The organism is Enterobacter sp. FUJ80071 (genome assembly GCF_038739915.1).
In the GTDB taxonomy this organism is placed as follows: Bacteria; Pseudomonadota; Gammaproteobacteria; order Enterobacterales; family Enterobacteriaceae; genus Enterobacter; species Enterobacter kobei.
In genome coordinates, this window is record NZ_JBBXKH010000001.1 from 4,239,755 (window position 1) to 4,297,214 (window position 57,460).

Consider the following 57,460-nt stretch of genomic DNA (forward strand, 5'->3'; position numbering starts at 1 on the left):
TACCTGATGCGTTTGCCCGGACATTTTGCGCAGCATACGCGCCGCATGTTCGGTATCGTGCGGTTTCTCAAGCACTTCACCATTAAGGATAACGATGGTATCTGCTCCCAGCACCGGCAGATCGCGGGGCACTAACGCCACGCCCGCCTGCGCTTTCTCGCGCGCCAGGCGAGAGACGTATTGCTGCGCACTTTCGCCCTCAGCACGTTTTTCTTCAATGCCGGTCACAATGCGTTCAAAAGATACCCCTAACTGGGTCAGGAGTTCCTGACGGCGCGGGGAACCGGAAGCGAGATACAAAGACGTCATAGAAACCTTTTTATTGCACGGCAAACTGCTGGCGAACCTTACGCATCAGCAGGAACAGCCACGGCCAGAGCACACCGTTTACTACACTACTCCAGAACACTTCCGGTCGGAAAGAGACGTTGATCACTAAAAACTCTGCCCAGAAAACAACGATATCCGCAGCAAGCGACAACAACATCACGACCAGGGCCTGTTGCCAGAGCGCGAGGTTACGAAAGAGCTGGAATTTCAGTGCGACGAGGTACGCAATAATGCTCATGGACAGGGCGCGAACGCCCAGCGTAGAGCCACTAATGAGATCCAGTATGGCACCCATAACAAAACCCGTGCCGACATTTACGCGGTGCGGCAGGGCAAGGATCCAGTAAAGTAAAATGAGCAAGACCCAGTTTGGCCGGAAAACGAGAATGTTATCCGGCCAGGGCATAATCTGCAGCAACAGTGCAATGAGGAACGAGAGCCAGATGACCCAGCGTCCCTGGCTACGATAACTTGCCACTACTGCCCTCCCGAAGAGAGTTTAGGCGGTGGCGGCGCATCTGGCAGCGGCTGCGTTAACCCGGTTGCCGGCGCGGGCACTGGCGCAGGTGGCCCCATGGAGTCCGCAGGCGGAAGAACCTGCGGCATCATCTGCATCAGGCGTTCGTTTGCGACACGGTGCACCTCTTCAGGCGTCATCGGATTCGTGCCATTACGATCGGCACCCCAGAGCAGCAGCAGGTAGCGCAGACGCTGTAAACCCGCAGTCGGACGAGCCTGAATGACGGTGTACGCACGTTGAGTATCGAGCTTCACGGAAGAGACCACCGCAACCGGGTAACCCTCAGGGAAGCGTCCACCCAAACCGGAAGTCACCAGGACATCACCGACACGGATGTCCGTGTTCGCAGGCAGGTGCTCCAGCTGCAGATCGTCCGTACAGCCGTTACCGGCCGCAATCACGCGGATATCGTTACGCAGGACCTGGATAGGCAGCGCATGCGTGGCATCGCAAATCAGCAGCACGCGGCTGGTCAGCTTGGCGACGGCAACAACCTGCCCCACTACGCCTTTATCACTGATTACGGGCTGGCCTTCATACACACCGTTCACACTCCCTTTGTCGATCACAACCTGATCGCTGTAAGGATCGTTCACGGTGGAGATCACCTGGGTGACCATCTTCTGCTCATCCTGACGCAGCGGCGAGCCGAGCAGTTCACGCAGACGCGCGTTTTCCTGCTTATATTGCCCCAGCATCAGCAGTTCGCTGTTTTTCAGCAGCAGTTCCTGGCGTAATGCCCGGTTTTCAAGTTCGAGCTGGTCTCGTGAAGACAGCGTTTGAGAAACGGAGTCGAGCAGTTCACGGGGACCATTTGATATAAAGTAGAAAGGACTGACGGCGGTATCCATGTACGTTCTGATCTGGCTGAACGTACCGAGGCGGCTATCGGCAATAATGACGCCAAGCGCAACCAGAACCGCCAGAATAAGGCGAAACTGTAGCGATGGGCCACGGCTAAAAATTGGCTTCATAGGCTATGCGTATTCTCGTGTCAGAGAGAAAGGGTAGCGATTCGCTACCCTTTCACAATGACTACTCTTCGCTGAACAAGTCGCCGCCGTGCATGTCGATCATTTCCAGCGCCTTGCCACCACCACGGGCGACGCAAGTCAGTGGATCTTCTGCAACTACGACAGGAATACCTGTCTCTTCCATTAACAGGCGGTCGAGGTTACGCAGCAGCGCACCACCACCGGTCAGAACCATACCGCGCTCGGAGATATCGGACGCCAGTTCTGGTGGGCACTGTTCCAGCGCAACCATTACCGCGCTCACGATGCCAGTCAGCGGTTCCTGCAGCGCTTCCAGAATTTCGTTGGAGTTCAGGGTAAAGCCGCGTGGCACACCTTCCGCCAGGTTACGACCACGCACTTCGATCTCACGCACTTCATCGCCCGGATAAGCAGAGCCGATTTCGTGTTTGATACGCTCTGCGGTCGCTTCACCGATCAGAGAGCCGTAGTTACGGCGCACGTAATTAATGATGGCTTCATCGAAGCGGTCACCACCGATACGTACGGAGGAGGAGTACACCACACCGTTCAGAGAGATAACGGCCACTTCTGTGGTACCACCACCGATATCCACCACCATTGAACCGGTTGCTTCAGACACAGGCAGACCTGCACCGATTGCCGCCGCCATTGGCTCTTCAATCAGGAACACTTCACGAGCACCCGCACCCTGAGCAGATTCACGGATTGCGCGACGCTCTACCTGGGTTGCGCCAACCGGCACACACACCAGAACACGCGGGCTTGGACGCATGAAGCTATTGCTGTGAACCTGCTTGATGAAGTGCTGAAGCATTTTTTCAGTCACGAAGAAGTCAGCGATAACGCCGTCTTTCATTGGGCGAATTGCGGCGATGTTGCCAGGGGTACGACCCAGCATCTGCTTCGCGTCATGACCCACTGCGGCGACGCTTTTCGGCGAGCCTGCACGATCCTGACGAATGGCCACAACAGAAGGCTCATTCAATACGATGCCTTGTCCTTTTACGTAAATAAGGGTATTCGCGGTACCCAGGTCAATGGACAGGTCATTGGAAAACATGCCACGAAATTTTTTCAACATACTAAGGGATAATCCTGAAAGCTGGGGCGGAAAACAAAATCCGCTTACTTTACCAACCACACGCAGCAGCGACAAGGCGCAAAAATCATCTGCAACGGTGAAAATTTGTGCAGTACGTTTCCTGATGTTACAAAATTGATCCCTGACTCCCTCAGGGCTGAGTCAACAGCAGCATTCCTTACTGACCTTTGTAACCCGTTAAAGGTCGTTCACTGGCTTTTTGCTCGACATACTCAAAGCTACAGGCGCGATATTCTACGTGAAAACAACGTAAACGGCAGGTCAAACAGAGTATCTTTGCAAATATTTTTTCACGTTGGTGTCAAGCGGTTGAGAGGCGGCAAAAAAATCGCCCTGACCGCCCATGACACCGCGCTCTGTTAACATCTGCCATTCGCCCCTGGAGCGCACGCCCGCGGCAAAGACTTGTGTTCGGGTTCCTTTACACGCTTCAACCAGACTCTGAACCAGCAGCTGGTTTTCCGTGCGCTTTTCAATATTTCTTACCAGCCCCGGATGCAGCTTTAATAGCTCCACATCCAGTTCCTTGATCCAGTCGGTACTGACCAGCGTTAAACCAGCTTGTGTCACCGCCACACGCGCACCGAGCGCGTTGATCAAACGAACCACCGGACGTAACCGGCTGATGTGTTGACCCACATCCGCCTCAGCAAGTTCAAAAATAATGCGTTTGCGTTGCGATTTTTCGCATTGCATTAATGTATCACGCAGCCAGCGCTGAAAACGCGGGCGTATTAACGACTCAACGGTGACCTGTAACGCCAGACTTTCTTCCGGCCAGAAAGATAAAAATGGGATCAGGCGGGAAATTTGCTGGCGGTCATACTCTTCAGACAGCCCAAATTGCAGCACCATTGGCAGATATTCCGCAGAAATAACCTCTTCCGTACCGTCAAAAATACGGCACATCAGTTCGCGATGATGGACATAGCCGTTTTTCATGACCGCCGGTTTTTGATAAATGCGTGGCCCACCGCGGCTCAGCATTTGCTCAATCAACGTACGCCAGCGCACGTTTCCACGCCCTTTTTCCGGTAACGAGTCATCGTAAACGGCCCATCCGTTCGCCCCCTGCAACACGGCGTTGCGGGTAGCCGATTCCGCATGCTCCATCACCTGCTCCGTCGACTGACCGCCACGCCAGGCGCAGATCCCCATATGCACCATGTCGTCGCGGTCGAGCATTTTACTCTGGGGCAGCGCGTCTACCGCCTTCAGCAGCTGGCTGGCAATGCTTTCCGACTCTTTTAGCGTGCGATGCGGCAATAACACGGCAAAGTCGCTACGGTGATAGCGGGCCAACAGTGCCCCCGGGTAGCGCATGATAAAGGTGGAGAGCAGGTTGATCAGCGTAAAGAGATTTTCTTCCGCGGCCCGCTGCCCCCATGTGTCGCGCAGCAGATCGAAATCGGGCAGGCGAATCATCATCACCACGCCGTGAGTGCCCACTTTTTCCGAATCGTCGAGCAGCGTGGCCAGTTGATTATCAAAGAAAAGGCGGTTGTTAAGGCCGGTTTTATTATCCTGCGCGGCATAAGAGCGGATCAGCGTATCCATACGGCTGCGCTGGTCGCTGGCAAACTGAATTTCTGAGAGCAACGTATCCAGCGCACTGCTGGTGCGTGACGGCCATTCATGAACAGAGCCGCGCACCTGCGGGCCGCGCTCACCGTTCAGGATGCGGACGGAGCGGATTTCCAGCAGTTCCTGCCCTGAGAGCTGGCGGCGCAACCAGCGAACCGCGAGAAAAATGAGCAGAATAATGAATGCAACCGCGATCGTGAGCGGCGCGGTGGTCATCATAGAACGGAAATAGCTGGCCATCGGATCGAGATAGACCATGTGAATGGTCATACCCGGGTTTTTAAGGGAGTGCACCGTTACTTCCCGGTACTGACTCACTACGCCCGCAGGGCGATAACTTCCCTGCCGTTCATGGCTTAAAACCTGATGCTTTCCCTGCTGAATATCGATCCGAATAATATCAACCGGCACCATCAACTCATCCAGTTCCCGGGAGAGCGACGGGAGTGGCGTGGTCAGCAGACGCGTATCAATGACCGACGCAACAGACTGCACCCGGTTGACCAGTTTGTCCTGAATGGCGTTATAAAAGCTCAAAGAGCAACCCAGAAGCGTGACAAAGATGGTCAGCCCCGTTAGCAAGGTGATAAAAGCCGAGAACTTCGTCGTTAATCGCATCCTTGAGATTACTCCGTGGGTTGAGGGGGTAGCGAGTAAGCGCTAACTTGCATTTCAAATGCGGCATACTACCAAATCGGGCGTATCTGGCAATTTATTGCGTTAAATCGGCATTGAATTACCCTGAGCGAGTATAGTCTTCAGAAATTATTTTCCAATCATCTGAGTCGTGAGGACCCCGTATGCAGGCTTTGATCTTAGAACAGCAGGACGGCAAAACGCTTGCCTCAGTACAGGCCGTAGAAGAGAGCCGTCTGCCGGAAGGCGACGTCACCGTCGACATCGACTGGTCCAGTTTAAATTACAAAGATGCACTGGCGATCACCGGTAAGGGTAAAATCATCCGAAATTTCCCTATGGTGCCGGGTATTGATTTTGCTGGCCGGGTCCACAGCAGCGAAGACCCTCGCTTCCATGCGGGCCAGCACGTGCTGCTCACCGGCTGGGGTGTGGGTGAAAATCACTGGGGCGGGCTGGCAACACAGGCGCGCGTAAAAGGCGACTGGCTGGTGCCGATGCCGAAAGGCATGGATGGTCGCAAAGCGATGATCATCGGCACCGCAGGCTTTACCGCCATGCTGTGCGTGATGGCGCTGGAAGAGGCGGGGGTTCGCCCTGAGTCGGGTGACATTGTCGTGACCGGCGCCAGCGGTGGCGTGGGGAGCACGGCGGTAACGTTGCTGCACAAACTGGGTTACCAGGTCACGGCGGTTTCCGGCCGGGAAAGTACGCATGATTATCTTCGCCAGCTCGGTGCCAGCCGCATTCTTGGCCGCGATGAATTCGCCGAAACCCGTCCACTGGAAAAACAGGTCTGGGCGGGCGCGGTAGATACCGTCGGCGATAAAGTGCTGGCGAAGGTCCTGGCGCAGATGAACTACGGCGGCTGCGTGGCAGCCTGCGGTCTGGCGGGCGGCTTTGCCCTGCCAACTACCGTCATGCCGTTTATTTTGCGTAACGTTCGCCTGCAGGGCGTGGACTCCGTGATGACGCCAGCGGCTCGCCGCACGGACGCCTGGGAACGTCTGGTACGCGATCTGCCGGAATCGTTCTTTACCCAGAGCGCAACGGAGATAAGCCTCAGCCAGGCGCCAGACTATGCCAGTAAAATCATGGATAACCAGTTCCACGGTCGCGCGCTGGTGAAAATCGCCTAATCTTCAAATTTTCGTGACATATTCGCGTGAAGCGCTCTCCTCCGTCATGCTTAGAAAAACGCATGACGGAGGATGCCATGAAAAACCGAAAACTGACGGAAGCCGACGTAACGTCCGAGTCTGTCTTTATGTTACAGCGCCGCCAGATCCTGAAAATGCTTGGCATCAGCGCCACTGCACTGACGCTCTCCCCTGCGGCACATGCCGACCTGCTCGACTGGTTTAAAGGTAACGATCGCCCTAAGGCGCCTTCCGGGGCCCCGCTTACGTTTACGAAACCCGCCGAGTGGCAAAACAAACTGACGCTCACCCCTGAAGACAAAGTCACCGGCTACAACAACTTTTACGAATTTGGTCTGGATAAAGCCGATCCTGCCGCCAATGCAGGCAGCATGAAAACCGATCCGTGGACGTTGAAAATTGACGGCGAGGTGGCAAAACCCCTGACGCTCGACCACCACGATCTGACCACCCGCTTCCCGCTCGAAGAGCGCATCTATCGCATGCGCTGCGTGGAAGCCTGGTCGATGGTGGTACCCTGGGTCGGCTTCCCGCTGCATAAGCTGCTGGCGTTGGTTGAGCCCACCAGCAATGCAAAATATGTCGCCTTCCAGACGCGCTACGCTCCGGACGAGATGCCGGGCCAGAAAGATCGGTTTATCGGCGGTGGACTGGACTATCCGTACGTTGAAGGGCTACGCCTCGACGAAGCCATGCATCCCCTTACCCTGCTGACCGTTGGCGTATACGGCAAGGCGCTTCCTCCTCAAAACGGCGCCCCCATTCGGTTAACCGTACCGTGGAAATACGGCTTCAAAGGAATTAAGTCTATCGTCAGCATTAAGCTGACCCGCGAGCGTCCGCCAACGACCTGGAACCTGGCAGCACCGGGTGAATACGGTTTCTTCGCGAATGTGAATCCGCATGTGGATCATCCCCGCTGGTCGCAGGCGACTGAGCGCTTTATTGGCGCGGGTGGTGCGCTGGACGTTAAGCGTCAGCCCACGCTATTGTTTAACGGGTATGCGGATGAAGTGGCTTCGCTTTACCGTGGCCTTAATTTACGGGAGAACTTCTGAGTGCGTTTAACGGCAAAGCAGATTACCTGGCTGAAAGTGCTGCTGCATTTAGCCGGAATACTTCCTTTTATCTGGTTGTTCTGGGCCGCCAGTCAGGGCCTCTTTAGCGCCGATCCGGCAAAGGATATCCAGCATTTTACGGGTCGGATGGCTCTGAAATTTTTACTGGCAACCTTGCTCGTCTCGCCGCTGGCGCGCTACGCTAAACAGCCATTATTGATACGTACCCGTCGGCTTTTGGGGCTATGGTGTTTTGCCTGGGCGACGCTGCACCTTACCAGCTACGCCCTGCTGGAACTGGGAATTAACAATCTGACACTGCTTGGCCGAGAGCTGGTGACACGCCCTTATCTGACGCTGGGTATCGTAAGCTGGCTGGTTTTACTGGCGTTAGCGCTGACGTCCACGCAATATGCGCAGCGAAAGCTGGGCAGACGCTGGCAGTTACTGCACAACTTCGTCTATCTTGTCGCGATCCTCGCCCCCATTCATTATCTGTGGTCGGTGAAGATCCTCTCCCCGCAGCCAGTCCTGTATGCGCTGGCGGCAGTGGCGCTTTTAGCATGGCGTTACAAGAAGTTCCGCCAGTGGTTGCGATAGTTCGCGAAACTGTGCGTTTTCCCGCAGATTGCCCCTCAACCGCAAATCTTTTTTGGATTGCGGTTGATAATCTTCCCTGATAAGACCAGTATTTAGCTGCCAAATGCTACGAAATCGTTATAATGTGCGACCTTGGTTCGCCTGACAGTGGTTTTTGGCCTCTGAAAAGGTGACATTTGCGATTCGACGGTATATTTTGTTTTTTACCCGAAAATCGCAGGAGATAGCGGCATAATGACTGACAAGTTCCATATCTTAGTATTGAACGGACCGAACCTGAACATGCTCGGTACCCGTGAGCCAGAGAAGTACGGCACGCTAACATTGAGCGAAATTGTTAACCGTCTGAGCACGGAAGCAGCGTCGCTGAATGTGGATTTGGATCATTTTCAGTCAAACGCGGAGTACGCAATCATCGACCGTATTCATCAGGCTAAAGACAATGTGGACTATATCCTGATCAATCCGGCCGCGTTTACGCACACCAGTGTTGCTATCCGCGACGCACTGCTCGCGGTGAGTATCCCGTTTATCGAGATCCACCTGAGTAACGTGCACGCCCGAGAGCCGTTCCGCCACCATTCGTATCTGTCGGATATCGCTACTGGCGTTATCTGCGGACTGGGCGCTGACGGTTATTCATACGCTTTACAGACAGCGGTAAAACGCTTGTCACAATCACACTAAACAAGAGTACGGAACCCACTCATGGATATTCGTAAGATTAAAAAACTGATCGAGCTGGTTGAAGAATCAGGCATCTCCGAACTGGAAATTTCTGAAGGCGAAGAGTCTGTACGCATCAGCCGTGCAGCCCCAGCCGCTAGCTTCCCGGTAATGCAGCAGGCTTACGCTGCGCCAGTGCAGCAGCCTGCGCTCTCCGCAGCCGTTGCACCAGCAGCTGAAGCCGCACCTGCCGCTGCAGCAGAAATCAGTGGTCACATCGTACGTTCCCCAATGGTTGGTACTTTCTACCGCACCCCGAGCCCGGACGCGAAGGCGTTCATCGAAGTGGGTCAGAAAGTCAACGTAGGCGATACCCTGTGCATCGTTGAAGCGATGAAAATGATGAACCAGATCGAAGCAGACAAATCAGGTACTGTGAAAGCGATTCTGGTCGAAAGTGGTCAGCCGGTTGAATTTGACGAGCCGCTGGTCGTCATCGAGTAACGAGGCGAACATGCTGGATAAAATTGTTATCGCCAACCGCGGCGAGATTGCACTGCGTATTCTTCGTGCCTGTAAAGAACTGGGCATCAAGACCGTCGCGGTGCACTCAAGTGCGGATCGCGATTTAAAACACGTATTGCTGGCGGATGAGACGGTCTGTATTGGCCCGGCTCCGTCCGTAAAAAGCTATCTGAACATCCCGGCTATCATCAGCGCCGCTGAAATCACCGGCGCGGTGGCAATTCATCCGGGTTATGGCTTCCTCTCTGAGAACGCCAACTTTGCTGAGCAGGTTGAACGCTCTGGCTTTATCTTCATCGGCCCGAAAGCCGACACTATCCGCCTGATGGGCGACAAAGTGTCTGCGATCACCGCGATGAAAAAAGCCGGTGTGCCAACCGTACCAGGCTCTGACGGCCCTCTGACCGACGACATGGATGCTAACCGTGCTCATGCTAAACGCATTGGCTACCCGGTTATCATCAAGGCGTCCGGCGGTGGCGGCGGTCGCGGTATGCGCGTAGTACGCAGCGATGCTGAACTGGCGCAGTCCATCTCCATGACCAAAGCGGAAGCGAAAGCGGCTTTCAGCAATGACATGGTGTACATGGAAAAATACCTGGAAAACCCACGCCACATCGAAATTCAGGTGTTGGCTGACGGTCAGGGTAACGCGATCTATCTGGCAGAACGTGACTGCTCCATGCAGCGTCGTCACCAGAAAGTCGTCGAAGAAGCACCTGCGCCGGGCATTACCCCGGAACTGCGTCGCTACATCGGTGAGCGTTGCGCCAAGGCGTGTGTCGATATCGGCTATCGCGGGGCGGGTACTTTTGAGTTCCTGTTCGAAAACGGCGAGTTCTACTTCATCGAGATGAACACCCGTATTCAGGTTGAACACCCGGTTACCGAAATGATCACCGGCGTTGACCTGATCAAAGAACAGCTGCGTATCGCTGCGGGTCAGCCGTTGTCCATCAAGCAGGAAGAAGTCGTGGTGAAAGGCCATGCGGTTGAATGCCGTATCAACGCCGAAGACCCGAACACCTTCCTGCCAAGCCCGGGTAAAATCACGCGTTTCCACGCGCCGGGTGGCTTTGGTGTGCGTTGGGAGTCTCATATCTACGCCGGTTACACCGTACCGCCGTACTATGACTCAATGATCGGCAAGCTCATCTGCTACGGCGAAAACCGTGACGTGGCGATTGCCCGCATGAAGAACGCCCTGCAGGAGTTGATCATCGACGGTATTAAAACCAACGTTGATCTCCAGATGCGCATCATGAGCGACGAGCACTTCCAGAATGGTGGAACTAACATCCACTATCTTGAGAAGAAACTCGGCCTCAACGAGAAGTAATCTAAAAACACGCCTGTTTATCAGGCGTGTTTATTTTTTTCGTCCTTGTTTCCCCTCTAAACTATTCACCGTCACTATATCCCCAACCCAACCTAGAAATATTCAATATCATCATTTTTTCTACATTTAATTTTAATTATTCCTGAATTCTTAACGATATTACGAAGTGGTGTAATGAGTCCGTTTTTCTTAATATTTTTTTCGATAACGGACATATCTTTTATGAATATACTGAAGAGTGGCATACAGAAAAAATGTGTTGCTGCTGCGCTGTTATGTGCATCGGTAACGTCTTTGCCTTTATACGCTGAAACCACGGCCAACTGGTGGGAAAGATGGCAGGATAACCAGGCCTTCAATGAAGCTCTGGATGAACTCGGTATGAGTTATCAACTGTTATCTGAAGATCCACAAAAAACCCTCACCCGTTCAGCCGACCCGGCTGATGTTCTCTACTGGCAAAAGCGCACCATGCAAATTTATGGTGATGCTGACAAAGACATTTATTATATTCCAGCCATTGAAGATCATGATGAAGCTCGTGCCAGAACAGGCTTCACAGGTCGCAATCCCTATTTTAATACCTATTATTATGGTGAACAGGGTGATACGTTCACATTGACCACCTCTTCCCAACCCGATGATGTGGTCTGCTACGCAGGACTGGAAAATCAATACAGCGGTACAATCACCACTAAATATCAGGTGCAGTTAAATGCCAATCACTCAACGCAATATACCCTGAGTGAAAATGGATTAATGCTGCTGGCCTGCTGGGATAAAAGTGGTACCTATAGCCATATGAACACACTCGTTCGTGTGGATGTCACATCGACGACCGCGAAAAAACACCCGTTATTTGTTTTTGGACTTAACACAAAAGAAGAGTGGAAGGCCCTGAGCCAGCAGAGTACACCGACCGGGCAAACACTCCTGTTTGACGGGCGCTCTCGGTATGTCGTGAATAATTCCACCGCTAAAGCGTCACTGAATACCAATGTGCTGCAAATGCTGCGCGAACAATTAAGCTACGTCATGGACTATGATAGGGTTAACGGGCTTGATGGGTCATCGTATTTACATCAGCCTCTGCGCGGTTTGAATTTCGGTATTTTTAACAGCTGCTGCTGGTCTCAGGGAGGCGCCGGACGTATTGGGATCGGCTTTGGCAACAGCTTACCAACCGAAACCAGCTGGGGTCATTGGCATGAATATGGTCATCAAAATCAGATGACCTGGGCATGGAACGGGTTAACTGAAGTGACAAATAATATTATGTCCGTTTCAGCCTGCCGTGTGTTACGCGGAGAAGTCACGGATAAATCCTGTCACGAAAATCTGTATTACAACAATTTCTCCTGGGATCAGCAGGCCGTCGGTTCTTTCCTGAACGCTGGCGAAACACATCAGTTTGATACTGACAATGACGTCTTCCGTAAATTAATGATGTTTACCCAGCTGAAAACATCGTGGCCCGATCTCTTCGCTTATATTGGCAAAGCCTACCGCGAAACCTATAACGAGGGTAAAGGCAAATCTCTGGTTGCAACCAATCAACAAAAAATTGATTTCTTTGTGGTCAATGCCAGCAAAGCAGCGGGGCATGATTTACGTGAATTCTTTACACGTTGGGGTTTAGGCTATTCCGCTGATGCTGACTCACAAATTGCTGCCCTGAAATTACCTCAGCCGAACAAAGTGACAAAAACCTTTACCAGTAGCCTGAACGGCTCTTCCCCGATTACCATTGAAGTTCCGGCTGAAGATAACACTGTGAATATTGCTTTTGTGACCAACACACCTAAGGCTGGCCCTACCTCTCTGGTCTGGGTTGAGGATGGTGAAACGCCACTGTATGCGCAGGTTGTCGATAGTCGTAACAGAAGCTTCATCGTGAAACTGCGTGGCCAGAACAGCCATGGCGGCTGCAATATTCATTCCGTTAACACCGCGGTTAACTGCAACTCAGGAACAAGCGCATATTTAAGAGTCGCTTATAAAGCAGAAGATAACCCGCATCTGCCTCAGGGCAGCTATACGGGTGTTCTTCATCTGATTGCGCGTGACTGGCACAACACGGACTGGACGGCAAACGTGAATGTCGATCTTTCCATTGTGAAGTAAGTGCTTTATTGCTGCGCCAGTTTCTGGCGCAGCAGACAATGATTTGGCCTAACCTGCTTATTTATCAGATTCACTATAATGAAGATTAATTAGTTCTACATTTAATAATCCGTTACTAAATGTTGTAATTAAAGGAGTTTCACCTCATGTTTAATTACGGACATTTTTACTATGAATATATTTCAACATGGAATAAAGAGAACTTTTTCCATCGCAGCACTACTCTGTGCGTCTGTTTCTTCCGCTTGTTATGCGGCGGAGACGGTCTCTACTAACCAAACTATGTGGGACCAGTGGAAAAATAATCCTGGATTTACTGAAGCACTCGATGAATTAGGTATTGACTACAATAATTTAATCAATCCAGCTTATGCATCAACCTATGATGCACAAAATGTAAATAACCCCCTGTTCTGGCTCAACCGTACCCTGAAAATATACGGTGAAAGCGAACAAGGACGCTATCAAATTCCTGTCAGCGAAGTTCATGCTGATGGTCGAGCCAGAACCACCAGCCATGGACGTAATAGTTTCTTCTTAACGCATACGTGGGGCGTCAAGAACGAAAGCGTCACCCTCCGTCTTGGTAATGTTCCGCAAAATGTTTCCTGCTATGCCGCCATTGATCCAAACTACGAGGGTATAGGTAGCCCTATTAAAGATCTTGTTCTTAATGCAAATGGTGAGACAACCTACACGTTTTCTCAGGATGCGCTGCTTGTCGTCGGCTGCCAGGATCAAACCCAAAAAATGGAGAATGTGGATAAATTTGTCTCCGTTGATATTGTTAACGGCGGCACATATCACCCCCTCTTTATCTTTGGTATAAATGACAGGGCCGAGTGGCACCAGCAGGCACAGGCCACAACATCATCAAGCTACCACTTTATGTTTGATGGCAGGACACGCTTTGTTGCGAGTCAGACAGTCTCGAAAAACTCAGCGGATAAAAATATACTGCAGACTCTCCGCCAGTCGCTACTGCGTACTATCACTTATGACAAACTCGATGGTCTGGATGGTTCCAGCTGGCTGCACCAGCCTAGCCGTGGTTTACTCTTCGCTACTTATCAGGCCTGCTGTTGGGCAAATGGCGGACAGGGGCTGACAGGCATAGGCGGTGACAGCTCAATCCCTGAGACGCCGAGCTGGCTCGACTGGCACGAGTACGGTCACCATTTCCAGATGGCCTGGTCCTGGGATTCGCTGACTGAAATAACCGTTAATCTGTATTCCCTCGCGGCGTGTTATACCACGCTCGGTGATGTAGATATCAAAAAATGTCATAGTAATTCTGGCCTTAGCGGCTTCAGCTGGGATCAACAAGCTGTCGGAACACTGCTGAAATCAGGCCACACATGGGATTTCAATACAGAAAACCAATTCCGCCGGGCGACTTTCTTTGGTGAACTGATGACAAGCTGGCCGCAGCTTTACCCGGCCCTGGGGAAAGCGTACCGTGAAGTTAACCAGAATGACCCAATCCTGGTTAATAGCAACCAGAAAAAAATCGACTGGTTCACACTTAATGCCAGTAAAATCGCCGGCGTTAATCTGAACCAGTATTTCCAGCAGTGGAATATTCCCCTTTCCCCAGAGGCGGTTGCAGCGATTAATGCGCTGAACTTACCTCAGCCTAAAAAAGTGGAGAAAACCTTTACCGGTAGCCTCAACGGCTCTTCCCCGATAACGATTGAAGTTCCGGCTGAAGATAACACCGTGAATGTTGCTTTTGTGACCAACACGCCTAAGGCTGGCCCAACGTCTCTGGTCTGGGTAGAGAATAATGAAACACCACTGTATGCACAGGTTGTCGATAGCCGTAACAGAAGTTTCATCGTGAAACTGCGTGGGCAAACCAGCCATGGTGGTTGCAGCCTCCATTCCGTTAACAGCGTGGTTAACTGCAACTCAGGAACAAGTGCATATTTAAGAGTCGCTTATAAAGCAGAAGATAACCCGCTTCTGCCTCAGGGCAGCTATACCGGTGTCCTTCACCTGATCGCGAATGACTGGCACAACACGGACTGGACGGCAAACGTGAATGTCGATCTCTCCATTGTGAAGTAAGTGCTTTATTGCTGCGCCAGTTTCTGGCGCAGCAGAAAATGATTCGGCCTAACTTGCTTATTTATCAGATTCACTACAATGAATATTAATTAGTTCTACATTTAATAATCCGTTACTAAATGTTGTAATTAAACAAGCTTCACCTCATGTTTAATTACGGACATTTTAACTATGAATATATTTCAACATGGAATAAAGAAAACTTTTTCCATCGCAGCACTACTCTGTGCGTCTGTTTCTTCCGCTTGTTATGCGGCGGAGACGGTCCCTACTAACCAAACGATGTGGGACGAGTGGAAAAATAATCCGGGATTTACTGAAGCACTCGATGAATTAGGTATTGACTACAATAATTTAATCAATCCAGCTTATGCATCAACCTATGATGTACAAAATGTCAATAACCCCCTGTTCTGGCTCAACCGTACTTTAAAAGTTTACGGTGAGGCTGAACAAGGTCGCTATCAAATTCCTGTCACCGAAGTTCATGGCAATGGCACGAACAGAACCACCAACGGGGGACGTAATAATTACTTCTTAACGCATACATGGGGCGTCAAGGGTGAAAACGTCACCCTCCGTCTCGGTGATGTTCCGCAAAATGTTTCCTGTTATGCTGCCGTTGATCCTAACTACGAAGGTATTGTCGGTCCTGCTAATGAGCTTCTTCTGAATGCAAACGGTGACACAACCTACACCTTCTCTCAGAACGCGCTGCTTATCGTTGGGTGTCAGGATAAAACCAAAAAAATGGAGAATATTGATACATTCGTCTCCGTTGATATTGTTAACGGCGGTACGTATCACCCCCTCTTTATCTTTGGTATGAATGACAGAGCCGAGTGGCGCCAGCAGGCACAGGCCACAACGCCATCAGGCTACCACTTTATGTTTGATGGCAGGACACGCTTCGTTGCAAGTCAGGCAATTGCGCAAAACTCAGCAACTAAAAATATAGAGCAGACTCTCCGCCAGTCCCTGCTGCGAACCATTACTTATGACAAAGTCGATGGGCTGGATGGCTCGAGCTGGTTGCACCAGCCTAGCCGTGGTTTGCTCTTCGTCTCTTATCAGAGCTGCTGCTGGGCAAATAGCGGGCAAGGGCTGATTGGCGTGGGTGGTGACAGCTCAATCCCTGAGACGCCGAGCTGGCTCGACTGGCACGAATACGGTCATCAGTTCCAGATGGGATGGTCCTGGAGTGACCAGGGAGAAGTTACCGTCAACCTTTATTCTTTAGCTGCATGTTACACCACGCTCGGCGATACCGATATCAAGAACTGTCACAGTAATGAAGGCTTTAACGGATTCGGTTGGGATCAACAAGCTATCGGCACTCTGCTGAAATCCGGGCACACCTGGAATTTTGCTAAAGAACAAAATGTGTTCCGCCGGGCGTCTTTCTTTGGTGAACTGATGACGAGCTGGCCACAGCTTTACCCGGCCCTGGGGAAAGCTTACCGTGAAGTTAACCAGAATGACCCAACCCTGGTTAATAGCAGCCAGAAAAAAATCGACTGGTTTACACTTAATGCCAGTAAAATCGCCGGCTTAAATCTGAATCAGTATTTCCAGCAGTGGAATATTCCCCTTTCCGCAGAGGCGGTTGCAGCGATTAATGCGCTGAATTTACCTCAGCCGAATAAAGTGGAGAAAACCTTTACCGGTAGCCTGAATGGCTCTTCCCCAGCTAATATTGAAGTACCGGCTGAAGATAAAAATTTCAATATTGCTTTTGTAACCAACACACCTGAAGCAGGTCCTACCTCTCTGGTCTGGGTTGAGGATGTTGAAACACCACTGTATGCGCAGGTTGTCGATAATCGTAACAGAACCTTCATTGTGAAACTGCGTGGCCAGAACAGCCATGGCGATTGCAATATTCATTCCGTTAATACCGCGGTTAACTGCTCCGTAGGAACAAGTGCACATTTAAGAGTCACTTATAAAGCAGAAGATAACCCGCTTCTGCCTCAGGGCAGCTACACCGGTGTCCTTCATCTGATTGCGCGTGACTGGCACAAAACGGACTGGACGGCAAACGTGAATGTCGATCTCTCCATTGTGAAGTAAGTACTTTATTGCTGCGCCAGTTTCTGGCGCAGCAGAAAATGATTTGGTATCCCCCCTGCAATGCGTACAATCCGCCTCTCACTATGAATTATCCAGGAGAGTGGATGGACGCTCGTTTTGTTCAGGCCCATAAAGAAGCGCGCTGGGCGCTGTGGCTGACCCTTCTCTATCTTGCCGCATGGTTGGTAACCGCTTACTTACCTAATTCAGACATCGGTATTACCGGCCTGCCTCACTGGTTTGAAATGGCGTGCCTGCTGGTACCGCTGGTATTTATCCTGCTGTGCTGGGCGATGGTTAAATTTATCTACCGGGATATTCCGCTGGAGGACGATGATGCAGCTTGAAGTCATTCTGCCGCTTGTCGCATACCTGCTGGTCGTATTTGGCTTGTCCATTTATGCCATGCGTAAAAGGGCGACCGGCGCCTTTCTGAATGAGTATTTCCTCGGTAGCCGTTCGATGGGCGGCGTCGTGCTGGCCATGACGCTGACGGCCACCTACATCAGCGCCAGTTCATTTATCGGCGGTCCCGGTGCCGCGTATAAGTACGGGTTAGGCTGGGTACTGCTGGCCATGATCCAACTGCCTGCCGTCTGGCTTTCTCTGGGTATTCTGGGTAAAAAGTTTGCCATTCTGGCCCGGCGCTATAATGCCGTGACGCTCAACGATATGCTGTTTGCACGCTACCAGAGTCGCTTGCTGGTATGGCTGGCAAGCCTGAGCCTGCTGGTCGCCTTTATTGGTGCGATGACGGTGCAGTTTATCGGTGGAGCTCGTCTGCTGGAAACGGCAGCCGGGATCCCCTACGAGACAGGGTTGATTATCTTCGGGGTAAGCATTGCGCTGTATACTGCGTTTGGCGGATTCCGCGCCAGCGTGCTGAACGATACGCTGCAGGGAATGGTCATGCTGATTGGCACGATCGTTCTGCTGGTGGGCATCGTTCATGCTGCGGGTGGACTTACGCATGCGGTGGAAACCCTGGAAGCTATTGATCCGAAACTGGTCTCGCCGCAAGGCGCGGATGATATTCTTTCTCCGGCATTTATGACGTCGTTCTGGGTGTTAGTCTGCTTTGGGGTGATTGGTCTGCCCCATACCGCCGTGCGCTGTATCTCCTATAAAGACAGCAAAGCCGTTCACAAAGGCATTATTATCGGGACGATTGTCGTCGCGATCCTGATGTTCGGCATGCATCTGGCGGGTGCATTAGGACGTGCAGTCATCCCTGACCTTACCGTGCCGGATCTGGTGATCCCGACACTGATGGTTAAAGTGCTGCCGCCATTTGCCGCCGGGATTTTCCTTGCTGCGCCAATGGCCGCTATTATGTCCACTATCAACGCCCAGCTACTGCAAAGCTCCGCGACGATCATTAAAGATCTCTATCTCAACCTGCGTCCTGAGCAGGTAGAAAATGAACGTCGCCTGAAGCGTATGTCAGCCATTATTACTCTGGTGTTAGGGGCATTGCTGCTGTTAGCCGCATGGCGCCCGCCGGAGATGATCATCTGGCTGAACCTGCTGGCGTTCGGCGGCCTTGAAGCCGTTTTCCTCTGGCCGCTGGTGTTGGGTCTCTACTGGGAACGTGCCAATGCTGCAGGCGCGCTGGGCGCGATGATTGTTGGCGGTGTGCTGTATGCCGTACTCGCAACGTTTAAGATTCAGTACCTGGGCTTCCATCCTATTGTGCCTTCGTTACTGCTAAGTTTACTGGCGTTTGTGGTGGGGAACCGTTTCGGTCAGCCCGTCCCACAGTCCGCTATGATTTCTACTGATAAATAAAGAGTTTTGCCATGCCGTGGATCCAATTAAAACTGAACACAACCGGCGCGAACGCCGAGGAACTGAGCGATGCGCTGATGGAGGCCGGCTCGGTCTCCATCACCTTCCAGGACACGCATGACACGCCGGTCTTCGAGCCGCTGCCGGGCGAAACGCGCCTGTGGGGTGATACCGACGTCATTGGACTTTTCGATGCCGAGACCGACATGAAAGAGGTCGTCGCGATTCTGGAAAACCATCCACTGTTAGGTGCAGGTTTCGTGCACAAAATCGAACAGCTGGAAGATAAAGACTGGGAACGGGAGTGGATGGATAACTTCCACCCGATGCAGTTTGGCAAGCGTCTGTGGATCTGCCCAAGCTGGCGCGAAGTGCCAGATGAAAACGCCGTCAACGTGATGCTCGACCCGGGCCTGGCATTTGGTACCGGCACCCACCCGACCACCTCCCTGTGCCTGCAGTGGCTGGACGGTCTGGATCTGGCAGGAAAAACCGTGATCGACTTCGGCTGCGGCTCCGGGATCCTCGCTATCGCGGCGCTGAAACTGGGTGCGGCAAAAGCGATTGGGATCGATATCGATCCGCAGGCAATTCAGGCCAGCCGCGATAACGCCGAGCGTAACGGCGTCTCCGATCGTCTGGAGCTGTATTTGCCGGATGCGCAGCCAGCGGCCATGAAAGCCGACGTGGTGGTCGCCAACATCCTGGCAGGCCCGTTACGTGAACTGGCACCGTTAATCAGCGTACTGCCCGTTGAGGGCGGTCTGCTGGGGCTTTCAGGTATCCTGGCAAGCCAGGCCGACAGCGTGTGTGAAGCCTATGCGGATCTCTTCGCCCTCGACCCGGTGGTAGAGAAAGAGGAGTGGTGCAGGATCACCGGTCGTAAAAAATAAGCATTTGGCGTGGTCATCTGACCACGCCTCTCCTCCACTGATAGTCCTCTCTCCCCGCGCATTTCTCCGGTAAAATAACCACACAAATCATAATGATTTGAATTACAACAATTCACCGGAAGAATATTATGAATCACATTACTGGCAAGGCAGCGCTGATTGCGCTGAGTATGATCTCGGCTTCAGCTTTCGCATCACACTGGAGCTACGAAGGGGAAGGTTCACCGGAACACTGGGGTGAGCTGGATGAGGCCTACAAAACCTGTCAAAATGGGATGTATCAGTCTCCGATTAATATTGATTCGACCATTAGCGCCCATCTCTCTCCGCTGAAAACACACTACATTGATGGCCCCATGACGCTGACGAACAATGGCCATACCATTCAGGCCAGTGAGAAGGCGGATACCCGCGACACTATTACGCTGGATAACCAGGCCTGGACGCTGCAGCAGTTCCATTTTCACGCGCCGAGCGAGAACACCGTGCATGGCAAGAAGTACGCAATGGAAATGCATCTGGTGCATAAAAATAGCGCGGGTGAGCTGACCGTGGTGGCCGTCATGTTCAATAAAGGCGCAGCGAACCCGGAACTTGATAAACTGTGGAGCGTGATGCCTCAGCAGGCCGAACAGAACGCCTCCATCAATCAGGAACTCGACCTGAACAAGCTGCTCCCGGTCAACAAAACTTACTGGCGCTTCAGCGGTTCACTGACCACCCCACCTTGTTCAGAAGGCGTCACCTGGATTGTGCTTAAGCACCCTCTCACGCTCTCAGCTGAGCAGTTGGAGAAATTCACCCATACAATGCATCACGATAACAATCGCCCGGTACAGGCCCTGCATGGCCGTCTTGTGGTCGAATAATCTGCATTTTTTGCCCTGAGATCATGTTCTAAAATGCGACAGAGATCGCAAAGAAGTGAGGAAATCTGCTGCGAAAAACAGCAGATTATCCCGCTCAACTGTCGCGTTTAATGAGAAATGATGAGAAGTTACGGGAAATTGTAAGCGCTCATAAAACAATCATTTAATTATAACCCAATGATTTAAATGATGAATAATTTTTAACGGAATAATTGAGCGGCGATTCCTTGATCTACAACAGTGGATTGTTCAAAGTTTGGCCTTTCATCTCGTGCAAAAAATGCGTAATATACGCCGCCTTGCAGTCACAGTATGGTCATTTCTTAACTCATGCGCATCGGACACCACCAGCTTAGAAATCGCCTGATCGCAGCCCCAATGGCAGGTATTACCGACCGGCCGTTCAGGACGCTGTGCTATGAGATGGGAGCCGGTTTAACCGTATCCGAGATGATGTCGTCTAACCCGCAGGTCTGGGAAAGCGATAAATCCCGCCTTCGGATGGTGCACATTGATGAGCCAGGTATCCGCACCGTGCAAATCGCCGGAAGCGTGCCTGAAGAGATGGCAGATGCCGCGCGTATTAACGTGGAAAGTGGCGCCCAGATTATTGATATAAATATGGGTTGCCCGGCCAAGAAAGTGAATCGCAAGCTTGCAGGTTCAGCCCTTCTGCAATACCCCGATCAGGTGAAGTCTATCCTGACGGCGGTTGTCAGCGCGGTGGACGTTCCTGTTACGTTGAAGATTCGCACGGGTTGGTCGCCGGAACACCGTAACTGTGTAGAGATTGCCCAACTGGCCGAAGACTGTGGCATTCAGGCCCTGACCATTCATGGACGCACTCGCGCCTGTTTGTTCAATGGTGAAGCTGAATACGACAGCATTCGGGCAGTTAAGCAGAAGGTTTCCATTCCGATTATCGCGAATGGCGACATAACTGACCCGCTTAAAGCCAGGGCTGTGCTCGACTATACGGGAGCTGATGCTCTGATGATAGGACGTGCAGCTCAGGGAAGACCCTGGATCTTCCGGGAAATCCAGCATTATCTGGACACTGGGGAGCTGCTTGCCCCACTGCCTCTGGCAGAGGTTAAGCGCTTGCTTTGTTCGCATGTTCGGGAACTGCATGACCATTACGGTCAGGCAAAAGGGTACCGAATTGCGCGTAAACACGTCTCCTGGTATCTCCAGGAGCACGCTCCAGATGACCAGTTTCGGCGCACATTCAACGCCATAGAGGATGCCAGCGAACAGCTGGAGGCGTTGGAGGCATACTTCGAAAATCTTGCGTAATGAAATAAAGAGCTGACAGAACTATGTTCGAACAACGCGTAAATTCTGACGTACTGACCGTTTCTACCGTTAACTCTCAGGACCAGGTAACTCAAAAGCCCCTGCGTGACTCGGTTAAACAGGCACTGAAGAACTATTTTGCTCAACTGAATGGTCAGGATGTTAATGACCTGTATGAGCTGGTACTGGCTGAAGTTGAACAGCCACTGTTGGACATGGTGATGCAATACACCCGCGGTAACCAGACCCGCGCTGCGCTGATGATGGGTATCAACCGTGGTACTCTGCGTAAGAAACTGAAAAAATACGGCATGAACTAATTTCGATTAGCGAAATGCTTGTTTAAAAAGGCGCTACTCGGCATGGGGATGCGCCTTTTTTATTACCTGCCAATGCTATCGTCAACACTTTGTAAACCCTCGCGTATCCCGCTTTTAAACCGCAACTTTTCGTGTATATTTCCACCACTTCAGTGGTTCTCTTCTCGCGGACTGACACAATGATTCGTAAATACTGGTGGCTGGTTGTCTTTGCAATCTCCGTTTTCCTCTTCGATGCCCTTTTGATGCAGTGGATTGAACTGATGAGCACTGAAACCGACAAGTGCCGCAATATGAACTCCGTGAACCCGCTCAAATTAGTGAACTGCTCAGAACTCGATTAACGCCCTGACGTCACTGCCCCCCGAATTACCCACTAAAAACGGGGATTTAAAACCCTTTGAGCCGTTACCTTACGGTGATAATGTCTCGCCCTTCTCAACCTCTCCTGCTTAACGTCAGACACGAGTAGAACCGACCATGCTGGTTAGCCAATACAACCTTATCCTTGTAGTTCTTTCCTTCGTTGTGGCCATCCTCGCGTCGTATACCGCACTGAATATGGCGGCACGCGTCGCCGGAAGTCAGGGCGTCGCCGCCCGCGTCTGGTTGGCTGGCGGCGGTATTGCGATGGGCATTGGCGTGTGGGCTATGCACTTTATCGGCATGCTGGCGATGGACCTCTCCATGAGCATGAGTTACAACGTCAGCCTGACCATTTTATCCATGGTCATTGCCGTGGGTTCTTCACTGTTTGCACTCTGGCTCGTCAGCTGTGAACAACTGCGCTTGCGCCGTCTGCTACCCGGCGCGCTGGTGATGGGAAGCGGTATTATCGCCATGCATTACACCGGTATGGCCGCGCTGGAAGTGAGGCCCGGTATCGTCTGGGACACGTTGTGGGTGGCCATTTCAGTCGTCATTGCCCTTGCCGCTTCGCTTGCTGCATTGTGGCTGACCTTCCGCCTGCGTCACGAAGCGGCTCAGGTCGTGCTGATGCGTCTGGGTGCCGCCATCACAATGGGCATTGCCATTGCCGGTATGCACTACGCCGGGATGAGAGCCGCGCAGTTTCCAATGTCGACGATGACGCACCATGTTGGTATTAACAGCAGCTGGCTCGCCATGCTGGTCAGCGTCGTCGCGCTCTCTATTCTTGGGATCACCCTGCTGGTGTCGATGCTGGATGCCCGTCTTCAGGCACGTACTGCCCTACTGGCCTCATCGCTTGCAGAAGCGAACCGGGAACTTGCTCAACTGGCGCTGCAGGATACGCTAACGCGTCTGCCCAACCGCATCCTGCTGGAAGACCGACTCGATCAGGCGATCAGTAAAGCCGATCGTGAAGGAACCCATTTTGCGCTGATGTTTATGGATCTCGACGGCTTTAAAGCCATCAATGACGCCTATGGTCATGATGTCGGTGACAAACTGCTGGTCGCCGTTACGCAGCGTCTGCTACTGCTTCTGAAGGGCCAGTTCACTCTTGCACGTATCGGCGGTGATGAGTTTGTTCTGCTGGCTGAGGGCGAAGGCCCGGACGATGCCGCCTCGCTGGCAAATTCGCTGGTACGCGCAATCGATAGCCCGTTCAACCTCGACCCTTATGAACTGATGGTGACCCTCAGCATTGGTATCGCTTTTTATCCTCACGACGGCAAAACCGAACGCGAGTTGATGTTTAACGCCGACGCGGCGATGTACCACACCAAGCATATGGGCCGAAACGGTTATCACTTTTTCCAGCCTTCCATGAACACCCTGGCGCAGACCCATCTTCAGTTAATGAACGATCTGTGGATGGCCATCGAACGCAATGAGCTGCGCCTGTTGTATCAGCCAAAATTTCACGCGCCCGCAGGACCTCTCCTCGGGTTTGAGGCACTGTTGCGCTGGCAACATCCTAAGCAGGGACTACTGACGCCGGATCTTTTCCTGCCACTGGCGGAAAAGACGGGGCTTATCATCCCTATTGGTAACTGGGTGATCAATGAAGCCTGCCGCCAGCTGAGAGAATGGCATCTTCAGGGACATCAAGACTGGTCAATGGCTGTAAACCTGTCGACATTGCAGTTTGAACAACCATCACTGGTTAAAACGGTTCTCGACTGCCTGGAGCGCCATCAGGTACCGCCGGAAATGCTGATCCTGGAAGTTACGGAAACGACGGCAATGAGCAACCCGGATGAGAGCGTACGGGTGCTGACAGAATTGACGAATGCAGGCGTGAAAGCGTCCATTGATGACTTTGGAACCGGGTATTCAAGCCTGCTGTATCTCAAGCGCTTACCGGCCTGTGAACTGAAGATCGACAGAGCATTTGTAAAAGAGTTAAGCGGGGAAAGCGAGGATGCCACCATTGTCTCGGCGATTGTGGCTCTCGCAAAAACACTTAACCTGAAAGTCGTGGCTGAAGGTGTGGAAACCGAAGCCCAGCAAACCTTTTTAACAGAGCTGGGTTGTAACACCCTTCAGGGTTATCTGTTAGGCAAACCAGCCAGCGCGCAGACCATAGAGGCGCTTTGTGCGCGAGGTGAAATGTTGCCTGGCGCTGAGCTGTAGTCATCCTGAGGCGACACGCGCAAGACAGGGAGTGTCGCCAGAATACTGTCGACCAGCGCGGGTGCCTGTTGATAGAGATTAAAACTGTCGGTATTCATTAACCAGTTTTTAATGATTCCGCTAAAAAAGCCATGCAATACAATCATGGTCAGTTCAACATTCATCTGCGCCGCAACGATTCTCTGAGAAATACATTTTTCTAGCGTAATACGTAAAGAATCATAATTAAAGCCAATGCGTTTACGGATTTCATCTTCTGAAATCATATCGCTATGAAACTCACATTTATGATACAGAATTTGTAAAAGCGCGCATTGCCGGGGTTCATGCGCGATATACTGTAGCGCAGTAATAAATTGCTCACGAAGCATTAACAACGGGTCATCATTTTCGGAAAGAGAAAGCCTGTCGCAAATAATGTCACGCAGCGGTAATTGCTGTTCCCAGATCGCATTAAATATCTCTGTTTTACTGGTAAAGTGCCAGTAGATGGCACCGCGCGTAACCTTTGCGGCATCCGCGATATCCGTCAGCGTCGTGCTGGCCACGCCACGCGTCGCAAACTGCCCGATAGCCGCCTCAATCAACTGCTGTCGGGTCTGTTGAGCCTCTTCTTTCTTTTTACGCGCCATAGGCAGCTACTCGTTACTCACTGGGTTTATACGTAACCTCGGGTTCGGATGGCTGGAATTATTCCCTAAAACCCGTTTTCATTTTGCACAAAAAAAGTCAATTCCCTTAACTCATAATTAATACAAATGCATAATCAATATTTAATTCATGATATGAATATTTTAAGGCATTAAACCCTCTTTCTCTGGTTAGCCTGGAGGGGAGTATATTCATATCTTCTCCGGGCCCCATTCTGATTTTTCCTTCACGCCTCGTCATTCGCACTTATAAATTAAAAAACATTAAATATCCTCATTATTATACGCAGCTACATTTTATTTTTTTATCCCTCTGCCCCAACGACCGTTCTACGGCAAATCTCGGTTAATGGGTATTTAAAGGAACAGTAATGACGAATCATTTCAGACGTTTGCCCTTATCCGGTTTCATTGTCTGCGCTGTACTGCTCTCTGGATGCGATGGCCAGGAAAACCAACAACAACATCCCCAGGCACCTCAGGTCAGCGTGCATATCGTGAAAAGCGCGCCGCTGGCGGTCACCACTGAACTCCCGGGCAGAACGGATGCATTCCGCGTGGCGGAGGTTCGTCCACAGGTTAGCGGTATCATCCTGCGTCGTAACTTCACGGAAGGTAGCGATGTAAAAGCAGGAGATTCGCTTTACCAGATTGATCCTGCGACCTATCAGGCGGCTTACGACAGCGCGAAAGGTGAGCTGGCGAAGGCCCAGGCGGCGGCCAATATTGCGCATCTGACAGTAAAACGTTATCTCCCGCTGGTAGGCACCCAGTATGTCAGCAAGCAGGAGTATGACCAGGCCGTGGCAACAGCCCAACAGGCCGATGCCAGTGTTATCGCCGCCAAAGCCGGCGTCGAAAGTGCACGTATTAACCTTGCCTATACCAAAGTGACGTCTCCCGTCGATGGGCGCATCGGCAAATCCAGCGTGACAGAAGGTGCTCTCGTCACGAACGGGCAGGCCTCTGCACTGGCAACAGTCCAGCAGTTTGATCCGATTTACGTCGACGTCACCCAGTCCAGCAATGAATTTATGCGCCTGAAACAGACAAGCCTGCAAAAAGGCGACACGGCCAGCAGCGTTGAACTGCTGATGGAAAATGGTCAGCCTTATCCGCTGAAAGGAACGTTGCAGTTCTCAGACGTCACGGTGGATGAAAGCACCGGTTCTATTACCTTGCGCGCCATTTTCCCTAACCCTCAACACCTTCTGTTACCCGGGATGTTCGTTCGCGCCCGCATTGATGAAGGCACACAGCCGAATGCAATTCTGATTCCCCAGCAGGGTCTGACCCGTACGCCGCGAGGTGATGCAACCGTCATGGTGGTTAACGATAAAAACCAGGTTGAGCCACGCACCGTCGTTGCGCCTCAGGCCATTGGCGATCGCTGGCTGGTGACGGAAGGGCTGAAAAACGGTGACCGCGTGATTGTCAGCGGATTACAAAAAGCCAGGCCAGGTGCCACCGTCGTCGCCACCCCAGATACCACCACAGCGCCCGCCAGTTAAGGAACGACGACATGGCTAATTTCTTTATTCAGCGGCCGGTTTTCGCCTGGGTACTTGCCATCATTTTGATGATTGCAGGCGGGCTGGCTATTCTCAAACTGCCCGTTGCCCAGTATCCAACGATTGCCCCGCCAGCCGTTGCGATTTCCGCAACCTACCCCGGCGCAGATGCCCAGACGGTACAGGATACCGTGACCCAGGTTATCGAACAGAACATGAACGGTATCGATAACCTGATGTATATGTCCTCCACCAGCGATTCAGCGGGTAATGTCACCATCACCCTGACCTTCGAGTCGGGAACAGACCCGGACATCGCCCAGGTGCAGGTGCAGAACAAGCTGCAGCTGGCCATGCCGCTGCTGCCGCAAGAAGTTCAGCAGCAAGGGATTGGCGTTGAGAAGTCCAGCAGCAGCTTCCTTTTGGTCGCCGGTTTTGTTTCGGATAATAAAAGCCTTACTCAGGATGATATCTCCGACTACGTCGCTTCGAACGTCAAGGATGCCATCAGCCGAACATCGGGTGTCGGCGACGTTCAGCTGTTTGGTGCCCAGTATGCGATGCGCATCTGGCTCGACAGTAACGCGATGAACAAATACCAACTGACGCCGCTGGATATTATCAATCAGTTAAAAACGCAGAACGACCAGATAGCGGCAGGCCAGTTGGGTGGAACACCATCAGTCCCTGGACAGCAGCTGAATGCCTCCATCATCGCGCAAACTCGCCTGAAATCACCGGAAGAGTTTGGTCGCGTCACGCTCAAAGTGAACCAGGACGGCTCAATGGTTCATCTGAAGGATGTGGCTCGCATTGAGTTGGGTGGCGAAAACTACAATATGGTGACCAAAATCAACGGGCAGGCGGCAACCGGTCTGGGGATTAAGCTCGCTACTGGTGCAAACGCGCTGGATACGGCGGCAGCCATCAAGAGCAAGCTGGCACAACTGCAACAGTTCTTCCCGCAGGGACTGAAGGTCGTCTACCCCTACGACACCACGCCTTTTGTGAAAATCTCGATTCATGAAGTGGTGAAGACCCTGTTTGAGGCGATCATTCTGGTCTTCCTGGTCATGTATCTGTTCCTGCAAAACCTGCGGGCAACGCTGATCCCAACGATCGCCGTGCCGGTTGTTCTGCTGGGGACCTTCGCCGTGCTGGCTGCGTTCGGTTTCTCCATCAATACCCTGACGATGTTTGGGATGGTGCTGGCGATAGGGCTACTGGTTGATGACGCCATCGTGGTCGTCGAGAACGTTGAGCGCGTGATGGTGGAAGATAAACTGCCGCCGAAAGAGGCCACGCAGAAGTCAATGGAGCAGATTCAGGGCGCGCTGGTGGGGATCGCCATGGTCCTCTCTGCGGTATTTGTTCCGATGGCATTTTTTGGTGGCTCGACTGGGGCCATCTATCGCCAGTTCTCGTTAACTATCGTTTCCGCGATGGCGCTATCCGTGCTGGTCGCGCTGATCCTGACCCCCGCACTCTGCGCAACGTTGCTTAAGCCCGTCTCCAGCGACCACCATGAGAAAAAAGGGGGCTTCTTTGGCTGGTTCAATGCGCTCTTTGATAAGAGTGTGGAACACTACAGCAACAGCGTGAGCGGTATTTTGCGTAAGACCGGTCGCTATCTGGTGGTGTACGTCATTATTGTTGGTGGCATGGCGGTGTTGTTCCTGCGCTTACCGACCTCCTTCCTGCCCGAAGAGGACCAGGGGGTCTTTATGACAATGGTTCAACTCCCGGCGGGGGCGACCCAGACGCGTACTCAGGCGGTCCTCGACCAGGTTCAGGACTACTATCTGGGCAAAGAGAAGGCGAACGTTGAATCCGTCTTCACCGTAAACGGCTTTAGCTTTAGCGGCCAGGGTCAGAACTCCGGTATTGCCTTTGTCAGCCTGAAGCCCTGGGAGGAGCGCCCGGGCGAGAAAAATAGCGTTGAAGCCATCGTGGGTCGCGCGACAAAAGCGTTCAGTCAGATTAAAGACGGCCTGGTGTTCCCGTTCAACCTGCCTGCGATTATTGAGCTTGGAACCGCAACGGGATTCGACTTTGAACTTATCGATCAGGCTAACCTGGGACATACCCAGCTGACGCAGGCACGTAATCAACTGCTCGGGATGGTAAAAGAGCACCCAGACCTGCTGGTGCGCGTGCGTCCAAACGGACTGGAAGATACGCCTCAGTTCAAGCTGGATGTCGATCAGGAAAAGGCGCAGGCATTGGGCGTCAGCCTTTCCGACGTCAACCAGACTATCTCGACGGCGTTGGGTGGCACCTATGTGAACGACTTTATCGACCACGGGCGCGTGAAAAAAGTTTACGTGCAGGCAGATGCCCGTTTCCGCATGCTGCCGGGGGACATTAACAACCTCTACGTGCGCAGCGCGAACGGAGAGATGGTTCCCTTCTCCGCCTTTAGCTACTCTCACTGGGTTTATGGCTCACCTCGCCTGGAACGCTTCAACGGGATGCCTTCAATGGAGATCCTCGGGGAATCCGCACCGGGTAAAAGTACCGGCGAAGCGATGGTGTTGATGGAAAGCCTGGCCGCAAAACTGCCTGCAGGAATTGGCTATGACTGGACGGGCATGTCTTATCAGGAACGCCTTTCCGGTAACCAGGCGCCCGCACTGTATGCCATTTCACTGATCGTGGTGTTCCTGTGTCTGGCGGCCCTGTATGAGAGCTGGTCCATCCCATTCTCCGTGATGCTGGTTGTGCCGCTGGGTGTTATCGGTGCTCTGCTCGCCGCGTCGCTGCGCGGATTGAACAATGACGTCTATTTCCAGGTCGGCCTTCTGACGACAATTGGCCTGTCGGCGAAAAACGCCATCCTGATTGTCGAATTTGCTAAGGACCTGATGGATAAAGAAGGTAAAGGGATTATTGAAGCCACCCTGGAAGCATCAAGGATGCGCCTTCGACCGATCCTGATGACCTCCCTGGCCTTTATCCTTGGCGTCATGCCGCTGGTAATCAGTACCGGAGCCGGGAGCGGTGCGCAAAATGCTGTCGGTACGGGCGTTATGGGAGGCATGCTTTCCGCGACGCTGCTGGCGATTTTCTTCGTTCCCGTTTTCTTTGTGGTTGTCCGGCGACGGTTTACCCGCCATAAAGAGTAACGCCCCCATGAAAGGCACCCTGCGGTGCCTTTTTTATTTTTAATATAAACAATAAATTAGACATTATTGAATTGCAGTGTTAAAAATGCGGTGATTTACATTAAGTAGAAACGCCCTGTTGTGTCTCCATAATTTCTCCATTAATTCATCCTGAAACCGACTTTTCTCCACGATTTTTACAAACGACATACTTTGAGATTATTCCCCGTGCAACGAGGTGTTACCCCGGTGGTAAAATAGCCTCCAGTTCGTTAATAGCCCTCCTGGCTTTGTAGCGAATGAGAAATAATACTGAGGTAACATCATGAAAAGATTCATTTCCGTTGCACTTCTCGCTGCGCTACTTGCTGGATGCGCGCACGATTCTCCATGTGTACCGGTTTACGATGACCAGGGTCGACTGGTTCATACCAATACCTGTATGAAAGGCACCACCCAGGATAACTGGGAAACCGCGGGTGCTATCGCCGGCGGAGCGGCTGCCGTGGCGGGTTTGACGCTGGGTATCGTTGCCCTGACGAAGTAACATCAATTAAGAAAGCGCGGCTCGGGCCGCGCTTTTGCGTTTAAAAAGTGCATTGTTTTCTAATAAGTAAAAAAATAGCCCCGTTTTTATTCAAGAAATTAATTCCCATCGACTGGCTATCACATCTTTTTAGTATATAAAAGTTTATTTCATATTTTATCGTGATGATTTTCACACATTAATCTTATTGAATACCCTGCCAATATTCACTTCAGAAACTATCTCTTGATTTATCTCATCCTCATCGAAACTTTTGCTCCGATTTGTGGCACAGGTTGTAATTTCGCACCGTTTCGGGGCGTTCGTTTTATTTAAGCGTGTCTACACTCAGCATTAAGCGTTCTGTTATCACTTATTTTGTGGAACGCAAAACTGGCATTACGTTTGCTTTATAAACGTTGGCCAAAGCCACAGACAGGTTTAGCGCTTAAAAAGCGCTTCTATAACGATAAATTTCGCCACACAGGATGCATTATGAAAAAGACGATGATAGCCAGCCTGACCGCTGCAGGCATGTTGTTTGCCGTAGCGGGCCAGGCCCATGCGGGTACGACACTGGATGCCGTTAAAAAGAAAGGTTTTGTTCAATGTGGTATCAGTGATGGTCTGCCTGGCTTCTCATATGCCGATGCGAACGGCAAATTTACCGGTATTGATGTGGATGTCTGCCGCGGCGTCGCAGCTGCCGTTTTTGGGGATGACAGCAAAGTAAAATACACCCCGCTGACGGCGAAAGAACGCTTTACGGCGCTGCAATCCGGTGAAGTTGACATGCTCTCGCGTAATACCACCTGGACCTCCTCTCGTGATACAGGTATGGGGATGTCATTTACCGGCGTGACCTATTATGACGGCATCGGATTCCTGACCCACAATAAAGCGGGCCTGAAAAGTGCCAAAGAACTGGATGGCGCCACCGTATGTATCCAGGCGGGTACGGATACTGAGCTGAACGTCGCGGATTATTTCAAAGCCAATAAGATGAAATACACCCCTGTGACGTTTGATCGCTCGGATGAATCAGCCAAAGCACTGGAATCCGGCCGTTGCGACACGCTGGCCTCTGACCAGTCACAGCTGTATGCCTTACGTATTAAGCTGAGCAACCCGGCAGAATGGATTGTGCTGCCAGAAGTGATCTCCAAAGAACCTCTCGGACCTGTTGTTCGTCGTGGTGATGAAGACTGGTTCTCCATTGTTCGCTGGACCCTGTTTGCCATGCTGAACGCGGAAGAGATGGGCATCAACTCGAAAAACGTTGATGAGAAAGCCGCTAATCCATCCAACCCGGATATGGCTCACCTACTCGGTAAAGAGGGTGATTTCGGCAAGGATCTGAAGCTGGATAACAAGTGGGCTTACAACATCATCAAGCAGGTGGGTAACTATTCTGAGATCTTTGAGCGCAACGTGGGATCGGAAAGCCCGCTGAAGATCAAACGCGGCCAGAACAATCTCTGGAATAACGGCGGCATTCAGTACGCGCCACCAGTACGTTAAGTCAAAGCTGTAACGGGCACTGCTCAGGCGGTGCCCAGTCCAGAGTCATGGTTACTGAGGTTTCTTTATGTCCCATCGCCGCTCAGCCGTAAAAGGAACGCTATCCTTTTCTCATCCCGCGGTCCGCGCCTGGCTATTCCAGATCATTGCTATTGTTGCGGTTGTTCTCATCGCCGTGTATCTCATCCATAACACCATCACCAACCTGAATAACCGCGGTATTACCTCCGGTTTTGCGTTCCTGGATCGCAGTGCAGGGTTTGGTATTGTTCAGCATCTTATTGATTATGAGGAAGGTGACACGTACGGACGCGTGTTTGTGGTCGGTTTACTGAATACGCTGCTGGTATCGGCGCTTTGTATTGTCTTCGCCTCGATATTGGGTTTCTTTATTGGCCTGGCTCGTCTTTCTGAAAACTGGCTCCTGCGGAAGCTTTCAACCTTTTATATTGAAACGTTCCGCAACATCCCACCGCTGCTGCAGATCTTTTTCTGGTATTTCGCGGTCCTGCGTAACCTTCCTGGCCCCCGTCAGGCCGTCGATGCGTTTGAGCTGTTTTTCCTGAGTAATCGTGGGCTATACATTCCCTCTCCGCAGTTCGCCGAAGGGCTTTACGCCTTCATCGTCGCAGTTATTATTGCGATCGCCATTTCTGTCGGGCTGTTCCGTTATAACCGCAAGCACCAGATTAAAACAGGGCAGCTTCGTAAAACATGGCCCGTTGGCGCTGCGCTAATTGTTGGCTTACCGTTAGTCGCTCACTGGCTTTTTGGTGCGGCTTTGCACTGGGATATCCCCCATCTGCGCGGGTTCAATTTCCAGGGCGGGATGGTGTTAATTCCTGAACTGGCAGCACTCACGCTGGCGCTCTCGATTTATACCTCCGCATTTATTGCAGAAATCATTCGCTCCGGGATCCAGGCGGTGCCTTACGGACAGCACGAGGCGGCGCGTTCACTTGGTTTACCGAATACCGTGACGCTGCGGCAGGTCATTATTCCCCAGGCCCTGCGGGTAATCATTCCGCCACTGACCAGTCAGTATCTCAACATTGTCAAAAACTCCTCGCTGGCCGCCGCGATTGGTTACCCGGATATGGTGTCTCTCTTCGCCGGCACCGTGCTTAACCAGACCGGACAAGCTATAGAAACCATTGCCATCACCATGTCTGTCTATCTGATCATCAGTCTGGCGATTTCATTGCTGATGAACCTTTATAACCGCCGTATTGCACTGGTCGAGCGCTAAGGATTTATGATGTCGAAAGCGATACTGTCGCACTCCTCGCGTCCAGCCAGCACAACCGGTGGACGTTTCATTATCTGGGCACGTAAGAACCTGTTCTCCAGCTGGAGCAACAGCCTGCTGACAATAGTCTGCCTGTGGTTGATGTGGGAACTGATCCCGCCGCTACTCAACTGGGCATTCCTGCAGGCGAACTGGGTGGGTTCCACGCGTGCCGACTGTACGAAAGCGGGCGCATGCTGGGTGTTTATTCACGAGCGTTTTGGCCAGTTCATGTATGGATTGTATCCTCATGAACAGCGCTGGCGGATTAATCTGGCGCTGGTTATCGGTCTGCTTTCCATCGCCGTAATGTTCTGGAAAAAGCTACCTCATCGCGGACGCTATATTGCCGGCTGGGCTGTGGCGTATCCTATTATTGTTTGGGTGTTGTTGTATGGCGGCTTCCTGGGGCTGGAATGCGTTGAAACACGCCAGTGGGGTGGTCTGACGCTGACGTTGATTATCGCTTCCGTGGGGATAGCTGGCGCTCTGCCGTGGGGCATTTTACTCGCTCTGGGTCGTCGTTCAACAATGCCGGTCGTGCGTGTGCTCTCAGTGATCTTTATTGAGTTCTGGCGTGGCGTACCACTGATCACCGTATTGTTTATGTCTTCGGTCATGCTGCCGCTGTTTATGGCAGAAGGTACAACGATCGACAAACTGATTCGTGCCCTGGTCGGGGTGATTCTGTTTCAGTCTGCCTATGTCGCTGAAGTTGTGCGTGGTGGCCTGCAGGCGTTACCTAAAGGCCAGTACGAAGCAGCGGAATCACTGGCTCTCGGATACTGGAAAACGCAGGGGTTGGTCATCCTTCCACAAGCACTCAAGCTGGTGATCCCGGGCCTGGTCAACACGATCATTGCCCTCTTCAAAGATACCAGCCTGGTCATCATCATCGGATTGTTCGATCTCTTTAGCAGCGTGCAGCAGGCAACCGTTGACCCTGCCTGGCTGGGCATGTCCACCGAGGGATATGTCTTTGCTGCTCTGATCTACTGGATCTTTTGTTTTAGCATGTCGCGCTACAGCCAGCACCTGGAAAAGCGCTTTAACACCGGGCGTACACCGCACTGAGGAAATTATGAGCCAAATTACTATGACACCCGCCGACGCGATGATTACGCTGGAAAACGTGAATAAATGGTATGGACAGTTTCATGTCCTGAAAGACATTAATCTCAAGGTAAAGCAAGGTGAACGAATCGTTCTTTGCGGCCCTTCCGGTTCAGGGAAATCGACAACCATTCGCTGTATCAACCATCTTGAAGAGCATCAGCAGGGACGCATTGTGGTTGATGGTATCGAGCTGAATGAAGATATTCGCAATATCGAACGCGTGCGCCAGGAAGTGGGGATGGTATTTCAGCACTTTAATCTATTTCCCCACCTGACCGTTCTGCAGAACTGTACGCTTGCGCCGATTTGGGTACGAAAGATGCCGAAACAGGAAGCGGAGGCGTTGGCAATGCATTACCTCGAACGCGTACGTATTGCAGAGCACGCCAATAAGTTTCCCGGCCAGATCTCAGGCGGACAACAGCAGCGTGTGGCTATCGCCCGTTCGCTATGCATGAAACCCAAAATTATGCTGTTTGACGAACCGACATCTGCGCTGGATCCGGAAATGGTGAAAGAAGTGCTGGATACTATGATTGGGCTGGCGCAATCCGGGATGACGATGTTGTGCGTGACGCATGAGATGGGTTTTGCCAGAACGGTGGCAGACCGGGTGATCTTTATGGACCGCGGTGAGATCGTTGAACAGGCCCCACCGGATGAGTTCTTTGCGCATCCGAAGTCGGAACGTACGCGTGCATTCCTGTCGCAGGTGATTCATTAGTCATTTGCTTTGCCTTACCCGGCCTACCGTTTTTTCTGCACATAAACGCAAAAAGGCCATCCTTTCGGATGGCCTTTTCACTTATTTGATGTCTGGCAGTTCCCTACTCTCACATGGGGAGACCCCACACTACCATCGGCGCTACGGCGTTTCACTTCTGAGTTCGGCATGGGGTCAGGTGGGACCACCGCGCTAAAGCCGCCAGACAAATTCTTTTACTTCTTGCCGAACTTTAACCTAAGTATAAAGTGGTGCTGATACCCAGAGTCGAACTGGGGACCTCACCCTTACCAAGGGTGCGCTCTACCAACTGAGCCATATCAGCACACTAAATTTGATGCCTGGCAGTTCCCTACTCTCACATGGGGAGACCCCACACTACCATCGGCGCTACGGCGTTTCACTTCTGAGTTCGGCATGGGGTCAGGTGGGACCACCGCGCTAAAGCCGCCAGGCAAATTCTGTTATCTGTATCAGGCTGAAAATCGTCTCTCACCGCCAAAACAGCTTCGGCGTTGTAAGGTTAAGCCTCACGGTTCATTAGTATCGGTTAGCTCAACGCATCGCTGCGCTTACACACCCGACCTATCAACGTCGTCGTCTTCAACGTTCCTTCAGGAGACTTAAAGTCTCAGGGAGAACTCATCTCGGGGCAAGTTTCGTGCTTAGATGCTTTCAGCACTTATCTCTTCCGCATTTAGCTACCGGGCAGTGCCATTGGCATGACAACCCGAACACCAGTGATGCGTCCACTCCGGTCCTCTCGTACTAGGAGCAGCCCCCCTCAATTCTCCAGCGCCCACGGCAGATAGGGACCGAACTGTCTCACGACGTTCTAAACCCAGCTCGCGTACCACTTTAAATGGCGAACAGCCATACCCTTGGGACCTACTTCAGCCCCAGGATGTGATGAGCCGACATCGAGGTGCCAAACACCGCCGTCGATATGAACTCTTGGGCGGTATCAGCCTGTTATCCCCGGAGTACCTTTTATCCGTTGAGCGATGGCCCTTCCATTCAGAACCACCGGATCACTATGACCTGCTTTCGCACCTGCTCGAGCCGTCACTCTCGCAGTCAAGCTAGCTTATGCCATTGCACTAACCTCCTGATGTCCGACCAGGATTAGCTAACCTTCGTGCTCCTCCGTTACTCTTTGGGAGGAGACCGCCCCAGTCAAACTACCCACCAGACACTGTCCGCAACCCGGATTACGGGTCTACGTTAGAACACCAGCCATTAAAGGGTGGTATTTCAAGGTCGGCTCCACGCAGACTGGCGTCCACGCTTCAAAGCCTCCCACCTATCCTACACATCAAGGACCAGTGTTCAGTGTCAAGCTATAGTAAAGGTTCACGGGGTCTTTCCGTCTTGCCGCGGGTACACTGCATCTTCACAGCGAGTTCAATTTCACTGAGTCTCGGGTGGAGACAGCCTGGCCATCATTACGCCATTCGTGCAGGTCGGAACTTACCCGACAAGGAATTTCGCTACCTTAGGACCGTTATAGTTACGGCCGCCGTTTACCGGGGCTTCGATCAAGAGCTTCGCGTTACCGCTAACCCCATCAATTAACCTTCCGGCACCGGGCAGGCGTCACACCGTATACGTCCACTTTCGTGTTTGCACAGTGCTGTGTTTTTAATAAACAGTTGCAGCCAGCTGGTATCTTCGACTGATTTCAGCTCCACCCGCAGGGGCTTCACCTACATATCAGCGTGCCTTCTCCCGAAGTTACGGCACCATTTTGCCTAGTTCCTTCACCCGAGTTCTCTCAAGCGCCTTGGTATTCTCTACCTGACCACCTGTGTCGGTTTGGGGTACGATTTCGTGTTACCTGATGCTTAGAGGCTTTTCCTGGAAGCAGGGCATTTGTTACTTCAGCACCGTAGTGCCTCGTCATCACACCTCAGCGTTAAAAGGTACCGGATTTACCTGGAACCTCCGCCTACATGCTTAAACCGGGACAACCGTCGCCCGGCTAACATAGCCTTCTCCGTCCCCCCTTCGCAGTAACACCAAGTACAGGAATATTAACCTGTTTCCCATCGACTACGCCTTTCGGCCTCGCCTTAGGGGTCGACTCACCCTGCCCCGATTAACGTTGGACAGGAACCCTTGGTCTTCCGGCGAGCGGGCTTTTCACCCGCTTTATCGTTACTTATGTCAGCATTCGCACTTCTGATACCTCCAGCAACCCTCACAGGCCACCTTCAACGGCTTACAGAACGCTCCCCTACCCAACAACACATAGTGTCGCTGCCGCAGCTTCGGTGCATGGTTTAGCCCCGTTACATCTTCCGCGCAGGCCGACTCGACCAGTGAGCTATTACGCTTTCTTTAAATGATGGCTGCTTCTAAGCCAACATCCTGGCTGTCTGTGCCTTCCCACATCGTTTCCCACTTAACCATGACTTTGGGACCTTAGCTGGCGGTCTGGGTTGTTTCCCTCTTCACGACGGACGTTAGCACCCGCCGTGTGTCTCCCGTGATAACATTCTTCGGTATTCGTAGTTTGCATCGGGTTGGTAAGCCGGGATGGCCCCCTAGCCGAAACAGTGCTCTACCCCCGAAGATGAGTTCACGAGGCGCTACCTAAATAGCTTTCGGGGAGAACCAGCTATCTCCCGGTTTGATTGGCCTTTCACCCCCAGCCACAGGTCATCCGCTAATTTTTCAACATTAGTCGGTTCGGTCCTCCAGTTAGTGTTACCCAACCTTCAACCTGCCCATGGCTAGATCACCGGGTTTCGGGTCTATACCCTGCAACTTAACGCCCAGTTAAGACTCGGTTTCCCTTCGGCTCCCCTATTCGGTTAACCTTGCTACAGAATATAAGTCGCTGACCCATTATACAAAAGGTACGCAGTCACCCCATAAAGAGGCTCCCACTGCTTGTACGTACACGGTTTCAGGTTCTTTTTCACTCCCCTCGCCGGGGTTCTTTTCGCCTTTCCCTCACGGTACTGGTTCACTATCGGTCAGTCAGGAGTATTTAGCCTTGGAGGATGGTCCCCCCATATTCAGACAGGATACCACGTGTCCCGCCCTACTCTTCGAGTTCACAACCTGTGCATTTTCGTGTACGGGACTATCACCCTGTACCGTCGGACTTTCCAGACCGTTCCACTAACACACAAGCTGATTCAGACTCCGGGCTGCTCCCCGTTCGCTCGCCGCTACTGGGGGAATCTCGGTTGATTTCTTTTCCTCGGGGTACTTAGATGTTTCAGTTCCCCCGGTTCGCCTCGTTAACCTATGTATTCAGTTAACGATAGTGTGTCGGAACACACTGGGTTTCCCCATTCGGACATCGCCGGGTCAAAGGTTCATATCACCTCGCCGGCGCTTTTCGCAGATTAGCACGTCCTTCATCGCCTCTGACTGCCAGGGCATCCACCGTGTACGCTTAGTCGCTTAACCTCACAACCCGAAGATGTTTCTTTCGATTCATCATCGGTTTGCGAAAATTTGAGAGACTCGAACACACATAACATGTGTGTCGTTTCAATTTTCAGCTTGATCCAGATTTTTAAAGAGCAAATATCTCAAACGTCACCCGAAGATGAGTTTTGAGATACGGGGGTCGGCGACTTTCACTCACGAACCAGCAAGTGGCGTCCCCTAGGGGATTCGAACCCCTGTTACCGCCGTGAAAGGGCGGTGTCCTGGGCCTCTAGACGAAGGGGACACTGAAGTCTCAATCGCAAGACGCCTTGCTATTTACTTTTCATCAGACAATCTGTGTGAGCACTGCAAAGGCAGGTTCTTTAAGGTAAGGAGGTGATCCAACCGCAGGTTCCCCTACGGTTACCTTGTTACGACTTCACCCCAGTCATGAATCACAAAGTGGTAAGCGCCCTCCCGAAGGTTAAGCTACCTACTTCTTTTGCAACCCACTCCCATGGTGTGACGGGCGGTGTGTACAAGGCCCGGGAACGTATTCACCGTAGCATTCTGATCTACGATTACTAGCGATTCCGACTTCATGGAGTCGAGTTGCAGACTCCAATCCGGACTACGACGCACTTTATGAGGTCCGCTTGCTCTCGCGAGGTCGCTTCTCTTTGTATGCGCCATTGTAGCACGTGTGTAGCCCTACTCGTAAGGGCCATGATGACTTGACGTCATCCCCACCTTCCTCCAGTTTATCACTGGCAGTCTCCTTTGAGTTCCCGGCCTAACCGCTGGCAACAAAGGATAAGGGTTGCGCTCGTTGCGGGACTTAACCCAACATTTCACAACACGAGCTGACGACAGCCATGCAGCACCTGTCTCAGAGTTCCCGAAGGCACCAAAGCATCTCTGCTAAGTTCTCTGGATGTCAAGAGTAGGTAAGGTTCTTCGCGTTGCATCGAATTAAACCACATGCTCCACCGCTTGTGCGGGCCCCCGTCAATTCATTTGAGTTTTAACCTTGCGGCCGTACTCCCCAGGCGGTCGACTTAACGCGTTAGCTCCGGAAGCCACGCCTCAAGGGCACAACCTCCAAGTCGACATCGTTTACGGCGTGGACTACCAGGGTATCTAATCCTGTTTGCTCCCCACGCTTTCGCACCTGAGCGTCAGTCTTTGTCCAGGGGGCCGCCTTCGCCACCGGTATTCCTCCAGATCTCTACGCATTTCACCGCTACACCTGGAATTCTACCCCCCTCTACAAGACTCTAGCCTGCCAGTTTCGAATGCAGTTCCCAGGTTGAGCCCGGGGATTTCACATCCGACTTGACAGACCGCCTGCGTGCGCTTTACGCCCAGTAATTCCGATTAACGCTTGCACCCTCCGTATTACCGCGGCTGCTGGCACGGAGTTAGCCGGTGCTTCTTCTGCGGGTAACGTCAATTGCTGCGGTTATTAACCACAACACCTTCCTCCCCGCTGAAAGTACTTTACAACCCGAAGGCCTTCTTCATACACGCGGCATGGCTGCATCAGGCTTGCGCCCATTGTGCAATATTCCCCACTGCTGCCTCCCGTAGGAGTCTGGACCGTGTCTCAGTTCCAGTGTGGCTGGTCATCCTCTCAGACCAGCTAGGGATCGTCGCCTAGGTGAGCCGTTACCCCACCTACTAGCTAATCCCATCTGGGCACATCTGATGGCAAGAGGCCCGAAGGTCCCCCTCTTTGGTCTTGCGACGTTATGCGGTATTAGCTACCGTTTCCAGTAGTTATCCCCCTCCATCAGGCAGTTTCCCAGACATTACTCACCCGTCCGCCACTCGTCACCCGAGAGCAAGCTCTCTGTGCTACCGTTCGACTTGCATGTGTTAGGCCTGCCGCCAGCGTTCAATCTGAGCCATGATCAAACTCTTCAATTTAAGTTTGATGCTCGTGAATTAAACTTCGTAATGAATTACGTATGTTCACTCAGAGACTTGGTATTCATTTTTCGTCTTGCGACGTTAAGAATCCATGTCACTTTGAGTGCCCACACAGATTGTCTGATAAATTGTTAAAGAGCAGTGCAACGCGGCTTTCGCTCACCGTTGCGAGGTGGCGTATATTACGCTTTCCTCTTTCAGAGTCAACCCGTTATTTCAGGATTTTTTCTCTTCAACCGACCGGGTTGTCTGTGAAGTGATTCACATCTGCCGTGTCGATGGAGGCGCATTATAGGGATCCCATTTTTTAGCACAAGTATTTTTTAGATCTTTTTTTTCAACTGCTGATTTTCCGCGCTTTTCGCTGAAATCCCGCCCGATCTGCTTAAATATTGACGTATTTTGCCTTGCCTCGATCCCATATTATGATCAAAGTCTTCTGTCTAGCGCTCATCCTTAGAGGTAGTTATGTCTACTGTATTACGTCCTTATAAAGATCTATTCCCCAAACAAGGCGATCGCGTGATGATCGATGCCAGCAGCGTAGTCGTAGGTGATGTCCGAATGGCTGATGATGTCAGTATCTGGCCACTCGTTGCCATCAGGGGAGACGTTAACTCTGTGTCGATTGGCGCACGTACCAATATTCAGGACGGCAGCGTTCTGCATGTCACGCACAAATCCTCTTATAACCCGGAAGGTAATCCACTCATTATTGGAGAGGATGTCACCGTCGGTCACAAAGTGATGCTTCACGGCTGCACTATAGGAAATCGCGTACTTGTTGGCATGGGATCGATTTTGCTGGATGGCGTCATAGTAGAAGATGACGTAATGATTGGTGCCGGTAGCCTGGTCCCGCAGAACAAACGGCTGGAGAGCGGCTATCTCTATCTGGGTAGCCCTGTAAAAAAGATCCGCCCCCTGAAGGAGGCAGAGATCGAAGGATTAAAATACTCGGCGAACAACTACGTTAAATGGAAGAATGACTATCTGGATCAGGATAACCAGACCCAGCCCTGATCGTCTTCCTGCTGGTCGCGGATTAAATCGCTGGCTTCTTCTTCAAGATCCCAGCGATTTTCACAAAATATGTCTAAAGGGTCTGAACCGCCAAAACGACGTAGCAGCGTTTCCCCATGAATGGCACAGGTAAGCTGCATCCCCTGCACCAGCACCGGGAAGCAGACTGCTTGTTTATCCTCATCCCAGCTCTCTCTGTCCGGGAAGTGAATAGCCTGATTCACGCCGAAAGCTCCTGCTTTAACTTTTCTATCACCGGCTCGACTGCAGGTAACACACCATGCCAGAGCAGCACCGCATGCGCAGCCTGGCCCACCAGCATCCCCAGCCCGTCGGCTAACTGTTTCGCGCCATGTTCTTCACACCACATAAGGAAGGGTGTCTTCCCTTTCTGGTAAAACATGTCATAGAAGTACATATGAGAGTTGATAAGAGAAACGGGGATTGCCGGGATCTCACCATTAATGCCGCTGGACGTGGCATTGATGACCAGATCAAATTCACGGTCTTCGAGATCCTCAAGCGCGATGGCGCTCACGCTACCGGTATGGGCAAACAGCGCCGCCAGCGCTTCTGCCCTGGAAAAGGTTCTGTTGGTAATGGTCACTGCACAGTCCAGTGAAAGCAGGGGCAACAGCACGCCCCGCGATGCACCACCCGCACCAATCAGCAGAACCCGGAAACCAGGCTTGATAAACGAAAGTCTTTCCAGATCGCTCAGTAAACCAATCCCGTCAGTGTTGTCACCCAGAAGGCGGCCATCCTCAAGCCGTTTTAAGGTATTTACTGCACCAGCAAGTGAAGCACGCTCGGTCAGTTCGTCTGCACGTTCAAATGCCTCTTCTTTAAAGGGAACCGTCACATTCGCCCCTTTGCCGCCCGCAGCGAAAAACGCCTCGAGCGTTGGGATAAATGCATCAACCGGTGCCAGCACGCGGCCGTAAGGGTGATCTATCTGCAACTGCTCCGCAAATTGCTGATGGATCAAGGGTGACTTACTGTGTGCAATCGGGTTACCAAAAACAGCATAAGTTTCCATGAGATTACCCCTGGCGAAAACGTTCACCGGTTAATGCGTCGCGAATTTCGGACGGATTCAGGCGCCCTCCCGTCTCGCCGACAGCAACAGGAAAATCATTCCCGAACTGTGCCAGCACTTCTTCGGTTGTCCGGCACGGAGGTAACCCGGTCAGATTCGCGCTGGTTGAAACCAGTGGTTTACCAAACGCCACACAAAGCTCAACCACCAGCGGATGGTCGGTGACGCGCACCGCCAGCGAATCAAACCGTCCGGTTAACCAGCGCGGTGTTGTCGGCTGAGCCGGGAAAACGAAGGTCACCGGCCCAGGCCATACGGAGAAGATGGCTTCACGCTGGGCCGGGGTAAGCATGGAATCATCAATGTAAGGTTTAAGCTGCTCATAATTGGCCGCGATTAAAATCAGCCCTTTTTCGACAGGCCGTTGCTTAAGTGCCAGCAATCGGCCAACGGCCGTCTCACTGTCAGGATCGCAACCGACCCCAAAAACAGCTTCAGTTGGATAAGCGATGACTTCTTCTTTTTTCAGTACGTCCACTGCATACGCAATGGAACCTGATGGCAGGTTATTATTCACTGTTTTGATCCGCCGGAACCGGCTTTCCACATTGTTTACTGGCGCAGAAGCGTTTAATGCCTTGCGCGGTTTTCTTCTCGATGAGTAGCGGATAATGGCAATGCACGCAGATACCCGCTACCGGTTTGAAATTGATAACGAACTGGCAGTCAGGGTAACGATCGCAGGAATGGAAAGTCTTACCAAAACGAGAACGACGCTGTACCAGTTGACCACGTTGGCACTGAGGACAGGCAATAGCCGTTTCATCTGGCTTATCAATTTGTTCTGTATGCTCACATTCCGGATAACGGCTACAGCCAATAAACATACCGAACCGCCCCTGACGCAACGCTAATTCACCACCACAGGCAGGACATAACTGTCCCTCCAGAATTTTAACGATATGTCCATCCGCCTGGCTTTTAAGAGGACGGACATAATCACATTCCGGATAGTGTGAACAACCGAGAAACGGACCGTGTTTCCCGGACCGAATAACAAGTTCAGCCCCGCACTGCGGGCAGGGCTCGTTTTTATGCACCGTAAATAGTGCGGATTTGGCCATAACAACTCTTGGTGCTGCACATTTGAATTAATGCAGCATACCTTCATTCACTTCAAAGAGTAATTCTTCCATTTGCTGATAGGCATTTTCACAACCCGGGATATTAAACAGAACCATCAGGATCACCCATTTGAGATCTTCCAGTTCAAATTCTGCCGTATCCAGCGCCATGACGCGCTCTATCACCATTTCTCTCGTTTCGAGGTTTAGCACCTGAATCTGCTCAAGGAATAAGATGAATCCCCGGCAGCTGGCATCCAGCCTTTCACACTCTTCAGCGGTATAGATGCGTACTGACAATGGGTCAGAAGCAAGCTGCATCGGTTCGGCGAGGCCTTCCTGATAATCAGCCAGTTTTTCCAGCCACATCAACGCATTATAGATATCTTCCCGCTCAAACCCCGCATCGGTAAGATCCTGTGTCAATTTGTCCTGATCCACTCGCATTTCTGCTTCGTTATGGATGTAAGTCTCAAACAAATACATCAGTACGTCGAACATGGCATGCCCTCCTTAATCGGACATAGCCGCCGGGTACAGCTGCGATCCACCCTGCTAACTCCAGTTCGAGTAGCTGTGCTACCGTTACTGGCACAGGTTGGCCGGCACGTTCAGCGACAACGTCAACAGGTGTTACCTCATCTCCTACGTTAGCCAGGAGCTTAGGAAATGGCAATGCCACCTTTCCCTGATCTGACGAATAATGTCGCTTTTCGGGATCTTCCTTCAGCCATTGCAACCCATGTTGCAAATTTTCAAGAATATCCCCTACCTCGGTTACCGGCGTTGCGCCCTGCTTTATCAGCCAGTGTGGCCCTTCGCAGCCGGGGTTACCTATCGGACCGGGCAAGGCGAAAACCTCCCGTCCCTGCTCAAGTGCGCACCGGGCGGTGACCAGAGAGCCGCTTCGCACTGCCGCTTCAACGACCAAGACGCCCTGGCTTAACCCGCTGATAATCCGATTACGGCGCGGAAAGTTTGCCGGTCGGGGCGGTGCCGAGAGAGGAAACTCAGACACTATCGCCCCGTCAGATTCAATAATCTGCATCGCCAGAGCCTGATGCCGACGGGGATAAACGCTAAACAGGCCGTTCCCCAGCACGGCCACGCTACGTCCTTTTGCGGACAGTGCAGCGTGATGGGCGACACCGTCAATACCGCAGGCCAACCCGCTGGTGATTGTGAAACCGCTTTGTGAAAGCTGTTCGCACAGGATTTTCCCCCACCGCTCACCGTACCATGACGGCGCCCGACTCCCCACCACAGCCAGTTGGACAGTATTAAGCGTCGCTAAGTTACCTTTTACACATAATGCCCCGGGATAATCGGGAATCGTTCGCAGCAAAGGGGGATAAAAGGGATGGTTTGCCGTCAACAAATGATTTCCCGGCATTTCAAGCCACTTAAGGCTTCGCTCCAGTTCACTTTCCTCTAAGGCAAAGAAACGGATAGCCTGTTTTGCTGACAGCCCGGCGTTTATGACAGCAGGAACATCTATATTTGTCTGCTTGTGCAACCGTGCAGCGGCTTCCAGCATCCCATCACCACACAGAGAACCCGTGTGGATAAGCCGTAACCATATCTCGGTACACGTCATCCTTTCCCCCTGCCATAAGCGGCCTGCGCAATCATTGCGATTGGTCACTGATGCTGTCAATCGAACGGGGATTTGTCTAGAATAGAAGTAATATTCTTATCAACTCCTGAACACGACTCTGGAAATTTATGGCAGTTTTGCAAGTGTTACATATTCCGGACGAGCGCCTTCGCATCGTCGCTGAACCGGTTAAAGAAGTGAATGCAGAAATTCAGCGTATCGTCGATGATATGTTCGATACCATGTACGCTGAAGAAGGCATTGGCCTGGCGGCGACCCAGGTAGACATTCACAAGCGTATTATCGTGATCGACGTTTCTGAAAATCGCGATGAGCGTCTGGTGCTGATTAACCCTGAGTTGCTTGAAAAGAGCGGCGAAACGGGTATCGAGGAAGGCTGTTTGTCCATTCCTGAACAGCGCGCTTTGGTGCCACGTGCCGAAAAAGTGAAAATTCGCGCCCTGGATCGTGACGGTAATCCGTTCGAACTGGAAGCAGACGACCTGCTGGCGATTTGTATTCAGCATGAGATGGATCATCTGGTCGGTAAACTGTTTATCGATTACCTCTCGCCGCTGAAACAGCAGCGTATTCGTCAGAAAGTAGAGAAACTGGATCGTTTGCGCTCTCGCGCATAACGTCCCCCCGGATACAAGGATCATCGTGTCTAAAACACTACGTATTATCTTCGCGGGAACCCCTGATTTTGCAGCGCGTCATCTTGACGCGCTGTTATCTTCTGGTCACCAGGTTGTTGGCGTCTTTACCCAGCCGGACCGCCCGGCTGGTCGCGGTAAAAAACTGATGCCGAGCCCCGTAAAGGTGCTGGCAGAAGAGCATGGGCTACCCGTTTTCCAGCCCGCCTCCTTACGCCCTCAGGAAAACCAGCAGCTGGTTGCTGACCTGAATGCCGACGTAATGGTGGTGGTGGCGTATGGTTTAATTCTGCCAAAAGCCGTGCTTGATATGCCTCGCCTGGGCTGTATCAACGTGCATGGTTCCCTGCTCCCGCGTTGGCGTGGTGCGGCACCTATACAGCGCGCCCTGTGGGCGGGTGATGCTGAAACCGGCGTGACAATCATGAAGATGGATGTAGGTTTAGACACGGGCGACATGCTGTATAAGTTGACGTGTCCCATTACGGCAGAAGATACCAGCGCTACGCTGTATGACAAGCTGGCAGATCTCGGCCCAGAAGGGCTCATTAAGACCTTACAGCAGCTTGCTGACAATACGGCGAAGCCTGAGGTTCAGGATGAGTCTCTCGTCACCTACGCCGAAAAACTGAGCAAAGAAGAAGCCCGGATCGACTGGTCTCTCTCCGCCGCTCAACTTGAACGCTGCATCCGCGCCTTCAATCCATGGCCAATGAGCTGGCTGATGATTGATGAGCAGCCCGTGAAAGTCTGGAAAGCGTCAGTGATTAACAGCGTCACAGCAGCTGAACCCGGTACGATTATCGACGCCAGCAAGAACGGAATCCAGGTTGCGACGGCAGAAGGGATCCTGAATCTTGAGTCGTTACAACCGGCCGGTAAGAAAGCCATGAGTGCACAGGATCTGTTAAATTCCCGTCGCGAATGGTTTATACCGGGCAATCGCCTTGCCTGATCCAATATTTGCTTAAAGCCCGGTGTTCCGGGCATTTTTATTTTTACGGTTATGAAAAAACAAAATCTTCGCAGTATGGCGGCGCAGGCCGTTGAGCAGGTCATCGAGCAGGGTCAGTCATTGAGTAATGTCCTGCCTCCCCTGCAACAAAAAGTATCTGATAAAGACAAAGCCCTACTTCAGGAGCTCTGTTTTGGCGTCCTGCGCACTCTCTCTCAACTTGAGTGGCTCATTAATAAGCTGATGTCACGCCCAATGACCGGCAAACAGCGCACCATACATTATTTGATTATGGTGGGTTTTTATCAGCTTCTTCATACCCGAATCCCCCCTCATGCCGCACTGGCTGAGACGGTGGAAGGTGCCGTTGCGATTAAACGTCCTCAGTTGAAAGGGCTGATCAACGGTGTACTGCGTCAGTTCCAGCGACAGCAGGAAGAGCTGCTGGCTGAATTTACGCAAAGCGAAACACGTTACCTGCACCCGGACTGGTTTCTGAATCGCCTTAAAAAGGCGTATCCACAGCAATGGCAAAACATTGCCGAAGCCAATAATCAACGTCCACCGATGTGGCTGCGCGTAAACCGGAATCATCATACCCGCGATGCCTGGCTGAGCTTGCTCGAAGAGGCCGGAATGAGTGGATTCACGCATGATGCCTATCCTGACGCCGTGCGTTTAGCTTCCCCTGCACCGGTACATGCTTTACCCGGTTTTGATGAAGGCTGGGTGACCGTACAGGATGCCTCTGCTCAGGGTTGTATGACTTTCCTTGAGCCGAAAAATGGCGAGCAGATCCTCGATCTGTGCGCAGCACCGGGCGGAAAAACAACGCACATTCTGGAAGTGGCTCCGCAGGCCAGCGTGATGGCAGTCGATGTTGATGAGCAGCGTCTTTCACGCGTCTACGATAACCTTAAGCGTCTGGGTATGAAGGCTCAGGTTAAGCAGGGCGATGGACGCAAACCCGCAGAATGGTGTGGTGAAACACAATTCGATCGTATTTTGCTGGATGCCCCTTGCTCTGCAACCGGTGTTATTCGCCGTCACCCCGATATCAAGTGGCTGCGCCGCGATCGTGATATCAAGGAACTTGCCCAACTGCAATCGGATATTCTTGACGCCATCTGGCCGCATCTAAAACCTGGTGGAACGCTGGTCTACGCGACCTGCTCCGTGCTGCCGGAAGAAAACAGCCAGCAAATCGCGGCCTTCCTTAAACGCACTCCGGACGCTACGCTGCGTGATACGGGAACACCTGAAAACCCGGGTCAGCAGAACCTGCCGGGTGCGGAAGAGGGTGATGGCTTCTTTTACGCTAAGCTAATCAAAGAGTGATGTTGAGAACAGGTCACAAGATATGAAGATTATCATTCTGGGCGCAGGACAGGTTGGTGGAACGCTGGCAGAAAACCTGGTTGGCGAAAACAATGACATCACTATTGTTGATACCAACGGCGATCGTCTGCGCGTATTGCAGGACAAGTTTGACCTTCGCGTTGTGCAGGGTCACGGTTCGCATCCGCGCGTTCTGCGCGAGGCTGGCGCTGACGATGCCGACATGCTGGTTGCGGTCACCAGTTCTGATGAAACCAATATGGTGGCTTGTCAGGTGGCCTATTCGCTTTTCAACACACCAAACCGAATCGCGCGTATCCGCTCTCCGGACTATGTTCGCGATGCCGAGAAACTGTTTAATTCAGAAGCGGTTCCAATCGATCATCTCATCGCGCCTGAACAACTGGTTATCGACAATATCTATCGCCTGATCGAATATCCAGGGGCACTGCAGGTGGTGAACTTTGCCGAAGGGAAAGTCAGTCTGGCTGTAGTTAAGGCTTATTACGGTGGGCCATTGATTGGCAACGCGTTGTCCACCATGCGCGAACATATGCCCCATATTGATACGCGCGTCGCCGCTATTTTCCGTCACGACAGACCTATCCGCCCGCAAGGCTCTACCATTGTCGAAGCTGGCGATGAGGTCTTCTTTATTGCTGCCTCTCAGCATATCCGTGCGGTGATGAGTGAGCTACAGCGTCTCGAAAAGCCTTATAAACGTATTATGCTGGTCGGCGGCGGCAATATCGGCGCGGGTCTCGCGCGCAGGCTTGAAAAAGACTATAGCGTGAAATTGATCGAGCGCGATCAACAGCGGGCTTCTGAACTGGCGGAGAAGTTGCAAAATACGATCGTATTTTATGGCGATGCGTCGGATCAGGAGCTGCTGGCAGAAGAACATATTGATCAAGTAGATCTTTTTATTGCCGTCACTAATGATGACGAGGCGAATATTATGTCTGCCATGCTCGCCAAGCGTATGGGGGCAAAGAAGGTCATGGTGCTTATCCAGCGCAAGGCTTATGTTGATCTCGTTCAGGGCAGCGTTATTGATATTGCCATTTCACCGCAGCAGGCAACGATTTCGGCCCTGCTTAGCCATGTACGTAAAGCGGACATTGTCGGTGTTTCATCGCTCCGCCGAGGTGTGGCTGAAGCCATTGAAGCGGTGGCGCATGGTGATGAAACCACGTCACGCGTTGTGGGCCGCGCCATCGACGAAATTAAATTGCCGCCAGGCACCATAATCGGCGCTGTCGTGCGTGGGAATGATGTCATGATCGCCAATGATAATTTGCGTATTGAACAAGGCGATCACGTAATTATGTTCCTTACCGATAAAAAGTTTATTACCGACGTCGAACGTTTATTCCAGCCAAGTCCCTTCTTCCTTTAATGAGTCGGGTGCTCGCATACGAGCACCCACGCTTTAACCTCTTAATTCCTGTGCCTTTTATTTTTCATAACGTTTAATTATCCCGAATGGCAAATAGCTAATCATTTGTTAAACTTATAGTCGTCAGCTGGCACAAGGAGAACATAATGAGTTTTATTAAAGAATTTCGCGAATTTGCGATGCGCGGGAACGTGGTTGATTTGGCAGTGGGTGTCATTATTGGTGCGGCATTCGGCAAGATTGTTTCATCATTAGTTGCAGATATCATCATGCCGCCTTTAGGGTTGCTCATCGGGGGCATTGATTTCAAACAATTCGCCTTCACGCTGCGTGAAGCGCAGGGGGATATCCCGGCAGTAGTGATGCATTATGGTGTATTTATTCAGAACGTATTTGATTTCGTGATTGTGGCGTTTGCTATTTTCATGGCTATCAAGCTGATCAACAGACTCAACCGTAAAAAAGAAGAGCCAGCAGCTGCGCCAGCACCAACGAAAGAAGAAGTCTTGCTGACTGAAATCCGCGATCTGTTAAAAGAGCAGAACAACCGCGTTTAATCAGCAAGTTAAAGCAGGAAGGCCAGTGGTAAATAAGCGATTCGCTTGCTTGCCACTGGCCTCCCAGTTACCCCGTTTTGCATGTTTGTTTTTACGCAGATAACTTCCCTTCCCTTTTTTATTCTTTTCAACACGCTGTCGAAAAAGCGGGTCGTGAAGTAAGGCCTCAATGGCATTGTCTTTAATTTGTCCCTTCGTATGCTGATAGTGGCTCATCTTTTCTCCTGAGCATGGTTTATGACGACGGAAGTCTAGACCCGGGTGGATTAAAAATCAACATCCCCGCGTTTCTCCACTGGCCCCCTGTTCAAGGGCTTCAAGAATTGAACAATAAATACTGCTATGGGCCGTTCCACAGCAGGCATCATTCAGCCTTTGCAGAGAACGTTGCATGGTTTGCAGCTCCTGAATACGGGCTTCAACTTCATCAAGCCGGGCCTGCACGATGCTTTTTGATTCCTGGCAGGTATGATGTTCAGGATCGATGCGGATCGATAATAACTCGCGGATCGAGTCCAGCGTGAATCCAAGCTGTCGCGCATAGCGTATAAATCTTAAACGCTGTAGATCGTTATCGGTATAAAGCCGAAACCCGCCTTCTGTGCGTACTTCATGATCGATCATCTGCTGCTTTTCGTAATATCGGATAGTATCCGGCGTTACGTTCGCGAGCTTTGCAAGTTCACCGATACGGTACATCGCTACTCCTCGTTTATTTTCTGCATCAATCTTTCACTGTATTCGCCATGCAGAAATTCAGTACTCAACCCGGCCTGACGTAACTTGAGCTCGACAAGGGCAAGCCTGCGGCTAAGTTCAGTATGTCGTGGATCGTCCCGGCGAATACCTTTTAGCAAATCGATAAGTTCAACGGCCTCTCTGCGCTGCTCAAGCTCAGGAGGAAGACAGCCTGCGTTTTTTAGTAAACGGTATCCGGCCCGCAGTTCAGGCGCAATATGCGAATCATCTTCCAGCACAAGAGGTTCGCCGCTTCCGGGGAGATCGTCGAAATCACCTTTATTTTGGGCATCGCGAATATGGCGTTCTGCCCACTGGTCAAGCAACCACATCGTCAGCTCCAGGGGATGAACAGAATTAATACAGACATTGTAGAGAAGTGGGGATACTGCGGATATAAAAAAACCCGCCGAGGCGGGTTTTTTTACGTTACTGCAGATTACTCTGCAGCAGCTTCTGCTTTCTCTGAACGATCAACCAGCTCGATGTAAGCCATCGGCGCGTTGTCGCCTGCACGGAAACCACACTTCAGAATGCGAGTGTAACCACCGGCACGGCTCGCGAAACGCGGGCCCAGTTCGTTAAACAGTTTTGCCACGATCTCGTTATCACGAGTGCGGGCGAATGCCAGACGACGATTAGCAACGCTGTCAGTCTTGGCAAGAGTAATCAGCGGCTCAACTACGCGACGCAGCTCTTTCGCTTTAGGCAGGGTCGTCTTGATGATTTCATGACGAACCAGTGAACCTGCCATGTTGCGGAACATAGCCTGGCGATGGCTGCTGTTGCGGTTCAGTTGACGACCACTCTTACGATGGCGCATGACCTTATCCTTCTCAGTAAAACCTTAACCTGTGATCCGGTTACTCGTCAGCAATGCTTGCTGGTGGCCAGTTTTCCAGGCGCATGCCCAGAGACAAACCACGTGAAGCCAGCACGTCTTTAATCTCGGTAAGAGATTTTTTACCCAGGTTCGGCGTTTTCAGCAACTCAACCTCGGTACGCTGTACCAGATCACCGATATAGTGGATAGCTTCTGCCTTGAGGCAGTTAGCAGAGCGGACAGTCAATTCGAGATCGTCAACAGGGCGCAGCAGGATCGGATCGAATTCTGGTTTCTCTTCTTTCACTTCCGGCTGACGAACATCACGTAAGTCAACGAAAGCTTCCAGTTGTTCTGCCAGGATGGTTGCCGCACGACGAATCGCCTCTTCAGGATCGATTGTGCCGTTGGTTTCCATTTCGATGACCAGCTTGTCCAGGTCGGTACGCTGTTCTACACGCGCTGCTTCAACATTGTAGGCAATACGCTCTACAGGGCTGTAGCATGCGTCGACCAGCAGACGGCCGATTGGGCGCTCATCTTCTTCCGAATGAATTCGGGCAGAAGCCGGCACATAACCACGACCGCGCTGAACTTTGATACGCATGCTAATAGCTGCGTTCTCATCGGTCAGGTGGCAGATCACGTGCTGCGGCTTGACGATTTCAACATCACCGTCGTGGGTGATGTCGGCTGCAGTCACAGGGCCAATGCCAGATTTATTCAGAGTAAGAATAACTTCATCTTTACCCTGAACTCTCACCGCCAGCCCTTTCAGGTTGAGCAGGATTTCAAGGATATCTTCCTGAACGCCTTCTTTGGTGCTGTACTCATGAAGTACACCATCAATCTCAACCTCGGTCACCGCGCAACCCGGCATCGATGAGAGCAGAATACGGCGCAGTGCGTTACCCAGAGTATGGCCAAAGCCACGCTCTAAAGGCTCAAGGGTCACCTTGGCGTGCGTCGAACTCACTTGCTCGATATCTACCAGGCGCGGTTTTAGAAACTCTGTCACAGAACCCTGCATTGTGTCCTCTCTTTGGTACTAAGCTTTACTTGGAGTAAAGCTCGACGATCAGGTGTTCGTTAATGTCCGCAGACAGATCAGAACGTTCCGGCTGACGCTTGAACGTACCTTCCATCTTGCCAGCATCAACTTCCAGCCAGGTTGGCTTTTCACGCTGCTCAGCCAGCTCCAGAGCGGCCTTCACGCGAGATTGCTTTTTCGCTTTCTCACGAATGCTAACAACGTCATTCGCTTTAACCTGATAAGAAGCGATGTTAACAACACGACCGTTTACCATGATTGCTTTGTGGCTAACCAACTGGCGTGATTCAGCACGAGTCGCGCCGAAGCCCATACGGTAAACAACGTTGTCCAGACGACCTTCCAGCAGAGCCAGCAGGTTTTCACCTGTGTTGCCTTTCAGACGTGCTGCTTCTTTATAGTAGTTACGGAACTGACGCTCCAGCACACCGTAGATACGGCGAACTTTTTGCTTTTCACGCAACTGCACACCATAGTCAGACAGACGCGGTTTACGCGCACCGTGCTGGCCAGGAGCTTGTTCAATTTTACACTTGGTATCGATCGCGCGAACGCCAGACTTAAGGAATAAGTCGGTGCCCTCACGACGGCTCAGCTTGAGCTTAGGACCCAAATATCTTGCCATTTTCTATCTCCAACTAACCTAAAAAACGAGCGTTATACGCGACGTTTTTTCGGCGGACGACAACCGTTATGAGGGATCGGAGTCACATCAGTAATATTCGTGATGCGGAAACCAGCGGCGTTCAGAGCGCGAACAGTAGATTCACGACCCGGACCCGGACCTTTAACCATAACTTCCAGATTCTTGATGCCGTATTCTTTTACGGCTTCAGCGCAACGCTCTGCTGCAACCTGAGCTGCGAACGGAGTGGATTTGCGAGAACCACGGAAACCGGAACCACCGGCTGTTGCCCAACCCAAAGCGTTACCCTGACGATCAGTAATAGTAACGATGGTGTTGTTGAAAGAAGCATGGATATGAGCCACGCCGTCAGAGACTTGTTTTCTTACACGTTTACGTGCACGAACTGGTGCCTTTGCCATTATTCAATCACCCCGATTATTTCTTGATCGGTTTGCGCGGACCCTTACGGGTACGTGCGTTGGTCTTAGTACGCTGACCGCGCACTGGCAGACCACGACGATGACGCAAACCGCGATAGCAACCAAGATCCATCAGGCGCTTGATGCTCATGCTGATTTCACGGCGCAGATCACCTTCAACGACAAATTTGGCAACTTCGTCACGCAGCGTGTCGATTTGTTCTTCAGACAGCTCACTGATCTTAACATCTTCAGCGATACCCGCTGCAGCCAGAATGGCTTTAGAACGGGTCTTGCCGACGCCGTAGATCGAAGTTAATGCGATCACAGCATGTTTCTGATCAGGAATGTTAATGCCTGCTATACGGGCCACTATGCACTCCTACTATTTAATATGTACGCACCATGCTGAAAAGCCCGTTTTCAGGATACTCAAATGGAAACGTACAGACATACAAAAGATTGGCTGGCTAATCTAGCCAGCTCAACCCAACTTTGCAAGAAAAATATGCGAAATAATCAGCCTTGGCGCTGTTTATGCTTCGGCTCGGCACTGCAAATCACACGGATGACACCATCACGCTTAACGATTTTGCAGTTACGGCATAATTTCTTGACGGAAGCACGAACTTTCATTTTTACTCTCCGTAACTTCTCAGGCGACCAATTAGCGGCCGTAGCCTTTCAGGTTCGCCTTCTTCAATGCAGACTCATACTGACTGGACATCATCAGAGTTTGCACTTGAGCCATAAAGTCCATAATCACGACAACAACGATAAGCAGTGAGGTCCCACCGAAGTAGAACGGTACTTTCATTGCATCACGCATGAACTCCGGGATCAGGCAGATAAAAGTAATATAAAGCGCACCAACCAAAGTCAGGCGGGTCATTACTTTATCGATATACTTCGCCGTTTGCTCTCCCGGACGAATTCCTGGTACAAATGCACCGGACTTCTTCAGGTTATCTGCTGTTTCACGCGGGTTGAAGACCAACGCCGTGTAGAAGAAACAGAAGAAGATGATCGCAGACGCATAGAGTAACACATAAAGTGGTTGCCCAGGCTGCAAATACAGCGAAATTGTTGTCAGCCAGTTCCAACCAGTACCGCCCCCGAACCATGACGCGATGGTTGCCGGGAACAGAATAATACTGGAAGCGAAGATTGCCGGGATTACCCCCGCCATATTCACTTTCAGCGGTAAATGTGTGCTCTGTGCAGCATAGACACGACGACCTTGCTGACGTTTCGCGTAGTTCACCACAATGCGGCGTTGACCACGTTCAACGAAGACAACAAAGAACGTCACTGCAAATACTAATACTGCAACCAACAGCAACAGGAGGAAGTGCAGGTCGCCTTGACGCGCTTGCTCGATAGTGTGGGCGATGGCTGGCGGAAGACCCGCAACAATACCGGCGAAGATAATGATTGAGATACCGTTACCGATACCACGCTCAGTAATCTGTTCGCCGAGCCACATCAGGAACATCGTCCCTGTGACCAGACTAACAACAGCGGTGAAATAGAATGCAAAGCCTGGGTTTAATACCAGGCCCTGCATACCAGGCATATTCGGCAGACCGGTAGCAATACCGATCGACTGGAATATTGCCAGCACCAGAGTACCGTAACGGGTGTACTGACTAATCTTACGACGTCCAGACTCCCCTTCTTTCTTCAATTCTGCCAGGGCCGGATGAACGACCGTCAGCAGCTGTATAATAATCGATGCCGAAATATACGGCATGATACCCAGAGCGAAGATAGAAGCACGGCTGAGAGCACCACCAGAGAACATGTTGAACATTTCAATGATGGTGCCTCGCTGTTGCTCAAGCAGTTTGGCAAGTACAGCGGCATCGATACCAGGGATCGGAATAAAAGAGCCAATACGGAACACAATCAGCGCGCCGATAACAAACAGCAGTCTGCGTTTCAGCTCGCCAAATCCACCTTTGGCACTTTGAAAATCTAATCCCGGTTGCTTAGCCATCTGCTACTTATTCCTCAATTTTACCGCCAGCAGCTTCGATAGCAGCACGAGCACCTTTAGTAACACGCAGGCCACGAACAGTTACCGGAGTAGAAACTTCACCAGACAGGATCACTTTCGCGAACTCGATCTGAATACCGATAATGTTTGCTGCTTTCAGCGTGTTCAGGTCTACAACGCCGCCTTCAACTTTCGCCAGGTCAGACAGACGGATTTCCGCTGTGATCGCTGCTTTGCGAGAGGTGAAGCCGAACTTCGGCAGACGACGGTACAGTGGCATCTGGCCACCCTCGAAACCGCGACGTACGCCACCGCCAGAACGAGAGTTCTGACCTTTGTGACCACGACCACCGGTTTTGCCGAGGCCAGAACCGATACCACGACCCAGGCGTTTACCCGCCTTTTTAGAGCCTTCGGCCGGAGACAGAGTATTTAAACGCATCTCTTACTCCTCAACTTTAACCATGAAGTAAACCGCGTTGACCATACCACGAACAGCAGGAGTATCCTCGCGCTCAACGGTATGACCAATACGACGCAGACCCAGGCCAAGCAGCGTTGCCTTGTGTTTCGGCAGACGACCGATTGCACTGCGGGTTTGAGTGATTTTAATAGTCTTTGCCATGGTCAATTACCCCAGAATTTCTTCAACGGATTTACCACGCTTGGCAGCGACCATTTCTGGAGAATTCATATTTTCCAGGCCATCAATAGTTGCACGAACCACGTTAATCGGGTTGGTGGAACCATATGCTTTGGCCAGAACGTTATGAACCCCAGCAACTTCCAGAACGGCGCGCATTGCACCACCGGCGATGATACCGGTACCTTCTGAAGCTGGCTGCATGAATACACGAGAACCCGTGTGAACACCTTTAACAGGGTGTTGCAGGGTGCCGTTGTTCAGCGCGACGTTAATCATATTGCGACGGGCTTTTTCCATCGCTTTCTGGATCGCTGCTGGAACTTCACGCGCTTTACCGTAACCAAAACCAACGCGACCGTTACCATCGCCTACTACAGTCAGAGCTGTGAAGGAGAAAATACGACCACCTTTAACGGTTTTAGATACGCGGTTTACCGCGATCAGCTTTTCCTGCAGTTCGCCAGCCTGTTTTTCGATGTGAGCCATCTTACACCTCTACCTTAGAACTGAAGGCCAGCTTCACGGGCAGCATCTGCCAGTGCCTGGACACGACCATGATATTGGAACCCGGAACGGTCAAAGGAAACATTGCTGATGCCTTTTTCCAGAGCGCGTTCAGCAACAGCTTTACCTACAGCTGCAGCGGCGTCTTTGTTACCGGTGTACTTCAATTGTTCTGAGATAGCTTTTTCTACAGTAGAAGCAGCTACCAGAACTTCAGAACCGTTCGGTGCAATTACCTGTGCGTAAATATGACGCGGGGTACGATGTACCACCAGGCGAGTTGCACCCAGCTCTTTGAGCTTGCGGCGTGCGCGGGTCGCACGACGGATACGAGCAGATTTCTTATCCATAGTGTTACCTTACTTCTTCTTAGCCTCTTTGGTACGCACGACTTCGTCGGCGTAACGAACACCCTTGCCTTTGTAAGGCTCAGGACGACGGTAGGCGCGCAGATCTGCTGCAACCTGACCGATCAGCTGTTTATCAGCGCCTTTCAGCACGATTTCAGTTTGAGTCGGACATTCTGCAGTGATACCGGCCGGCAGCGGATGCTCAACAGGGTGTGAGAAGCCCAGAGACAGGCCTACTGCATTCCCTTTGATCGCTGCACGATAACCTACACCAACCAGCTGAAGCTTTTTAGTGAAGCCTTCGGTAACACCAACAACCATTGAGTTCAGCAGGGCACGCGC

The 57,460-nt window shown here is 51.7% G+C and carries 57 protein-coding genes, 2 tRNA genes and 4 rRNA genes (2 of these 63 cut by a window edge); 30 read left to right on the forward strand and 33 right to left on the reverse strand.

All coding sequences use genetic code 11. From position 1 onward, the window contains the following. The 5 genes from AAER43_RS20545 to csrD all read right to left on the reverse strand — a co-directional run. Positions 1-309, reverse strand: partial view of a nucleoside triphosphate pyrophosphatase gene (locus AAER43_RS20545; RefSeq protein WP_014885433.1) — the 5' portion only. It extends 285 nt beyond the left edge of the window; only the first 309 of its 594 coding nucleotides appear in the window; its start codon is at positions 307-309; the stop codon falls past the left edge of the window. A 10-nt stretch (positions 310-319) separates the two neighbouring features. Continuing rightward, the gene (gene mreD / locus AAER43_RS20550; protein WP_008502849.1) at positions 320-808 is read right to left on the reverse strand and encodes a rod shape-determining protein MreD; all 489 of its coding nucleotides are present in this window, start codon (positions 806-808) and stop codon (positions 320-322) included. Then, a complete protein-coding gene (gene mreC, locus AAER43_RS20555) occupies positions 808-1,824 on the reverse strand; it encodes a rod shape-determining protein MreC (RefSeq protein ID WP_008502850.1) in 1,017 nt (338 codons plus the stop codon). Before mreC ends, mreD begins: the two co-directional genes overlap by 1 nt. Positions 1,825-1,885: 61 nt before the next feature. Next, positions 1,886-2,929, reverse strand: a complete 1,044-nt coding sequence (mreB, locus tag AAER43_RS20560; RefSeq protein WP_000913396.1) for a rod shape-determining protein MreB — start codon at positions 2,927-2,929, stop codon at positions 1,886-1,888. A gap of 282 nt (positions 2,930-3,211) precedes the next feature. Then, entirely contained in the window at positions 3,212-5,152 is a 1,941-nt protein-coding gene (csrD, locus tag AAER43_RS20565) for an RNase E specificity factor CsrD (RefSeq protein ID WP_023337866.1), read from the reverse strand. A 182-nt stretch (positions 5,153-5,334) separates the two neighbouring features. Here csrD and AAER43_RS20570 point away from each other — a divergent pair, with 182 nt between their 5' ends. The 17 genes from AAER43_RS20570 (at position 5,335) to AAER43_RS20650 (ending at position 24,513) form a co-directional block, all read left to right on the forward strand. Then, entirely contained in the window at positions 5,335-6,309 is a 975-nt protein-coding gene (locus AAER43_RS20570) for an MDR family oxidoreductase (protein ID WP_014885435.1), read from the forward strand. A gap of 77 nt (positions 6,310-6,386) precedes the next feature. Next, positions 6,387-7,388, forward strand: coding sequence for a protein-methionine-sulfoxide reductase catalytic subunit MsrP (msrP, locus tag AAER43_RS20575; RefSeq protein WP_023331424.1), 1,002 nt, complete (start codon positions 6,387-6,389; stop codon positions 7,386-7,388). Continuing rightward, positions 7,389-7,988, forward strand: a complete 600-nt coding sequence (msrQ, locus tag AAER43_RS20580) for a protein-methionine-sulfoxide reductase heme-binding subunit MsrQ (RefSeq protein WP_014885437.1) — start codon at positions 7,389-7,391, stop codon at positions 7,986-7,988. 234 nt (positions 7,989-8,222) lie between these two features. After that, positions 8,223-8,675 (forward strand): type II 3-dehydroquinate dehydratase, encoded by a 453-nt coding sequence (gene aroQ / locus AAER43_RS20585; protein WP_023331425.1) that lies wholly within the window; start codon positions 8,223-8,225, stop codon positions 8,673-8,675. A gap of 21 nt (positions 8,676-8,696) precedes the next feature. Continuing rightward, positions 8,697-9,158, forward strand: coding sequence for an acetyl-CoA carboxylase biotin carboxyl carrier protein (accB, locus tag AAER43_RS20590; RefSeq protein ID WP_010436174.1), 462 nt, complete (start codon positions 8,697-8,699; stop codon positions 9,156-9,158). A gap of 10 nt (positions 9,159-9,168) precedes the next feature. Then, entirely contained in the window at positions 9,169-10,518 is a 1,350-nt protein-coding gene (gene accC / locus AAER43_RS20595; protein ID WP_003860388.1) for an acetyl-CoA carboxylase biotin carboxylase subunit, read from the forward strand. Between the two features lie 222 nt (positions 10,519-10,740). After that, positions 10,741-12,642 (forward strand): M60 family metallopeptidase, encoded by a 1,902-nt coding sequence (locus AAER43_RS20600; RefSeq protein ID WP_057057989.1) that lies wholly within the window; start codon positions 10,741-10,743, stop codon positions 12,640-12,642. A gap of 171 nt (positions 12,643-12,813) precedes the next feature. After that, positions 12,814-14,712, forward strand: a complete 1,899-nt coding sequence (locus AAER43_RS20605; RefSeq protein ID WP_224955179.1) for a M60 family metallopeptidase — start codon at positions 12,814-12,816, stop codon at positions 14,710-14,712. Positions 14,713-14,883: 171 nt separating this feature from the next. Next, positions 14,884-16,785 carry a M60 family metallopeptidase gene (locus tag AAER43_RS20610; protein WP_224955178.1) on the forward strand — a complete coding sequence of 634 codons (1,902 nt, stop codon included), beginning with the start codon at positions 14,884-14,886 and terminating at the stop codon, positions 16,783-16,785. 104 nt (positions 16,786-16,889) lie between these two features. Then, positions 16,890-17,132, forward strand: coding sequence for a YhdT family protein (locus AAER43_RS20615; protein ID WP_014885441.1), 243 nt, complete (start codon positions 16,890-16,892; stop codon positions 17,130-17,132). Then, entirely contained in the window at positions 17,122-18,573 is a 1,452-nt protein-coding gene (panF, locus tag AAER43_RS20620) for a sodium/pantothenate symporter (RefSeq protein ID WP_014885442.1), read from the forward strand. The genes AAER43_RS20615 and panF overlap by 11 nt, the downstream gene beginning before the upstream one ends. Positions 18,574-18,584: 11 nt before the next feature. Beyond that, complete coding sequence (gene prmA / locus AAER43_RS20625; RefSeq protein ID WP_014885443.1) at positions 18,585-19,466, forward strand: 50S ribosomal protein L11 methyltransferase; 882 nt, start codon at positions 18,585-18,587, stop codon at positions 19,464-19,466. Positions 19,467-19,594: 128 nt separating this feature from the next. Then, positions 19,595-20,335, forward strand: coding sequence for a carbonic anhydrase family protein (locus AAER43_RS20630; protein WP_050863149.1), 741 nt, complete (start codon positions 19,595-19,597; stop codon positions 20,333-20,335). Between the two features lie 330 nt (positions 20,336-20,665). Next, the gene (dusB, locus tag AAER43_RS20635; protein ID WP_014885445.1) at positions 20,666-21,631 is read left to right on the forward strand and encodes a tRNA dihydrouridine synthase DusB; all 966 of its coding nucleotides are present in this window, start codon (positions 20,666-20,668) and stop codon (positions 21,629-21,631) included. A 23-nt stretch (positions 21,632-21,654) separates the two neighbouring features. Next, positions 21,655-21,951 (forward strand): DNA-binding transcriptional regulator Fis, encoded by a 297-nt coding sequence (gene fis, locus AAER43_RS20640; RefSeq protein ID WP_000462905.1) that lies wholly within the window; start codon positions 21,655-21,657, stop codon positions 21,949-21,951. A 179-nt stretch (positions 21,952-22,130) separates the two neighbouring features. After that, positions 22,131-22,295 (forward strand): DUF2556 family protein, encoded by a 165-nt coding sequence (locus AAER43_RS20645; RefSeq protein WP_014885446.1) that lies wholly within the window; start codon positions 22,131-22,133, stop codon positions 22,293-22,295. A 136-nt stretch (positions 22,296-22,431) separates the two neighbouring features. Next, positions 22,432-24,513: a bifunctional diguanylate cyclase/phosphodiesterase gene (locus AAER43_RS20650; protein WP_045268630.1), complete on the forward strand. Its 2,082-nt coding sequence runs from the start codon at positions 22,432-22,434 to the stop codon at positions 24,511-24,513. Here the strand turns inward: AAER43_RS20650 and envR are convergent. Further along, on the reverse strand, positions 24,429-25,145 hold the full coding sequence (gene envR, locus AAER43_RS20655; RefSeq protein WP_014885448.1) for an acrEF/envCD operon transcriptional regulator: 717 nt from the start codon (positions 25,143-25,145) through the stop codon (positions 24,429-24,431). The genes AAER43_RS20650 and envR overlap by 85 nt on opposite strands. Before the next feature lie 389 nt (positions 25,146-25,534). On the opposite strand from envR, the gene AAER43_RS20660 reads away from it, so the two are divergent. From AAER43_RS20660 to AAER43_RS20690, 7 genes are all read left to right on the forward strand, one after another. Beyond that, complete coding sequence (locus AAER43_RS20660; RefSeq protein WP_050863401.1) at positions 25,535-26,674, forward strand: efflux RND transporter periplasmic adaptor subunit; 1,140 nt, start codon at positions 25,535-25,537, stop codon at positions 26,672-26,674. 11 nt (positions 26,675-26,685) lie between these two features. Beyond that, a complete protein-coding gene (locus tag AAER43_RS20665; RefSeq protein WP_045268631.1) occupies positions 26,686-29,799 on the forward strand; it encodes an efflux RND transporter permease subunit in 3,114 nt (1,037 codons plus the stop codon). A 304-nt stretch (positions 29,800-30,103) separates the two neighbouring features. Next, the gene (locus AAER43_RS20670) at positions 30,104-30,325 is read left to right on the forward strand and encodes a lipoprotein (RefSeq protein WP_008502867.1); all 222 of its coding nucleotides are present in this window, start codon (positions 30,104-30,106) and stop codon (positions 30,323-30,325) included. A 474-nt stretch (positions 30,326-30,799) separates the two neighbouring features. Beyond that, positions 30,800-31,825, forward strand: a complete 1,026-nt coding sequence (locus tag AAER43_RS20675; protein WP_050863400.1) for an amino acid ABC transporter substrate-binding protein — start codon at positions 30,800-30,802, stop codon at positions 31,823-31,825. A 67-nt stretch (positions 31,826-31,892) separates the two neighbouring features. Continuing rightward, on the forward strand, positions 31,893-33,074 hold the full coding sequence (locus AAER43_RS20680) for an amino acid ABC transporter permease (protein WP_014885452.1): 1,182 nt from the start codon (positions 31,893-31,895) through the stop codon (positions 33,072-33,074). 9 nt (positions 33,075-33,083) lie between these two features. After that, on the forward strand, positions 33,084-34,187 hold the full coding sequence (locus AAER43_RS20685; RefSeq protein WP_050863399.1) for an amino acid ABC transporter permease: 1,104 nt from the start codon (positions 33,084-33,086) through the stop codon (positions 34,185-34,187). A gap of 7 nt (positions 34,188-34,194) precedes the next feature. After that, entirely contained in the window at positions 34,195-34,953 is a 759-nt protein-coding gene (locus AAER43_RS20690; RefSeq protein ID WP_014885454.1) for an amino acid ABC transporter ATP-binding protein, read from the forward strand. A gap of 90 nt (positions 34,954-35,043) precedes the next feature. Here the strand turns inward: AAER43_RS20690 and rrf (AAER43_RS20695) are convergent. The 6 genes from rrf (AAER43_RS20695) to AAER43_RS20720 form a co-directional block, all read right to left on the reverse strand. Beyond that, positions 35,044-35,159 (reverse strand): 5S ribosomal RNA (rrf, locus tag AAER43_RS20695). Between the two features lie 43 nt (positions 35,160-35,202). Further along, positions 35,203-35,278, reverse strand: a tRNA-Thr gene (locus AAER43_RS20700). A gap of 14 nt (positions 35,279-35,292) precedes the next feature. Then, positions 35,293-35,408: ribosomal RNA gene (gene rrf, locus AAER43_RS20705) — 5S ribosomal RNA — on the reverse strand. Positions 35,409-35,472: 64 nt separating this feature from the next. After that, a 23S ribosomal RNA gene (locus AAER43_RS20710) occupies positions 35,473-38,376 on the reverse strand. A gap of 192 nt (positions 38,377-38,568) precedes the next feature. After that, positions 38,569-38,644: transfer RNA gene (locus AAER43_RS20715), tRNA-Glu, on the reverse strand. Positions 38,645-38,729: 85 nt separating this feature from the next. After that, positions 38,730-40,269, reverse strand: a 16S ribosomal RNA gene (locus AAER43_RS20720). Together the 16S, 23S and 5S rRNA genes with 2 tRNA genes alongside form the textbook arrangement of a ribosomal RNA operon. A gap of 471 nt (positions 40,270-40,740) precedes the next feature. On the opposite strand from AAER43_RS20720, the gene AAER43_RS20725 reads away from it, so the two are divergent. Then, positions 40,741-41,295, forward strand: coding sequence for a gamma carbonic anhydrase family protein (locus AAER43_RS20725; RefSeq protein ID WP_050863156.1), 555 nt, complete (start codon positions 40,741-40,743; stop codon positions 41,293-41,295). On the opposite strand, the gene AAER43_RS20730 is transcribed toward AAER43_RS20725, so the two are convergent. From AAER43_RS20730 to dprA, 6 genes are read right to left on the reverse strand one after another with little or no spacing between them, the layout of a single operon-like run. Then, positions 41,271-41,519 (reverse strand): DUF1488 domain-containing protein, encoded by a 249-nt coding sequence (locus AAER43_RS20730; protein WP_047624748.1) that lies wholly within the window; start codon positions 41,517-41,519, stop codon positions 41,271-41,273. The genes AAER43_RS20725 and AAER43_RS20730 overlap by 25 nt on opposite strands. Then, positions 41,516-42,334 carry a shikimate dehydrogenase gene (gene aroE, locus AAER43_RS20735; protein ID WP_014885457.1) on the reverse strand — a complete coding sequence of 273 codons (819 nt, stop codon included), beginning with the start codon at positions 42,332-42,334 and terminating at the stop codon, positions 41,516-41,518. The genes AAER43_RS20730 and aroE overlap by 4 nt, the downstream gene beginning before the upstream one ends. 4 nt (positions 42,335-42,338) lie before the next feature. Then, complete coding sequence (gene tsaC / locus AAER43_RS20740) at positions 42,339-42,911, reverse strand: L-threonylcarbamoyladenylate synthase type 1 TsaC (RefSeq protein ID WP_050863157.1); 573 nt, start codon at positions 42,909-42,911, stop codon at positions 42,339-42,341. After that, on the reverse strand, positions 42,904-43,458 hold the full coding sequence (locus AAER43_RS20745) for a topoisomerase DNA-binding C4 zinc finger domain-containing protein (RefSeq protein ID WP_023338824.1): 555 nt from the start codon (positions 43,456-43,458) through the stop codon (positions 42,904-42,906). The genes tsaC and AAER43_RS20745 overlap by 8 nt, the downstream gene beginning before the upstream one ends. Before the next feature lie 27 nt (positions 43,459-43,485). Further along, on the reverse strand, positions 43,486-43,959 hold the full coding sequence (gene smg / locus AAER43_RS20750; RefSeq protein ID WP_008503477.1) for a DUF494 family protein Smg: 474 nt from the start codon (positions 43,957-43,959) through the stop codon (positions 43,486-43,488). Next, positions 43,931-45,055, reverse strand: coding sequence for a DNA-protecting protein DprA (gene dprA, locus AAER43_RS20755; protein WP_050863158.1), 1,125 nt, complete (start codon positions 45,053-45,055; stop codon positions 43,931-43,933). The genes smg and dprA overlap by 29 nt, the downstream gene beginning before the upstream one ends. A gap of 128 nt (positions 45,056-45,183) precedes the next feature. On the opposite strand from dprA, the gene def reads away from it, so the two are divergent. The 5 genes from def (at position 45,184) to mscL (ending at position 49,960) form a co-directional block, all read left to right on the forward strand. Beyond that, a complete protein-coding gene (gene def, locus AAER43_RS20760; protein ID WP_006812188.1) occupies positions 45,184-45,693 on the forward strand; it encodes a peptide deformylase in 510 nt (169 codons plus the stop codon). Positions 45,694-45,718: 25 nt separating this feature from the next. Continuing rightward, positions 45,719-46,666, forward strand: coding sequence for a methionyl-tRNA formyltransferase (fmt, locus tag AAER43_RS20765; RefSeq protein WP_050863159.1), 948 nt, complete (start codon positions 45,719-45,721; stop codon positions 46,664-46,666). Positions 46,667-46,717: 51 nt separating this feature from the next. Beyond that, positions 46,718-48,004: a 16S rRNA (cytosine(967)-C(5))-methyltransferase RsmB gene (gene rsmB / locus AAER43_RS20770; RefSeq protein ID WP_050863160.1), complete on the forward strand. Its 1,287-nt coding sequence runs from the start codon at positions 46,718-46,720 to the stop codon at positions 48,002-48,004. Positions 48,005-48,026: 22 nt separating this feature from the next. Then, on the forward strand, positions 48,027-49,403 hold the full coding sequence (gene trkA, locus AAER43_RS20775; protein WP_014885463.1) for a Trk system potassium transporter TrkA: 1,377 nt from the start codon (positions 48,027-48,029) through the stop codon (positions 49,401-49,403). Positions 49,404-49,549: 146 nt separating this feature from the next. Then, positions 49,550-49,960, forward strand: a complete 411-nt coding sequence (gene mscL, locus AAER43_RS20780) for a large-conductance mechanosensitive channel protein MscL (RefSeq protein ID WP_014833515.1) — start codon at positions 49,550-49,552, stop codon at positions 49,958-49,960. Here the strand turns inward: mscL and AAER43_RS20785 are convergent, their stop codons facing one another. The 15 genes from AAER43_RS20785 to rplF all read right to left on the reverse strand — a co-directional run. Next, the gene (locus tag AAER43_RS20785) at positions 49,961-50,176 is read right to left on the reverse strand and encodes an alternative ribosome-rescue factor A (protein WP_057057685.1); all 216 of its coding nucleotides are present in this window, start codon (positions 50,174-50,176) and stop codon (positions 49,961-49,963) included. It lies immediately after the preceding gene. Between the two features lie 57 nt (positions 50,177-50,233). Further along, positions 50,234-50,659, reverse strand: coding sequence for a Zn(2+)-responsive transcriptional regulator (zntR, locus tag AAER43_RS20790; protein ID WP_014885465.1), 426 nt, complete (start codon positions 50,657-50,659; stop codon positions 50,234-50,236). 2 nt (positions 50,660-50,661) lie between these two features. Next, positions 50,662-51,030 (reverse strand): DUF1992 domain-containing protein, encoded by a 369-nt coding sequence (locus AAER43_RS20795; protein WP_014885466.1) that lies wholly within the window; start codon positions 51,028-51,030, stop codon positions 50,662-50,664. Positions 51,031-51,137: 107 nt separating this feature from the next. After that, positions 51,138-51,521 (reverse strand): 50S ribosomal protein L17, encoded by a 384-nt coding sequence (rplQ, locus tag AAER43_RS20800; RefSeq protein ID WP_001216368.1) that lies wholly within the window; start codon positions 51,519-51,521, stop codon positions 51,138-51,140. A gap of 40 nt (positions 51,522-51,561) precedes the next feature. Beyond that, positions 51,562-52,551, reverse strand: a complete 990-nt coding sequence (gene rpoA / locus AAER43_RS20805; RefSeq protein WP_002919219.1) for a DNA-directed RNA polymerase subunit alpha — start codon at positions 52,549-52,551, stop codon at positions 51,562-51,564. A gap of 25 nt (positions 52,552-52,576) precedes the next feature. Then, positions 52,577-53,197 (reverse strand): 30S ribosomal protein S4, encoded by a 621-nt coding sequence (gene rpsD, locus AAER43_RS20810; RefSeq protein ID WP_003863314.1) that lies wholly within the window; start codon positions 53,195-53,197, stop codon positions 52,577-52,579. A gap of 32 nt (positions 53,198-53,229) precedes the next feature. Beyond that, positions 53,230-53,619, reverse strand: a complete 390-nt coding sequence (rpsK, locus tag AAER43_RS20815) for a 30S ribosomal protein S11 (RefSeq protein WP_003863312.1) — start codon at positions 53,617-53,619, stop codon at positions 53,230-53,232. Positions 53,620-53,635: 16 nt separating this feature from the next. Next, entirely contained in the window at positions 53,636-53,992 is a 357-nt protein-coding gene (gene rpsM / locus AAER43_RS20820; protein ID WP_003863308.1) for a 30S ribosomal protein S13, read from the reverse strand. Between the two features lie 146 nt (positions 53,993-54,138). Beyond that, a complete protein-coding gene (gene rpmJ / locus AAER43_RS20825) occupies positions 54,139-54,255 on the reverse strand; it encodes a 50S ribosomal protein L36 (RefSeq protein WP_000868187.1) in 117 nt (38 codons plus the stop codon). A 31-nt stretch (positions 54,256-54,286) separates the two neighbouring features. After that, on the reverse strand, positions 54,287-55,618 hold the full coding sequence (secY, locus tag AAER43_RS20830; protein ID WP_003863305.1) for a preprotein translocase subunit SecY: 1,332 nt from the start codon (positions 55,616-55,618) through the stop codon (positions 54,287-54,289). Positions 55,619-55,625: 7 nt separating this feature from the next. Beyond that, positions 55,626-56,060, reverse strand: coding sequence for a 50S ribosomal protein L15 (rplO, locus tag AAER43_RS20835; RefSeq protein ID WP_014885468.1), 435 nt, complete (start codon positions 56,058-56,060; stop codon positions 55,626-55,628). A gap of 3 nt (positions 56,061-56,063) precedes the next feature. After that, on the reverse strand, positions 56,064-56,243 hold the full coding sequence (rpmD, locus tag AAER43_RS20840; protein ID WP_003863301.1) for a 50S ribosomal protein L30: 180 nt from the start codon (positions 56,241-56,243) through the stop codon (positions 56,064-56,066). 6 nt (positions 56,244-56,249) lie between these two features. Then, positions 56,250-56,750, reverse strand: a complete 501-nt coding sequence (rpsE, locus tag AAER43_RS20845) for a 30S ribosomal protein S5 (protein ID WP_003863299.1) — start codon at positions 56,748-56,750, stop codon at positions 56,250-56,252. Between the two features lie 14 nt (positions 56,751-56,764). Continuing rightward, positions 56,765-57,118 (reverse strand): 50S ribosomal protein L18, encoded by a 354-nt coding sequence (rplR, locus tag AAER43_RS20850; protein ID WP_003863297.1) that lies wholly within the window; start codon positions 57,116-57,118, stop codon positions 56,765-56,767. 9 nt (positions 57,119-57,127) lie between these two features. Further along, positions 57,128-57,460 carry the 3' portion of a 50S ribosomal protein L6 gene (rplF, locus tag AAER43_RS20855; RefSeq protein WP_003863296.1) on the reverse strand. It continues 201 nt past the right edge of the window, so 333 of the gene's 534 nt are visible here — the last part of the coding sequence; its start codon lies off the right edge, out of view — the gene reads right to left on this strand; its stop codon occupies positions 57,128-57,130.

Excerpts from the sequence above, each read along its gene's own strand:
- mreC (WP_008502850.1), bottom strand. The coding sequence starts at position 1,824 with ATGAAGCCAATTTTTAGCCGTGGCCCATCGCTACAGTTTCGCCTTATT.
- mreB (WP_000913396.1), bottom strand. The coding sequence starts at position 2,929 with ATGTTGAAAAAATTTCGTGGCATGTTTTCCAATGACCTGTCCATTGAC.
- csrD (WP_023337866.1), bottom strand. The coding sequence starts at position 5,152 with ATGCGATTAACGACGAAGTTCTCGGCTTTTATCACCTTGCTAACGGGG.
- AAER43_RS20570 (WP_014885435.1), top strand. The coding sequence starts at position 5,335 with ATGCAGGCTTTGATCTTAGAACAGCAGGACGGCAAAACGCTTGCCTCA.
- msrP (WP_023331424.1), top strand. The coding sequence starts at position 6,387 with ATGAAAAACCGAAAACTGACGGAAGCCGACGTAACGTCCGAGTCTGTC.
- aroQ (WP_023331425.1), top strand. The coding sequence starts at position 8,223 with ATGACTGACAAGTTCCATATCTTAGTATTGAACGGACCGAACCTGAAC.
- accB (WP_010436174.1), top strand. The coding sequence starts at position 8,697 with ATGGATATTCGTAAGATTAAAAAACTGATCGAGCTGGTTGAAGAATCA.
- accC (WP_003860388.1), top strand. The coding sequence starts at position 9,169 with ATGCTGGATAAAATTGTTATCGCCAACCGCGGCGAGATTGCACTGCGT.
- AAER43_RS20600 (WP_057057989.1), top strand. The coding sequence starts at position 10,741 with ATGAATATACTGAAGAGTGGCATACAGAAAAAATGTGTTGCTGCTGCG.
- AAER43_RS20605 (WP_224955179.1), top strand. The coding sequence starts at position 12,814 with ATGAATATATTTCAACATGGAATAAAGAGAACTTTTTCCATCGCAGCA.
- AAER43_RS20610 (WP_224955178.1), top strand. The coding sequence starts at position 14,884 with ATGAATATATTTCAACATGGAATAAAGAAAACTTTTTCCATCGCAGCA.
- AAER43_RS20615 (WP_014885441.1), top strand. The coding sequence starts at position 16,890 with ATGGACGCTCGTTTTGTTCAGGCCCATAAAGAAGCGCGCTGGGCGCTG.
- panF (WP_014885442.1), top strand. The coding sequence starts at position 17,122 with ATGCAGCTTGAAGTCATTCTGCCGCTTGTCGCATACCTGCTGGTCGTA.
- prmA (WP_014885443.1), top strand. The coding sequence starts at position 18,585 with ATGCCGTGGATCCAATTAAAACTGAACACAACCGGCGCGAACGCCGAG.
- AAER43_RS20630 (WP_050863149.1), top strand. The coding sequence starts at position 19,595 with ATGAATCACATTACTGGCAAGGCAGCGCTGATTGCGCTGAGTATGATC.
- dusB (WP_014885445.1), top strand. The coding sequence starts at position 20,666 with ATGCGCATCGGACACCACCAGCTTAGAAATCGCCTGATCGCAGCCCCA.
- fis (WP_000462905.1), top strand. The coding sequence starts at position 21,655 with ATGTTCGAACAACGCGTAAATTCTGACGTACTGACCGTTTCTACCGTT.
- AAER43_RS20645 (WP_014885446.1), top strand. The coding sequence starts at position 22,131 with ATGATTCGTAAATACTGGTGGCTGGTTGTCTTTGCAATCTCCGTTTTC.
- AAER43_RS20650 (WP_045268630.1), top strand. The coding sequence starts at position 22,432 with ATGCTGGTTAGCCAATACAACCTTATCCTTGTAGTTCTTTCCTTCGTT.
- envR (WP_014885448.1), bottom strand. The coding sequence starts at position 25,145 with ATGGCGCGTAAAAAGAAAGAAGAGGCTCAACAGACCCGACAGCAGTTG.
- AAER43_RS20660 (WP_050863401.1), top strand. The coding sequence starts at position 25,535 with ATGACGAATCATTTCAGACGTTTGCCCTTATCCGGTTTCATTGTCTGC.
- AAER43_RS20665 (WP_045268631.1), top strand. The coding sequence starts at position 26,686 with ATGGCTAATTTCTTTATTCAGCGGCCGGTTTTCGCCTGGGTACTTGCC.
- AAER43_RS20670 (WP_008502867.1), top strand. The coding sequence starts at position 30,104 with ATGAAAAGATTCATTTCCGTTGCACTTCTCGCTGCGCTACTTGCTGGA.
- AAER43_RS20675 (WP_050863400.1), top strand. The coding sequence starts at position 30,800 with ATGAAAAAGACGATGATAGCCAGCCTGACCGCTGCAGGCATGTTGTTT.
- AAER43_RS20680 (WP_014885452.1), top strand. The coding sequence starts at position 31,893 with ATGTCCCATCGCCGCTCAGCCGTAAAAGGAACGCTATCCTTTTCTCAT.
- AAER43_RS20685 (WP_050863399.1), top strand. The coding sequence starts at position 33,084 with ATGTCGAAAGCGATACTGTCGCACTCCTCGCGTCCAGCCAGCACAACC.
- AAER43_RS20690 (WP_014885454.1), top strand. The coding sequence starts at position 34,195 with ATGAGCCAAATTACTATGACACCCGCCGACGCGATGATTACGCTGGAA.
- AAER43_RS20725 (WP_050863156.1), top strand. The coding sequence starts at position 40,741 with ATGTCTACTGTATTACGTCCTTATAAAGATCTATTCCCCAAACAAGGC.
- aroE (WP_014885457.1), bottom strand. The coding sequence starts at position 42,334 with ATGGAAACTTATGCTGTTTTTGGTAACCCGATTGCACACAGTAAGTCA.
- AAER43_RS20745 (WP_023338824.1), bottom strand. The coding sequence starts at position 43,458 with ATGGCCAAATCCGCACTATTTACGGTGCATAAAAACGAGCCCTGCCCG.
- smg (WP_008503477.1), bottom strand. The coding sequence starts at position 43,959 with ATGTTCGACGTACTGATGTATTTGTTTGAGACTTACATCCATAACGAA.
- dprA (WP_050863158.1), bottom strand. The coding sequence starts at position 45,055 with ATGACGTGTACCGAGATATGGTTACGGCTTATCCACACGGGTTCTCTG.
- def (WP_006812188.1), top strand. The coding sequence starts at position 45,184 with ATGGCAGTTTTGCAAGTGTTACATATTCCGGACGAGCGCCTTCGCATC.
- rsmB (WP_050863160.1), top strand. The coding sequence starts at position 46,718 with ATGAAAAAACAAAATCTTCGCAGTATGGCGGCGCAGGCCGTTGAGCAG.
- trkA (WP_014885463.1), top strand. The coding sequence starts at position 48,027 with ATGAAGATTATCATTCTGGGCGCAGGACAGGTTGGTGGAACGCTGGCA.
- mscL (WP_014833515.1), top strand. The coding sequence starts at position 49,550 with ATGAGTTTTATTAAAGAATTTCGCGAATTTGCGATGCGCGGGAACGTG.
- AAER43_RS20785 (WP_057057685.1), bottom strand. The coding sequence starts at position 50,176 with ATGAGCCACTATCAGCATACGAAGGGACAAATTAAAGACAATGCCATT.
- zntR (WP_014885465.1), bottom strand. The coding sequence starts at position 50,659 with ATGTACCGTATCGGTGAACTTGCAAAGCTCGCGAACGTAACGCCGGAT.
- AAER43_RS20795 (WP_014885466.1), bottom strand. The coding sequence starts at position 51,030 with ATGTGGTTGCTTGACCAGTGGGCAGAACGCCATATTCGCGATGCCCAA.
- rplQ (WP_001216368.1), bottom strand. The coding sequence starts at position 51,521 with ATGCGCCATCGTAAGAGTGGTCGTCAACTGAACCGCAACAGCAGCCAT.
- rpoA (WP_002919219.1), bottom strand. The coding sequence starts at position 52,551 with ATGCAGGGTTCTGTGACAGAGTTTCTAAAACCGCGCCTGGTAGATATC.
- rpsD (WP_003863314.1), bottom strand. The coding sequence starts at position 53,197 with ATGGCAAGATATTTGGGTCCTAAGCTCAAGCTGAGCCGTCGTGAGGGC.
- rpsK (WP_003863312.1), bottom strand. The coding sequence starts at position 53,619 with ATGGCAAAGGCACCAGTTCGTGCACGTAAACGTGTAAGAAAACAAGTC.
- rpmJ (WP_000868187.1), bottom strand. The coding sequence starts at position 54,255 with ATGAAAGTTCGTGCTTCCGTCAAGAAATTATGCCGTAACTGCAAAATC.
- secY (WP_003863305.1), bottom strand. The coding sequence starts at position 55,618 with ATGGCTAAGCAACCGGGATTAGATTTTCAAAGTGCCAAAGGTGGATTT.
- rplO (WP_014885468.1), bottom strand. The coding sequence starts at position 56,060 with ATGCGTTTAAATACTCTGTCTCCGGCCGAAGGCTCTAAAAAGGCGGGT.
- rpmD (WP_003863301.1), bottom strand. The coding sequence starts at position 56,243 with ATGGCAAAGACTATTAAAATCACTCAAACCCGCAGTGCAATCGGTCGT.
- rpsE (WP_003863299.1), bottom strand. The coding sequence starts at position 56,750 with ATGGCTCACATCGAAAAACAGGCTGGCGAACTGCAGGAAAAGCTGATC.
- rplR (WP_003863297.1), bottom strand. The coding sequence starts at position 57,118 with ATGGATAAGAAATCTGCTCGTATCCGTCGTGCGACCCGCGCACGCCGC.